A 42,646-nucleotide genomic window follows, 5' to 3' on the forward strand; every position below is an offset into this window, starting at 1 on the left:
GGGCACACACTTCAAAAATCAATTTCTCCGACTTCGTAAACATCCAGAAAAAAATGCAAACCCTCAAAAAATCAGATAATCCTATCCTCTCCGCATTGTTTCATGCTAGAAATTAGCCAAACTTGAGGAATCCCCGAAGTAAATAACTACTTCGGGGATTTGTAAAGTGGCTAATATAACCTGGGGGATAATTGTCTAGGAAAGTTGGCTTTTATTTAAATACCATTCTGTGAAATTTACTGTACGCAATTTGGATCAGTTCAGATCCAGATAGCCCTAGAGCATTATTTAGTATCCCAGATTTTGAACAAGTTCCTTGTTCCGGTCAATTTCACTTTGGGGAATTGGATAAAAGTAGTTTTTATCTTCCCAAGGTGCCCTGGTGAAAACCACGGTTCTTTTGTGGAATCCCGGTGCGGATAATTCATCCCCACTATCTATGTCCATACCATGGAATGCACCACCTTGGTGATATTCAGGCAGGTGAGCAACCTTCCATCTCCTTACGTCCCAATACCTGTGCCCTTCAAACATGAGTTCAATTTGCCTTTCTCTGTGAATAGTCTTTCTCATTTCTTCTTGGCTTATATCCCCTTCATAATCTGGCAGTCCTGAACGGTTTCTTAACTCATTGAGATAGAATAGAATATCTGCATGTCCGGGAGAATATTCATTTAATGCTTCGATGTAGTTTAAATATATCTCACCCAACCTGATGTTCATGGCTGGCCTGGCAAAACTTCTATTATCCCTATAGTCATTATTGGGGTGAATGTTTTTTCTAGCTGTGTATCCGGTAGAAGGGTAATCCCGTGTCGCTCCTTGCTTTCCTGAGTTGCCCGTATAGAAAAACTCTACAATGTTGCTCCAGCCAGGGTTGGGGACAACTGGACAGTAAGATCCATTGAATGTAATATTGACGTAAAATCTAGGCTCACGGCCAACGTACATGGCATAGGTACCAGGTGCATAGTACGAATTTCCTTCCTCTGTAAATCCTTCTTCAATATATCCGCTGTGAGGATCCTCAATATTCAGTCCATTGGCCATTCTAAATGCATCTATCATTTCCTGTGGTACAGCGATGCCATTCCATGCATTGCCGTTTGAATTCCTGGGAGAACTGTGTCTTTCCCAGTTGTAATACATATCAGAATTGGATCTTAGCCATATTCCCTCGGTTCTCCATCCTTCAAACATAAGATTACGGTAGGATAAAAAACCTGCTCTGAACGGATCGTCATTTTGCTCTCGGTATAGCTGATATTTTCCCAGATCAATTACTTCTTTTGCGGCATCAGCTGCTCTTTTCCACTTGTTCTCATCATAGGATTGGTTTATTAGATTAGTTCCATCAAGATTTACCAAGCCTGCTAACTCTGTATTCCCATTCACTAAGGGACTGGCATGAAATAGGAGCACTTGCGACTTGACAGCCTTGATTATTGGCTTGGTGATTCTTCCTGTTTGGGCTAAGTCTAATTCTTGGGGATTATTTGGGTTAAGATGTTCTTCTGGCACATCAACCAAAGCCAAGTCCATTTCGGAAATAATATATTCTACACTTTGATCCCAACTACTTCGAGGAATTTGAAAATTGGCATCAGGTGGCAAGGATGATTCTCCCATAATTACGATGGGTCCATATTGTCTTAATAGAAGCCAGTAGTAGTAAGCTCTTAAAAATCTAGCTTCTCCTTTGTACTGCTGGACTAACCTTTCGCCGTTGGGTTCTGCAGGGATTTCCTTGTTCTGGTCGATGTTTTCCAAAAATATGGCTGCATAACGAATTGCCTGGTAATAACTAGACCACACATTGTGGTTTGTGTTGTCAGGTGTCATTGCTCCTGAGTTCATCAATGGAAATACCCAGGCATAGTCAGCTTCATCACTTTGGCCCAGCCATTGCTGGTTATAGGGCTGATTCCACATATCAGGCAAAGGATTATAGACTCTGGCCAACCATTGCTCGGTCATGCTTTTGTTGGTGAATACGTCCTCCAGGGTTGTGATATTATCAGGTACAGTGTCTAAAAAATCACCAGAACATGATAGAATAAGCCCGGAAAATAGTATGGTCAGATATTTTCGAATTTTAGAAATATTGTTATTCATAGTCGTGGAAGTTATTTATTGAAAACTAGCTCTTAACCCAACATTAAAAGTGGTAGTGTTAGGGTAACTTGTCCCTCTTCCATCACCTAATTCGGGATCCCAAATTTTCCAAGGACTTAGTGTCACCAGATTGGTCCCGTTTAGGTAAAGTCGGAGGTTTTTCATCCCAAACTTTTGAAGTTTTCCCATATCAAAATTATAGGCGATTTCCGCATTTTTCAGACGTAGATAATCTGAGCGAAATAGCCACCAAGTGCTCCCATAGTAATTTGTGGTGATATCTTCCCTTGTGGACAATCGTGGATAGAATACATCTTGGGAGGGATTTTCAGGAGTCCATCTGTCCAGTGCCATATCGTATAAATTCCCTCGGGTAGGGCCATCATAGAATGGGTTGGTTCCCTGGCCCCCCGCATACATAAAATCCACTAATCCGGCACCTTGGAAGAAAAGTACAACTTCAAATCTCTTGATTCCAGCTCCAATATTCAGTCCATACATGATCTGAGGAACCGGACCATACCCGATTGCTCTTTGGTCATAGGTGTTGATAATCCCATCGCCATTCAGGTCTTTGTATTTAATGTCTCCAGGACGAACATCCCCGGCTTGCTCAGCTGAATTTGCTATATCCTCTTCATCTATAAATAGCCCTTCGGCTATATAACCGAATCGTTGATCTATCCTATGGCCTACACGATTGAGCCATGGATATTGCCATTCAGGTAACCCATCATAGACATTTTTATTCTTGTTGTATGTCATTGTACCCCTGAAGGTTAGGAAGTTGACCAGCGAATTGCTTCCAAAATGTTTGTTGTAGTTCAGTGTGAGATCAACCCCTTTGTTTTCTGTAATGCCAATATTCCCATAGGGAGTATTGCTGCCATAACCTGAAGCAGCGGGTACATCATTTAGCTTCATCAATATTCCATCCCTTCTTTCTTGAAAGAATTCTATTATGAAGGAAAGATCATCATTGAAGAAATTTACTTCTAGACCTAGATTATGCCTTCTTCCTGTTTCCCATGTTACATCTGAGCCGACTTGCCCTTCTTGCATACCACCATATCCTCTGGTATTTCCAGGAACACCAAACGTGTATCCATCGCCATTGTCTATCCTGGTCTGAAACAAGAATCTGTCACTCGTGTTACTATTGCCCGTCAGGCCAAAAGTGTACCTCAGTTTTAGATGAGAAATCAAATCTTTTACAGGCTGGAAAAATGATTCGTTTGAGATCACCCAACCTGTACCAAAGGATGGGAAAAACCCAAACCTACTGTCAGGAGAGAAGTTTTCAGATCCAGAGTACCCAAAATTTGCCTCGAAAAAATACTTGGACTTAAAACCATATGTGGAACGCCCTGAAACACCTCTAAGTCTGAATGGAATCGAAGAAACCAAATCTCCGGCATCTGCATTTATATAGTCAGATTGGTAATATAGCAGCATGGCAGAAACATCATGGTCAGAACTGAAGGTTCTATTGTAGTTTAAGGATGATTCTGTATAAAATTTCCTGTTTCCACCTCTCGATTGTTCAAAACCCAAAACATCTGAACCTTGATCAACAAGCTCCGTCAGGAGGTTTCCATCTTCATCTCTACCATTTGCATAGTAGGTTTGTACACTTTTTGTCCTGTTTAAATTATTCCAGTTATAGGCATCGAAGGAAAACATGGTAGTAAATCTCAATCCTTCCATGATGAAACCCAGATCTTGCTTCAAGCGTAAATTTGACCTAATGGTATTTCGGTACTCGGTGGCATAGCCTGACTGGGTAAGTGCCTTATAAGGGTTTTCGAAACCTCCCGGTACCCTGGGCCACTGCCCATTGGAATATTGCGGAGGAGCTATATGCGGAGGATTCTGGCTGGCTAGGTCAAAAAGATATCCTGTTCCAACGCCTGGATAATTCGAATTAATAATGAATCCGTTGATTCCTAGCTCTATATTGGTGGTTTTGGTCAGGTTTACGTCCACATTTGTGAGAAACGTATATCTGTCAAGGGTAAGTCTGTTGTTGTATGTTTCAACATTTCCGGCTTTGAACATACCGGTTTCTGAGTAATATCCTGCAGATACGTAGTATTTGGCATATTCAGAACCACCTCTGATATTTATGTCAACACTTCTGTTTTGAGCATGTGTGTTGAATATTTCATCATACCAGTCCACGTTTGGATATAGATCTGGATCTTCGCCCGTTTCCACCATCCGGATTTGCTCCGCAGAGTATTGTGGGTTTCGACCTCTCATTTCGAGTCCTTCATTGTAGAGCCTCATGAAATCTGGCCCATCCACGAAACTTGGGAGCTGCGTAAAGGAAGTTACAGCCTGTCGGACTTCAAAATTGATAATTGGCTTGCCTACTTGACCAGATTTGGTATTGATGATGATTACGCCGTTGGCACCTCTGGCTCCATATACGGCTGTTGCAGAGGCATCCTTTAATATAGTGAAGCTTTCTATATCCTCCGGATTGATGTTGTCTATAGGTCTGTCAGGTACGCCGTCAACAATCAATAATGGCCCGCGGGGAGAGGATCCAAAAGTCGCGATCCCGCGAATAAAAATCTCCGATCCATCATAACCTGGTTCACCACTTCGCTGCACTGAAACTAATCCGGCTAAGCGACCGCCTAGTGAATTCGTTAAATCTCTTACTGGTAGCTTTAGCTCAGCCGGTTTAATAGTCGATTGGGAACCAACCAGGCTTATTTTTTTCTGCTCTCCAAAACCTACGACGACTACTTCTTCTAAGGCAGATTCATCTTCTTGAAGGATTATTTCATAATCCGAATTTGATCCTATCTCAACAATCTGGCTTTCATAACCTATGAAGGAAACTTCGATTTTTGGATTTGCAGTGATCAGGTTAAAGAAAAACTCACCATCGTTATTCGTGACGACTCCATTGGTAGTGCCGACTTCTTTTATATTGGCACCTGGGAGCGTAAGTCCATCTGGGGTTTTGACTACCCCTTTGATTTCTCTGTTTTCGGTATTATTCTCCGTTTTAAACACAGAAACTTTTTTTGGTACCTGCCTTACATGGATGACGTGATTGATTTCTTTGAATACCAGTTCGTGATCTTTGGCTAATTGATCCAGAATGCTCTTTAGCGACTGTTTTCCTTGCTTTAATTTTACATGTTCTACTCCTTTCAGTTTGTCTTTGTCATAAGCAAAATTGAAATCTGATTGGCGTTCTATTTCGGAAAATATTTCAAATATTGATCCTTCCGGTTTTTCTAGGTTAATGAAGACATCAGCTTGCGACACGTGATCTAAAGTTGTTGCCATTAAAGGTTTAGAAAGTGCAACGCTGAAAAAAAGGATCAAAAACATGTAACTATACCGTCGGAGACATATTTTTATTGGTACTTGTCTTTCCATAATTGTTTTGGGTTATTGTATGTTGAGGTTTATTGTTATGGTTTTTGTTGTATTGATTTTTTAAGGTCATTCTAAAACATGTACCTGGCCGGATATAATTTTAAATTGCAAGTCAGAGGCGTAGCTTAGTCCCTGAAGCACATCTTCCAGTTTTTGATCACGATAGGTGGCACTGTAGAGTCCCTCTAATTCCAGGTTCTTATCATAGATAAATTCTATCCCATACCAGTTCGATATTCGCTCAAAGACTATAGGGTAAGGCTCATCTTTGAATTTGAGAATGTTTTCCCGCCAGCCGAGAATTTGATCCTTGTCGAAATTGCCTTTAGAAATTCTGTTAGTGGTAAAATCAAAAAACGCGGCATCATCCGGAGCCAACCCAATCTCTTCTCCCTTTTCCATTTTCACGTTCACCTTACCCGTAACCAGTGCTACATGACCGTTTCCCCTAGTTGGGTCAGTGTTCATGTCGAATGAGGTACCTATTACTTTGACTTCAAACATTTCCGAAAGCACTTCGAAAGGTTGACCGTTTTGTTTCGTTACCTCAAAAAATGCCCTACCGCTTAAATTGACCTTGCGCCCTCCCGTAAAATCTTTTAAATACGCTATAGAGGTATATGAATCTAGCATAACTGAAGACCCGTCCGGGAGCATTATATTTCTCCTTTCTCCTCTTTCCGTCGAGATCCTAACCATGGGTCCGGAAGCTGATTTTTTATCGGCAGTATATAGAATAGTCCCTATTGCTAAGATTAAAGTGATAGATGCGGCCGCTGCCCATTTAAAAGTCTTCCGCCTGGAAAGCGCGGCTTTCTTCTGAGGAATAGGTCTGGTTTTTAATTGATCATCAAATTCCTCAAGCAATTTTTTACGTATGCTTGCCAGTTTAGAATCATCAATCTTCTCATCACCTGAGTATTGAAATGAATTAACTATGGATCTGGCTTTATGAAAATATTCTGTTTTGTCAGAGTTCTTCTGAAGCCAGGCATGCCACATTTCTGTGTCTTTTTCCCTTTGGTGATTTACCCACTGAACGAACTGTTGATTTTTAAGGAAATCAAATTCGTCTTTTGGATTGAAATTCATAAATGTGTTTTAAGATATCAGAGTGTCTCTATTGGCTTTTCTGCATAGAGCGTAAAAACTTTAAAATGACATCAAAAAAATCAGCTTATTTTAAAAACTACATAAACTATTTTAATAGTTAAATTAAAAGAACAGCCTAAAGCCCAAGCCGGATTTTTTTGTCCTGTTTGTGATATCATTGACATATTATGACAGAATATTCAATGGATTCTGAGGGGGATGAAGCGATTTAGAGTTGCTCCTGTCTTATTTTTCAAGATTTTTTTTGGTGTAGCCGAATAATTCCATTGAAATTTAGTTTCTTGAATTTTGAAATACCCTAAAATCATCAGCTCGATAATTAAATCATGTTGGTGGGTAATAGTTATTTGAGTAAGTTGAAAGTGAATGATTAGCCAATATGAATGCTAGAGAATTAAAACCTTTCGGCCTTTTTGATAGGAGCCAAATAGATAGTTCTAGTGAAGCGGATAGTATTGGAGATAATGGTCTGTGGCTTGGAATCGTTTCAGGTGATCCGAAAAGTATGGAAGTACTTTATAACCGGTATTCATCCAGGCTGTGCAAATATGGATTTCAAATCACCCGAGAAGAGACCTTCGTATATGATGCACTTCAGGACACATTCCTATATATTCTTCAAAAGGCCCAGAATCTTAGCTCTAATGTCAATGTAAAGGCATATCTCTTTGCTAGCTACAGGCGTAAGCTTCTGGCTCTGTTGAACGAAAATAGATCAGCAAAAGCTGTGTATGAAGCTGCATTGATCGGCGAAGATAAAGTTGATAATGGTGAGTCTATAATACGTTCAGTCAATGAAGACTACCGTTCGGAAATCAACAAAATAATAGCTACAGCTTCAAATCAGTTGTCCGCTAAACAACAGGAGGTTATTTTCCTTCATTTCCATGAGGGTCTTTCTTATAAAGATATAGCTGAAACCATGCAATTTCAGAACGTCCGGTCAGCAAGGAACCTTCTTTATAAAGCAATTGATGTTTTGTCTGTAAGTCTAAGGAAGTACAAGGGGGATATATGGCCTTTAATATTCTTTTCCCTGCAATTGGTTTAACCCCCAAGAACGCTCCCGTGAACCAGCTAAGTAAAAAGATGTACTAATCCCTTAAAATGATAGCTTTTGATCTATTACTGGCGTTTTTCAGCATGCCCTAAATAGTTGGATAAATACTGCAAACTACGCCAGGTCTTTTGTGTACCCATGTTTGTCAACGACTTTTTGATATTCCTCATGCCCGGAAGCGGAAAGGTAGGGAGTCAAAATCGTCCAGATACTCTTTACCATCTCTCCTTTCTCTGTATAGTTATAGGTGACCAAAACCTCGCGCTGCGAAAGCCAAAAGGAGATGACCATGCGGATGATGTGCTGTAAGCGTTCAGATGCGTAGGAATATTCAGCAGTTAGAAAGTTTTCCGATTTGATTTTTTCAAAGAGCTCTTCTGTTTGCTTTTTTCGCACTTCAAATGTTTTCTGGATCAGTTTGCTTACTTCTGGGAAAGAACGGGTAATGTCCAATACATCCAGGTTGAAAAATCTGTAGCGGTATTGAAACTCCTCAAACTGGATCAACAGCAGATGAAAGTTCTCCAAGGAAGAGTATTTTTCATTTTGGCGAGCATAAATCTCGCTCATTTCTTGCCTCATTTTCCGGTGGATGGCCAGCAGAAGATCCTCCTTGGTCTTGTAGTGATAGTCCAGATTTCCATGGCTGATCCCCATTTCTCCGGCTATATGTCTGCTGGTAATGCTGTTTACCCCCGTTTCATTATAAAGCTCTATGGCTTTGAGTATAATTTTGTCTTTTGTCTTTAGTTTTGTGGAGGAAGAGGCCATCTTTTTGGTCAATAGGTTATTGTCTTGTTGCATAAATCTACCTAAAAGATTGGGTTTTTGTTTTGCTCATTTGTGAAATATAGTTAAAATAGTACAAGTGTCCCTGAATATCGTTGGGATATTCCAGCCCAGCCTATCAAAAATCTTTTCATGTTGAATAGCTAAAATAGAGGATTAGGCCAGATGCACCAATGACATTAGGAAAAGTTTTTCGCCTGAGGTATATTCATAGTCTAAAGTCTATTCTTTAATGTGATATAGCTATAAAAAAAGCGAAGTCATGCGATAGTCTATAGAAGATATATGTTAGTTTGGGTGATCCAAACGTAAATCTACTTTACCTCAAAAACTTACCTATGAAAATCACGAAGCTTTTACTTTTGAGTGGCGTAGCTTTTATACTACTGGATTCATGCGGCAAGGTGGAGCAAACCGAAGCTCAAAATCCTCCCAATATCGTCTTTATCATGTCTGATGACCATGCTTATCAGGCGATTTCGGCTTATGACAATACGTTGATTGAAACGCCGAATATCGACAGAATCGCAAAAATGGGGATGCTGTTTACAAATGCTTCTGTAACGAACTCTATCTGTGCGCCATCGAGAGCCACTATTTTGACCGGCAAGCATTCGCACATCAACGGTAAGGTGGACAATCATTTTCCTTTTGATACCACTAATGTCACGTTTCCACAACTATTCCAAGAGGCAGGCTACCAGACTGCCATGTTTGGCAAGTTGCATTTTGGGAATAATCCCAAAGGTTTTGACCAATTTAAGATTTTGCCAGGGCAGGGATCCTATTACAACCCAGACTTTATCACAAAAAATGAGGGTAATATTAAGGTAGAAGGCTATGTGACGGATATCATCACAGATATGACTCTTGAGTGGCTACAATATGAGCGGAAAGCGGATCAGCCTTTTATGCTGATGTACCTGCACAAAGCACCGCACAGGGAATGGCTGCCTGCGGAAAGACATGTGGATGAGTTTACCAGCCGTACCTTTAAAGAGCCAACTACACTTTTCGATGATTATGCAGGTAGAGGAAGAGCTGCACGGGAGGCAGAAATGAATCTGCTGACAGACATGCACTGGTCAGGGGATTCGAAGATTTACCCGGAAGTCATGGATGAACTGGGACTCGAGGAAACTTCCGATTGGGATAAGGGGGCTTTTGAGCGTGAAGTGGGGAGATTGAATGAATCCCAACGCACAAATTGGGATAAAGCCTACATGAAAGTTAATGAGGACTTCAAAAAGGCTTACCCTGCCATGAGCGAAGAGGATAAGATGAGATGGAGATATCAGCGCTACATGCAGGATTATCTGGGTACTATCAAAGCTGTGGATGAAAATGTAGGCCGTGTGTTGGACTACCTGGAAGAAAATGGACTGATGGAGAATACCATTATCGTATATACCTCTGACCAAGGCTTTTATTTGGGAGAGCACGGATGGTTTGACAAGCGTTTTGTTTATAATGAATCCTTTAAAACCCCGTTGTTGATATCTTGGCCAAATAGGGTGAAAGCCGGAAGTAAGACAGATGAAATGGTCCAAAACCTGGATTTTGCCCAGACTTTCCTAGCAGCTGCGGGAATCGAGGCTCCTTCTGATATGCAGGGCGAGAGTATGATGCCCTTGCTTGTCGGGCAGAACGACGAATGGACCCGGGATGCGGTGTATTACCACTATTACGAGTATCCATCGGTACACATGGTGAAGCGCCATTATGCGATTGTCAATCAGGATTATAAGTTGACCCATTATTACTTCGATGTGGATGAATGGGAACTGATAGACCGTAAAAATGACCCTATGGAACTGACCAATGTCTATGACGATCCTGCGTACGCAGAGATTAGGGCAGATTTACATAAGCAGTTGGATGAGTTGAGAGAAAAATATGGGGATAACTCCCAGATCAGCCAGCAGTATATTGATCTGTATTTGGATGATTTGTCGGATCGGAAGGGGTTTTTTGGAGGAAAAAACACCGAATTGATCGATAAGATTTTCAAGGATAGAAAATCAGCTTCAGCTGATGAATAATAGACTACTATTGCCGTTTTACTTCCCGGCCAAAGTAAAAGGCAGCATGAATAAGTTCCGAATAAAGGAAAATGAAAGATCTATGGCAAATCCCAACAATTTAAAAGGTAAGAGTATGAGCCAAATGATGGGATAGAGAATCAGAGCAATTATTGCCAAGGGCCAGCAAAGCACAAAAAAGATGCACCAAATAAGAAAGCTAATCATAGTTAAATATATTTGGCTTTGAAAACTCAATTCCTACGCCAATTTCTAAAAGCAGCCTTTAGACACCTTTTTGCGGGTTTGTAATACCCTACTGTAATGATTTCGGACAGTCAAAACGCTTATTCCGCACAGGTTTGAAGTTGTGTTTTGCCAGTAGAATTTTTTTCGGGCGCAGCAGGACAGCTGCTGACAATAATTCTGCTATTTTATCGATTTAAGTCCTACTGGTACAACATATCCATGAAGCAAACTTATCAGTACAATCAAACTTACATCTGGCTGATCACACTCACGGCCGCTTTAGGAGGGTTTTTATTCGGGTATGACTGGGTGGTGATCGGTGGAGCCAAACCATTTTATGAGCCTTTTTTCAATGTAACTTCACCTTCTGATCAAGGCTGGGGCACCAGCTCAGCCCTCGTGGGCTGTATGATAGGAGCGGGGATATGCATCCTGATATCTGATAGATTGGGAAGGAAAAGGCTGCTCATAGTTTCCGGTTTGCTCTTTTCACTATCTGCTGTAGGTACAGCCTTGTCCGGCACTTTTTGGGAATTTAACTTCTACCGGATTATCGGAGGAGTGGCTATGGGAGTGGCCTTGAATCTCTCGCCCCTCTACATAGCAGAGCTCTCTCCACCAGAGAAACGCGGCAAAATGGTGACCATAAATCAGCTGCTGATTATGATGGGAGTGCTTCTGGCCCAGGTGGTCAACTGGCGGATATCGGTTAGGGATACACTGCTGGTGGAGAATGCGGGTTTTGAGATGATCGCAGGGAGTTGGAGTGGGCAGATCGGATGGAGATGGATGTTTGCCACGGAAGCTGTACCTGCGCTTCTGTTTTTTGTATTGATGTTTTTCGTGCCCGAATCGGCCCCTTGGTTGGTCAAAAACAAAGAAGAAGCCCGTGCCCGCAAGATCCTACAGCGAATCGGCGGCGACAGCTATGCGGAGGATTCCATAGCAGAAGTGAAAACTACGCTGAAAGAAGGAGATTTTGGACAGGTGAATTTGAAAGAATTGTTTCATAAGAAAGTGGTCAAGCTTCTCTGTATCGGGATTTTCCTGGCTTTTCTGCAGCAATGGAGCGGGATCAATGTGGTGATCTATTATGCAGCGGATATCTTTCTGGCGGCAGGATACAACCTGAAGCAAATGATGCTCAATATTGTGGTGATCGGGGGAGTGATGGTGCTTTCGGTGTTCATTACCATTTTCACAGTGGATAGATTTGGCAGAAAGAAGCTACTGCTGATCGGGACTGCTGCCATGGCTGTTTTGTATGGATTGATCGGCTATTTTTTCCTGGTTGATCAAGGAGGGACAGGCGTAGTCGTTGCAGTTCTGGCCAATGTGATGTTTTATTCCTTCACCTTAGCACCTTTACTGTGGGTGGTTCTTTCTGAGATTTTTCCTACGAGGATCCGGGGAGCTGCTATCTCTGTCGGAGCATTGGCGCACTGGGCGGGAAATTTTACGCTGACCTATTTCTTTCCCGCAATCCGGGAAAATCTGGGCTGGGCTTATAATTTCTGGCTGTATGGCGGAATCTGTGCGTTTGGATTTTTGATGATCTATTTAGTACTTCCTGAGACGAAAGGGAAGTCATTGGAAGAAATAGAAAAAGAGTTGATGGGGTAAATTATATGTTTAGAGGGAAATGGTTTCCTTACAGGCATGAACGGGGAATCCATCCCAAAGCTTTTTGAACAACTGAATTTATCCAGATTTATAATTTCAGTACTTTAGCAAACGAATATTTTCTATTTTGGTGTAAGCAGAAAGTGACTACCTATGGTAAAGCAGACTGAAACACTTCATAACCTCTATGCCTCGATCATTTGCTTCGCCTACGTCTAAACTAGGCGTCAAACTACCAAACCGCTCAGTTATGAAACCAGAAAACACTAAATCAAATTTCTTCTTCCTCAAATATCTGTTGATTACAGGTGGGGTAACTGCTATCGGGATAATCCTACTGACCGCAATTGTGCTGATGTTCATTATGGGAGAAAGCGGAAGCGGGTTTGCGCTAGGCTTAGCTATTAGTCCAGTAGAAAAATCAATGGTTGTTCTGCAGATCTTAGGCTCAATTGCGATAGCTTATTTCATCGGGCCAATGGCGGTTAATGCCATTGGCAAAGGGAAAAACGGGATTTATGTCGGTATCAAAAGCCTGTTAATCTGCTGGACTGCCCCGTGGATACTATTGACTTTAATAGCATTTCTACCTGATTTGTCTTGGAACGTGTTGCTAATCAATGGATTGTTTGGATTGGTTCCAGCTCTGATGCTGGGGCCGATAGTAGGATGGGCCATGAAGAGGAGAATAGTGATTTAGGTCAGCATTTTTACACAGATCATAGTGCTTTTAAATCGACTCCCCATGCTGGGACATATCCAAGCCAATTTCCTCGTACTCCTCCCTTACCCTCAGCGTCACGAATTTGTTTAGAACAAAGAAAATAGCGTAAGACAACACAAAGGAGAATAGGCACACGCCCACCAGAACTAGCATGTGCGAACCAAAGACCGACCAGCCGCCATGAAGCAGACTGGAACCTTCGGGATATGCGAATATCGCCGTCAGGATCATCCCCATGATACCGCCAATTCCATGACAGGCAAATACGTCCAAGGTATCGTCAATTTTATTGAGAAACTTGGCATGCACGGCCAGATTGGATACTACTGCGCCTATTCCTCCGAAAAAGAAACTTTCGGGAATAGTAATGTAGCCCGCCGCAGGAGTGATGACTACCAGACCGACCACTGCCCCAATACAAGCCTGCATAGCAGAGATCTTTCTTCCCTGAATCCTGTCAAACAACACCCAAGTCATCATTGCGGTAGCCGAGCTGACAGTAGTGGTAGCAAAAGCCAGTGCGGCGGCTCCATTGGCACCGAACGAAGAGCCGGCATTGAATCCAAACCAGCCAAACCAAAGCATGCCTGTGCCTAAGAGAACATAGGTGATATTGCAGGGTTCATGATGTGGTTTTTTCCGTTTGCCCAGAAATAAGGCTCCTGCCAGCGCGGCCATACCGGCACTGATGTGGACTACCGTGCCCCCGGCAAAATCCAGTACGCCGAAGTATGCGCCTATTAGCCCGTCAGGATGCCAAACCATGTGGCAAAGTGGGGCATATACCAATACACTGAAAATCCCAATGAAGAACAGATAGCCAATGAAGCGTACTCTTTCTGCAAAGGACCCGGTGATAATGGCCGGGGTAATCACCGCAAATTTCATCTGAAACAGGGCAAATAACACAAAGGGAAGGGTTGGGCCTAGAGCTTTATGCGGTAGAATGTTTACCTGGTCAAAAAACAGGTACTGGAAAGGGTTTCCTATAATCCCGTATTTCACCCCATCTATGGTAATCCCAATCGGGTCGCCAAAGGCAAGGCTAAATCCCACAACTACCCAGAGCATGGTCACCACACCCAAGGATATAAAACTCTGGAGCATGGTGGAAATGAGGTTTTTCTTGATAACCATTCCTCCGTAAAACAAAGAAAGGCCAGGGGTCATCAATAGCACCAAGCAGGAAGCCGTGAGTAGCCAGGCTATATCCGCATATACCAAATCCGATTCGGATCCAAAATTTTCCAGGATTGGCTCTGCTTGTTTCCAGAACAAACCCAACGCAGGTGCAGCGATTGTAATCAGGAAGGCAACCTTCCATTTGATTTTCATTCCACTTTTTTCCATGACGCAAAAATAGTGGTTTTAACTTTTTATTTGGTATTTATATAAGAATTCAGAATAAAAAATCATTTTTCTTGTTTTTACAAAGCAAATAAAAAGCTTGGAGTGATCTTGTAATTACTTTTAAAACAGGTTTTTAGAAGTGTTTTCGTGTCTATTTACCTATCTATTCCATCTCCAATGTGTTTTTATGTTCAGACCACGAAGTGGAAAATTTGCCGGAACATCGTAGTTACTGGTTTCTGTTTTTTAACTTACCAGTAGGTAAATAACACAAAGATGAAGATTTTTGGATTGACATTCTCTCAGACAACACTGGTTGCGGTGTCCATACTGACCGTTGAAGTTTCATGTACTTCTAAGGAATATTCATCTGGTTTTATAGCTGCTGAATGGATAGACCTGACCTACACTTTTGATTCTACCACCTTGTATTGGCCTAACAATCTGGATGGGTTTCAGCATAGAGTCGATGCTGAGGGCCTGACGGATTTGGGGTACTATTATTCCTCTTACACGATTCTCACGCCGGAGCATGGCGGCACGCACTTGGATGCACCGATTCACTTTTATGAGAAAGGAGAAACTGTGGATCAACTTCCTCTAGGCAAATTGACTGGAGAGGCTGTAGTCATAGATGTCAGCACTCAGGCTCTGGAAGACAGGGATTATCTCATCGATTCCGCCGCGGTTTTGATTTGGGAAGCGGAACATGGAAAAATTCCTGATCAGGCGATGATATTATTCCGCACCGGATATGGCAAGTTTTATCCAGATCGGGAAGCTTATTTTGGCACTGCCAAAACTGGGGCGGAGGCTATTCCGGAACTTCATTTTCCAGGTATTCAGCCTGAAACAGCGACTTGGCTGGCCAAGAATCGAAATGTGAAAGCCGTCGGATTGGATACACCAAGTTTGGATTATGGGCAATCCAAAAACTTTGCAGCTCATCAGGCTTTGATGGAAAATCAGATTCCCGGGTTTGAAAATGTGGCTAACCTAGACCTCTTACCCGCCAAAGGGATCTATGTGGTGGCACTTCCCATGAAAATCAAAGGAGGAAGTGGAGGCCCCTTAAGGATTATCGCAGCAGTAATTGATTAGAGAACAATGTGGAGATCCTGTAAATAGTAGGCTTATAGTTTCACCTATTTTCCTGTCAATCGAGTCACCATAATCCCAGATTGGGATTTATTGGCTGCCAGGTATTCACTGAGGGGTTTTTCGGATATTTCCACTTTCATGCTTTTAGATGATGCGTGAAGCAGGTGAATTCTACCGTTTTTCTCTAGAGCTAAACCGGTATGGACAATGTCCAGATTTGGCATGGAGGTAGTGACGGCGATGATATCCCCAGACTTAATGTTCTTCTCCAGCCTGCTGATTTCAGTTTTAGGGATAAAGAAATAGTCCCGTTTTTGGAGTTGGTTTTCCGTGATTTTGATAGCTTTCAGATTTTCTGGTGCGCTGAGTTGGGTATAGAATTTGGGGTTTTCGGACATAAAAGTCGGGGCATTGGGATAGGGTGAGCCTCCTATTTGCTGGGTGATGTCGGTGATTATGCCCTTTTCTTGATTTTCATAGATCCAATCCGAAAAGTAGTGCAGCCTAGAAGGGTAGCCTTCATTTTTTCCGTCTCGATAGCGCAGGTGCTCCAGTTCCCTTTCAAAGCCGTCAAATGTAAAATCCAAAAGTGAGGAAAGTCTGGTGAGGGTGATCACCGTTTCCACAAAAGTGGTACAGTCTAATCCCTGAAGATTGATGACTAATTTTTCTGAGCCTGGAAGCTCCAGGGTCTTTTCCACATAGGGTGTCTCCAGAAACCACTGGCCGATTTCTGACACCTGTTCTGAATAGGTCTCTGAAGTCAATTCTGATTCGGCAAGCCTGCTGAGAAAACTTTCCAATCGTTCCCTGCTTTCTGCTGTGCATACAGTTTGGGCTTGAGAGATTAAGCAGTGAACCAATAAAATACCCAGGATGAATAGTTTGTTCATAAAGAATAGAATCAACAAGTATTCCGCCTCATCTGATGAATCACTTCCAGTTTATCGTGACCAAACGGATCATGATGAGAGAGTGAATAAAACCTATATCGTCAAAGTACATTTATTTCGGACAATAACCTTAATTTTAGGAATACAAAGTTCAATATGGGAAAGCAACTGGATTCCATTACCGTGGAATTGAAAGAATTTATAGAAAACCAAAAGATTTTCTTTGTAGGTACAGCAGCCGCAGAGGGACGTGTAAATGTTTCCCCCAAGGGTACGGATTCCTTCCGGGTAATTGATTCCAATAAAATAATCTGGCTAAACCTGACAGGCAGTGGAAATGAAACTGCCGCACATTTGCTCCTGAATAATAGGATGACGGTCATGTTTTGTGCCTTTGAAGGCAAACCTATGATCTTACGATTATATGGTCATGCGAGGATCTTCCATAAGCGGGATCCTGAGTTTCATACATATACTGGCTTATTTCCTCCCAATACAGGCTCTCGTCAAATCATTGAGATGGATGTGGATTTAGTCCAAACGTCTTGTGGTTTTGCCGTGCCCTTTATGGATTATAGGGAAGAACGTGAGACATTGAATTCCTGGTCTTCCAAACAAGGAATAGACGGAATAGAAACTTACTGGAAAAACAAAAACACCCAAAGTATTGATGGATTTGAGACGAAAATTTTGGATACCCAGTGATTGTTAGCTTTCAGCTAGGCAGGATATAACCAACTTTGGATGGTTTGGCCTAGAATGGGATGGTGACTTTGTTCACTATTTGCTGTTAAACTACTTTCGCCAAGCGTTCCGCTGGAACGCCCTTCTAGAATCATCGCTTGTTTCTACCGACCAGATGTCCCTACGGGACAAGTATATAAATTATCTGAAGTCTAAATCACTTTCCTAAAAAAGGCAATAATGGAATCAATCCATACCTAGAGAAAAAGGATGTCTTAAAAAAAACAGTGAGATTATCCTGGCTTTCTGGTAGAGAGGAAGTCATTGCTCGTATTGAATTCCTCTTTGTTTTCCAATAAGCTCTACTTCAGTGACTTTCTGCATAAAATCCAATGGCAAATGACTAAGGAAAGGTTGGGATTTTGTCCTTAAAAATCATGAATTTTCCTTAGAACTCATTTTTCGTCCGGATGAAATTCACTTTCATTTATTTCAGAGGGAAGGTGCCCAAACTGCTCCTTGAATAATTTTCTGAAGTATTTGACGCTGGTAAACCCGACTTCATAGGCAGCCTGTGCCACCCCCAGTTTTTCTTCTTTGATCAATTTTGCGGCTCTGGCTATTTTGACCGCGCGTATATATTGGTTGATATTTTGGCCAGTGAGGGCTTTTAATTTTCGAAACAGAGAGGTTCTGCTCATTCCCATGGCTTGAGAGATGCTGTCCACATCAGTGTTTTGTTGTGTCATCCCGTCCAGAATATGTGTTTCCAGATCTCTTAGGAAGGTTTTTTCCTTGCCTATTGCGGTCTTTTCAGTGGAGGTGAGATCTTCGTTTTTGGCGTTCTTTCCTAAATAATACGAGCGAAGTCGGATCTTAGCATCCAGCAGATTCCTGATCCGGGATTTGAGAATCTGTGACTCAAAAGGTTTGGTGATGTAATCGTCCGCCCCATTTCCATATCCGGAAGTGATACTCTCAGTACTGTCTTTTGCCGAGAGCAAAATCACCGGAATGTGGGTAGTGCCGGGATTTTCTTTAAGAATCCCGCATAGGTCAATGCCGTTTTTCTCTGGCATCATGATATCGGAAATGACCAGATCAGGAATATACTGTACCGCTTTTTCCAGCCCCTGTTTTCCATTCTCAGCAAAGATCAAATCGTAGTGATCCGCCAGCATTGTATTCATGTAATCCAGAATCTGAGGATTGTCATCAATGACCAGAAGCACCTCTCTTTCTCCGTTGATATCAAAGGTGGCATGAGGATGTAATTCATGCGTATCGGGTACCGGCAGCCATTCGCCAGTTTCTTCAAAATCCTTTAGTGCAGTATGATATTCTTTTGCTGCGTTCTTTGGGATTTTGATTCTGAAACTACTTCCTTTTCCCGGCTGACTGATGAGCAGAATGGAGCCTTGATGGTCTTCGACTAGTCTTTTGGTCAAGGCCAAACCGATTCCTGCCCCATTTTCTGCAGCGCTTTCCCCTCCTTGATAGTACCAGTTGAATATATGGTCTTGCTCTTCATAGGGGATTCCAGGCCCATTGTCACTTACACAAAGTTCAAATTCTGAAACTGATTCTTTTAAGGATACGGTGATCTGATCATCGGGCAGACAGTACTTTAAAGCATTTGAGAGCAGGTTGTTGAATATGATGTGGAGTTTTTGAATGTCCACCGCTGCCGTTAAGTCCGTTTTTGGCAATTCACCTCTGATTTTGATCCCTTTATGCCTTGCAAGTGGCTGATATTGCTCTATCCATTGTTTTAGAGGTTTGACCAGGGACTGTGCCTTTAAATCCAGCTGGGTCACATTGAGTTCCGCATTTCTGAACTCCAACAGTTTGGTGATCATCTCATGCAGGTATTTGGCATTCTTCTGGATCAGTAGTAGGATTTTTTGATGTTTTGGGTTTTTGGTCTCCACCAGCAAATCATCCACGGGAGCGAGGATAAGAGTTAGGGGGGTCTTCAACTCATGGGAAAAGCCGGTAAAAAACCTGACTCGCTCCTCATTGAGCTCATGCTCCAAGTGTCGTTGTTTTTTCTCAAATAGCAGTGAGTTTTTCAATTTTAACCTATCCGCATAGTAGCGCATCCCGGCGATAGCCAGTGAAACCACTACGATAAGATAAAGTAGATAGGCAGGCCAGGTTTTCCAAAAAGGCGGGCTTATGTGAATTTTAAGTTCATTTTCAGCAATGGTTATAGAACCAGATGCCGCTTTGGCTTTTAGGGTATAGTTTCCGGGAGGGATATTGCTCAGATTGGCAGTTCCGGTATGGTTGGTTTCTATCCATTGGCTATGAAAAGGCTCAAGTTTATAAGAATAGTTAATGTCTTTGACTACAGGAAGTTTCAATGCTGCAAAGTCAAGGGAAATTAGGGTATGGTGATGGGATAAGTTGAGCTGGGACAGGTAGGGGAGACTCTCTGAAAGCTGGTATCCTTCTACTTCATTTCTGACCGAAGTTTTTTTGTTCATCAGACGCAGTTCTGTGAAAATCAGCGGATATCTATTGGTCTGTTTGTCCAGTGTTTCCGGATTGAATACATTTATGCCCTTATTTCCGCCCATATACACGTGTCCTGTTGAAGTGACCAGTGCGGCGCCTATGTTGAATTCCCCCAGTTGTATGTTGTTGATTGAATTAAGATTGCCTATCCTATTGGTCTCAGGATCGAAATAGCTGATCCCTCTATAGGTGCCCAGCCAGATTTTACCATCTTTTCCCTGGACCATGCTGTTGATGGAATTATTACTAAGTCCATCTTCGTCAGTGAATAGGGAGTATTTTTTAGTTTCGGGATTTAATCGGATCAGTCCTTCGTGTCTGCTACCGGCCAGGATATCCCCGTCCTCCAGGACTTCAATGGCGAAGACTACTTCTACCGGGAATCCTGTAATCGTATTTTCATTATAGCGTTCCTGCTCGCCGGTCAGATAATTATATCGGATGATACCATCGCCGAATGTAGCCAACCAAAGATTTCCCAGCCCGTCTTCAGCTATATCACGGATATCTATTTTTCCCAGTTGCTTTACATAATCAAAATTGTCTATTGGAGGGTGGTAGCGATACAAACCACCCCTATTGGTCCCCACCCAGAGTTGTCCGTTCTTTCCCTCATAGATCACCCTTACGTCATTTCCTTTTTCCTGACTTTCATGGAGATAGTGCCTGCTGTCCCCGGTGGAGGGGTCAAATAAATTCAATCCTCCCTGGTAAGTGCCTACCCAAAGCCTGTCTTTACTGTCCTCAAGTAGGGATATAATGTAATTGTTTGACAGACTGTTGGGGTTGTCCGCTTCGTGTTCATAATGTAGGATGGTTTCTCTTTGAGGGTGAAAGTAGTCCAGTCCTCCCCCGTCAGTCCCTATCCAGATACTGCCATTTTTGCCCTCTGCGAGAGATCCTATTCTATCGTGGGAGATCGTCTGGGCTTTTGATAGGTTTCGCTGGATGAGCTTCACAGGGTCACCTTTTAGGTTGACGAAATTTATGCCCGTACTGGTCCCTATCCATAAGTAACCATCCTTACTTAGCTTAAGAGCGGAAACTGTCCGGTTGAAGACGCTGGTTCCATCTTGTTTGGGTAGGTACCATTTTATTTTCACATGCTGGTCTTTTAGAAAGCTGTTCGCATCCAGAATATTTAACCCGCCATTTCTGGTTCCGATCCAAAGATTTCCCGATTCATCTTTTTCAAAGCACAAGACATTTCCATCGCTCAACCCCAGGGTAGGGCTATCCGCCTCCATGATTTTCAAAGTGTCTGCATTTGGGGTGATCACACGAATTCCTTCGTTGGTACCTAGCCAGAGATTGTCTGATTCATCAGTATAGAGTGTATTGATGTTAAGCGGAATGGAAGTATTTGAATCCGCCAACGGATGAACTGTGTTTTGCCTCAAATCAATCTTGTCCAACCCTTTGTCAAAATGCCCTACCCAGAGAATGGAATCACCCTGTAATGCCAACGCTGAAATACGTGTAGAAGAAAGGGGATAGGAATTGGAAGGGTCATGTGAAAAATTAACACGTACACTGTCCCCAGCCAAAATCTGTACACTTCCCTCGTAATGGGCTATGATTTTTTGGCCTTTGAGACCGTCAATAATATAGCTGATGGAGTTTTGGCTCAGACCCTTGATATAATCGGCCTTGCTGAACAATCCTGACTTTGGGTCATAATCACCCAGACCTTTGCTGGTAGCCAGAAGAAGGTGTTGATTATGATCTATTTTCAACTGCTCTATATAATTGGAGGCTGGGCCTGAGGAAGGATTAAGGTTGCTTTTTCTATAAATCTGAAATGTACTTCCGTCATATCGGTTGAGTCCATCTATCGTGGCGATCCAGATGAAACCCAAGGAATCCTGCTCGATGTGATTGATATAGTTATTGGACAGTCCGTTTTCTACATCCAGCAAGTAAAAGGTGAGCTGGTTCTGTTGGGATAAAATAGATGTGGTATCGGAAGTCCGCGCATGACCGATCAATGAAAAACCAAGCAACAGGAAGGTTATAATATAGGATTTCATCTGTTTATATTTTGATTTTTACTGGTCAGATAGCCTGTCCCGATTTTTCTTCGGGAGAATCTCGCCAGGCGAATAATCATCCCTCTGTGTGTCGCTTGCGTCATGCTCGATTTCATGTGTCTATAATTGTTTTTCAATGGTCACATGCCCGCCTGTCGGCAGGCAGGGAATCTCGCAGCGTTTACAATCATGCCAGTGTGTGTCGATATCGACATGCCTGCCTGTCCGGTAGGCAGGCTCGATTTCATCTGTGCACAATCACGAAAAACGTCCTCAAAAAAACGAACAATATTCACAGGAATGGGCATTTGGTCACTTTCTGCCCCATTAATTGCTGATTTATACCCCCTGTATCTTTCGGATTTTTAAGAACATTGCTCCGTAGATTAAGTGGTTTTTTACTTGGTCTTCGGCTTTTTGTAATTAACAAAATAAACCTAAAAAACATGCTAACACAACTACCAGCCAGGGCATGGCTGTATTGTATGTCATTTATGCTAGTAATGATGTGCAGTGTGCCCAATGTATTCGGCCAGGAAAAAATTTCAGGTCGGGTATTGGATGAAACCGGGGCAGGATTGCCTGGTGCTTCCGTTTTATTGAAAGGCACTACTACGGGTGCCGTTACAGATTTGGATGGCAATTTCACATTATCAATTGGATCTGCCGCCAATGCTACCTTAAGTATTTCATTTATCGGATATCTCACCCGAGAATATCAAATTCAAAGCGGTGAAAGCAACATCACAATCCAAATGGTACCTGATGAGCAGTCTCTAAATGAAGTAGTCGTGGTGGGATATGGAGAACAAAAGAAGGCTACGCTCACAGGTTCTGTTTCACAGGTTGAAGGCAGGGATTTACAGAATAGTCCGCAACCCAATATTTCTAATTCCCTATCCGGAAGGTTTTCAGGGATTATAGCGAATAACCGTGGAGGTGAACCTGGATATGATGGCTCCAGTATCAGCATACGTGGTTTGGCCACTACAGGAAACAATGATGTACTGGTTGTAGTGGATGGGGTTCCTGGGCAAATTGGTGGGTTGGAGCGACTCAATCCTAATGACATCGAAAGTATCTCGGTACTAAAGGATGCCTCGGCGGCGATCTATGGCTCCAGGGCGGCCAACGGCGTGATCCTGGTGACCACTAAGCGTGGTAAATCCGGGAAACCGGTGATTTCCTACAGCTTCAACCAAGGATTCTCTTCCCCCACACGATTGCCTGCTATGGCAGATGCGGGGACTTATGCACAGATCAGAAATGAAATAGCCTATTATAATAATCCTCAGGGCGGTTTGAACCAGGTGTATTCCGAGGACGAGTTGGGGATGTTTAGAAATGGAACTGATCCGCTCAATTATCCAAACACCGATTGGGCAGCAGCTGCGCTGAATAATACTGCTTTGCAAAGCCAGCATGATCTGAGCATCAGGGGTGGTTCGGAAAATGTCACCTATTTCCTGTCCTTGGGCAAAACCGGACAGGACGGCCTGTACAAAGACGGGGCTACACGCTACGATCAATACAGCTTCAGATCCAATGTGGATGCGGATATCACGGATAAACTGACAGTGGGATTATCCTTGTCAGGGAGAAAAGAAGATAGGCAATACCCAACATCAGGTGCAGGGGAGATTTTCAGGTCTATCTACAGAGCTTATCCTACAGTGGCGGCAGTCTATCCTAATGGACTTCCTTCTTCAGGTATAGAAAATTCCAATCCTGTGGTCATGGCCACAGAGCAGGGAGGCTTAAACCACAACCCCCGCTACGTATTTAATGGAATACTAAGAGGGAAGTATGAGTTTGGCTTCCTTGAAGGTCTTTCCGCAGAAGGTTTTTTCTCAGTAGATGAAAGCTCTGACAGATCCAGGAATTTCAGCAAACCTTATACGCTGTACAATTATGACCGTACTTCGGACGCTTACAATCCTGTGGTAGTAGGTGGAGGACCTGATCAGCAGCCTACCCTCTCAGAGTCGCATTATACCCAGTCCATGGTGGTATCCAATATCAGACTGAACTTCAAGCATTATTTTGGAGACCATTTCTTTGATGCGTTTGTGGGATATGAACAAAGTGAAAACAGATCCCATACGCTTGGAGCCTCACGGTTGCATTTCCCGACTGCTGAGACTCCTGAACTTTCCCAGGGTGGCGCCGCGGCATCTGATTATGACAACTGGGGAAGCAGCTACAATTACACCAGGAAAAGCTCTCTCAGCAGAATCGCCTATAACTACAATGAAAAATATCTGGCTGAGTTGCAGATGAGAGTGGATGGGTCTTCCAATTTCCCTGAGGACAGTAGGTATGGTTTTTTCCCTTCCCTATCCGTGGGTTACAGGATTTCTGAAGAAAGCTGGTTTAGGGAGAAAGTAGGCTTCTTTGATGACCTGAAATTCAGGGCATCTTATGGTAAGCTTGGAAATGACAACGTAGGGCAGTTCCAGTATTTTGACAACTACTCCTTCAACAACCGCTATGTACTCGGGGATGTGGTACATACAGGCATCGATCTCACCCGCCTTGCCAATCCAAATATTACCTGGGAAGTGGCTACCAAAACTGACATCGGCTTTAATGCAATTTGGTTGAAGAAATTCACCACCGAGTTCATCTATTTCCAGCAGGACAGAAGCAAGATCCTGACGATCAGAAATGCCTCGATTCCCGGTACTTCAGGTATTGTAAATCCATACGATGGGGAGTCACTGGTGCCTGCGGAAAATATCGGTGAGGTAAAAAGCCACGGATTTGAGTCCACTGTGGGCTACCAGCATGAAGGCAATTTCAGCTTTGGGGTAGCAGGGAACTTCACCTATGCGAAAAATGAAGTTGTATATATAGATGAAGCTTCCGGAGTACTGGATTATCAGCGTCAGACAGGGAATCCCATGAATACATATCTACTATACAATGCCATAGGTATTTTTAGAAGCCAGGAAGAACTGGATAGTACGCCTCATGTGCCGGGAGCCATGGTGGGAGATCTTATTTATGAGGATTTCAATGGTGATGGAGTGATTGATGCAGACGATATGACCCGAAGCAAGTATGGCAATATCCCTCAGATTACGTTTGGTATGACGCTGAACGCCGCTTGGAAAAACTGGGATTTCTCGGCAGTGATTTCAGGACAGTCGCAGGTAAGCCAGTATGTATTGCCAGAATCAGGGACTGTAGGCAATTTCTATAGTAGCTGGGCAGATAACCGATATTCTCCCACAAATCCGGAGGGCACTTTTCCTAGGGTCAGTGAAAGATCCTCCTCAGCTGTCAGTGGGGGATTATACAGGAATAATTTCTGGTTGAACGACGCCAGTTTTGCCCGATTGAAAAATGTACAGATCGGTTACAATGTGCCTCAGCCTGTTTTGGAAAAACTATCCATCAGCAGTCTGAAGATCTATGCAAATGCCTTCAACTTATTCACTCTGACCAAGGTGAAAGACTATGACCCAGAAGGATCCAGTGAAAGCGGACAATTCTATCCGCAGCAGAAGATCATTAACCTAGGTGTCAACATTCAATTCTAAACCCGAACAAAATGACTACTAAAAATATATTAAAACCTTTCTTGGGGATTGCGCTGAGCGGCATATTGCTGGGCGGATGTCAGGAGGATTTTCTGGATGTAGTGCCCACTGACAGAGTCTCTGATGCATCAATTTTATCTGACTCTACACTATTTGAGGCCTATGTGATCAATAGATACCTCGGAGTAAGATTGACTGATAAAGAAGGTGACGCCTACCAGCCTGGGTTTGGGCGAGGCTTCGAATATGCCATGTGGAGCTCGCTCACGGATGAGTCCATTTACAACAATGATGATAATACATGGTTTATCCAGCAAGGGCAACTTTCTCCACAGAATACCGGAATAGCGGGGACTTTCTGGGGCAGATCCTACAGAAGCATCCGGGAAGTGAATTATGCACTTGCCAATATTGGGGAGCTGGAAATGAGTCAGTCTGGAAAAGACAGGCTGATCGCTGAGCTTAAATTTATCCGCGCATTCCGCTATTTTGATCTGATCAAAAATTACGGGGACGTGGTGCTGATGGGGGACAATGTAGCCCAACTTGGAGATGATTTCACAGACCCTTCTTACTATGAACGTGCTCCCAAGGAAGAGGCAATAGCCTATGCCATCCAGGAATTGGATGCCGCGGCAGCAAGATTGCCTCAAACTAACAGTGCATCATGGCTGGAAGGACGGGCTACCAAAGGAGCGGCATTGGCATTGAAGTCGAGGTTCTTGCTTTATGCGGCCAGTCCACTGTACAATGATGGCGGCAGTGACGCCCAAAAATGGCAACAGGCAGCGGATGCCGCAAAGGCTGTAATGGATATGGGACAGTATAGCCTGTATCAAAACGGATATGGAGAGCTTTTTTTGACTCCCCAGAGTAATTCTGAGATCATTTTTGCCAGATATTACAATATCAATGCTAGACATACCGCACTAGAGATCGCCAATGGACCCAATGGATATGATGGTTGGGGAGGGAATGTACCCCTTCAAAATCTGATTGATGACTATGAAATGATGGATGGAACTCCGTTCAGCTGGGATAATGAAGAGCAGGCCAGTGCCCCTTATGAAAATAGAGATCCTAGATTCTATGCAAGTATCCTCTACAATGGGGCTCCATACAGAGACAGGGAAGTTGAAACATTCTTACCTAATGGACGGGATAGCCAGGGAGGCCCATCAAACTGGAATACAAGTAAGACAGGGTATTACCTGAGAAAATTCATTGATGAAGACCTTCCAATTCGCAATCCTTGGGAGGTAGCGGGTACCCAAAACTGGATATATTTCCGGTATGCTGAAATCCTGCTCAACTATGCGGAAGCCCAAAATGAAGCTGTAGGGCCTGATGCAAGCGTATATGATGCGATTAATTCAATCAGAAGCAGAGCAGGGGTGGAGATGCCTCCTTTGCCAGCCGGACTGGGCAAGGATGAGATGAGAGAAAGAATCCATCATGAGCGTAGGATAGAACTTGCTTTCGAAGAGCACCGCTACTATGACGTCAGAAGATGGATGACGGCCGATGAAGTGGAAAATACACCGGCTTACGGTATTGAAATCATTAAAGCAGCTGATGGTACATTGTCTTACAGCAGGAAGATATCTTTGAACGGGAAGAAATTTGAACCACAGAATTACTGGTTACCTATTCCACGTTCAGAAATTTTAGCTTCTGACAACCAGCTGAGGCAGAACGAGGGTTATTGAGAAGTGAAAGGGGAAGCTTTTTAGTTTCCCTTTTTTTACAATTTTAGGAAATGAACAGAAGATTTGACCACATGATAAAATCGTTAATAAAGCATTTACTTATTGCTATCTGGGGATTACTTGTTTCCTGTCAGAGTTCAGGACAGGAACAACAAAATAGTCCTACTGAAGATGAAGCTGTAAAAGTAAACGCACTCAATATGGAATCTCATCAGATCATAGAACATTTTGGTGCGTCAGATGCCTGGTCCACCCAGTTTGTGGGCTTATGGCCTGATGAGAAGAAACGTGCCATCGCCCAGTTGCTTTTTAGTATGGAAGACGATGCGGAGGGTAGCCCGAAGGGAATAGGGCTATCACTGTGGAGATTTAATGTGGGAGCAGGCAGTGCAGGACAGGGAGAGGAAAGCGGGATTCGCGATGAATGGAGAAGAGCTGAGTCTTTTCTGGAAGCTGATGGAACGTACAATTGGGAGAAGCAGGCCGGTCAAGTCTGGTTTGCCCAGGCAGCAGAGGAATTTGGAGTGGATAAATTGCTGGTTTTTCCCAATAGCCCTCCTATATCCATGACCAAAACAGGAAAGGCTTATGCCGAAGACGGAAAGTCAAACCTGGCTGAAGATAAGTATGAAGCGTACGGCGAATATCTGGCGCAAGTGATAAAAGGGTTGGAAAAAAAAGGGGTGAACGTTGATTATGTCAGTCCTGTGAATGAACCGCAATGGGACTGGTCGGATGGGGGCCAAGAAGGCACCCCCTTTTGGAACAGTGAAATTGCGGGGATAGTAAAAGCGCTGGACAAAGCCTTGTCAGAAAATAAGCTCCAGACCAAAATCGATGTAGCTGAGGCAGGAAAAATCGACTACCTCTACGAACAGGCCGATAAGGAGGGGAGAGGAAATCAGGTCGCCGACTTTTTCCATCCGGAATCCCCAAATTACATAGGTGACTTTACCCATGTCAGCTCTACTATATCCGCACACAGTTACTTCACTACCTCTCCTTTTGAATCTGCGGTGAATAAACGATCGAGACTTTCTTCTGAAATCAACTCGGTTCAGGGTTTGAGCTATTGGATGAGTGAATATTGCATTCTTGGGGACAATGGGGGCGAAATCAATGGGAGCGGAAGAGATTTGGGGATTGATCCCGCACTCTATGTGGCCAGGGTGATCCACAACGACCTGACAGTTTCAAACGCCAGTGCCTGGCACTGGTGGCTGGCAGTTTCTCCTTATGATTATAAGGATGGGCTTGTTTATATTGATAAGCAGAAAGAAGATGGCAATTTCTACGAAAGTAAAATGCTATGGGCTCTGGGTAATTATAGCAGGTTTATCCGTCCGGGATATCAACGGATCAGTGTGGAGATGAATAAGGAAAAGCAGCAGAATGCGGACTTACTGGTATCTGCCTACCAATCATCTTCCAAAGAGGAAACAGTTTTCGTCTTGGTTAATTCCGGGATAAAAGAAGTGACGGTGGATTTAACTGTAGATGGGAAGTTTATTTCCATCCATGGGCTCTACGTCACATCCAAAGATAAGAATTTGGCCTCGTTGAAAAGTTATACTTCCGGCGAGAAAGTCACTATCCCTGCCAGATCCATAGTCACGGTTTTGGCGGCAAATGGAATCTAAAAACATCTTAGAAGGTATCCTTTTCAGTCTTTGGCGTTATACAGAAAATCAGCAACAATACCCTTGAATAAAAATAGATAGATTAGGTAATAAAAAAATCCAAGATCATGTGGTTTTGGATTTTTTTTGGTCTTCATAAAGGGAGGCTGAAAAACCGTTCGTAGGAAAACGGGTTAGCCATTCAAAATGTTGGCTTTTGATCCAATATCGGCATTTTTCAGCCTACCCTACTTAAGGGGTCAGGATATTCCTCCCCTGTATTTTTCAACAGCTCCTGTTCTGCGGTTTGGATTCGGGTATTCTGATCGCATCATACACAGGGGCTGGCTGATAATTAGAAAGATAGATGGGGGATTTGACGCAGGATGGAAATTTCCATTCTTGTTGACTCTACTGTATGATGGGAGCAATATCTTATAGCAATAGATGCACAATCTGGGGAAATTACTAACCTTTCTCTTTCTATACGGCTGAAAACCACGTGTCATGCGGAATTTGAAGATGGTATCATTGTTGGATAACATTTGTAATGAACAAGTTCATAAAATATATCACCTTAGCTTCGAGTTGCCTTTTTAGTTTTCTTCTCATGCCGCTGTTAGGATATGCTCAAAAACAGCCTGGTATCCCTAGGCCAACTGGTCCCATCGATTTTTCCCAGACGAGTAACCAGATTATTTTTGTGCTTATCCCAGCGATTATCATTATCGCATACTTAATTTTTAGAGGAAGAATCAAGAAAGTGAAGCAAGAAAAAAAGGATAGGTTAAAGAAAAAAGATGAATAAGCTTTACCTTAGTTTATAGCTGTTGGAAAACCTAAAATTGGAGGTGGTATAGCCTATTATATTCACCATTTGTCCTAGAACGTAACAACAAGATGAGCGCCGAAGAATATCCCAAAATATACTTGTATAGACGTATTGTTCGGGCGAAACTCTATATTGATCAATTGTTTGCTGAGAAAATAGACCTTACCAACATTTCAGACGAAGCATATTTTTCCAAATTTCATTTCATTCGCTTATTTAAAGCCGCTTACGGCAAGACCCCTCACCAATATTTAAAGTATGTGAGAATAGAAAAAGCGAAGGAACTTCTGAGAAACAATGCTTCAGTGACAGAAGCATGTTATGCTGTCGGTTTTGATAGCGTATCCTCGTTTAGTGGCCTTTTTTCAAAAACAGTAGGCATTTCACCTTCAGAATATTTAGATAGGCAAAAGACGGTCAAGGAAAAGATCACAAAAAGACCACTCGATTTTGTGCCCAGTTGCTATGCATATCAACACGGATGGACTGACAATAGCAATTTTGAAGAAGTGAAAGTTTAAGTCATTGCCGATCTTTGGTTTGGTTTTAAAAACTAAATAAAGCAAGCAATGATTACAAAAATGACCATTACAAACATACATGTCATAGATCAGGACAGTGCGTATGATTTCTATGTCAACAAGTTGGGATTCAAACTTGTAGATGATATACCTATGGGGCCAGATACCCGTTGGTTGACCGTTTCGCCCCCGGAACAACCCGATTTGCAATTGGTTTTGTTTCCTGTTAAAGTAAGTAAAATGTTCCCTAAAGAAGTTGCGGAAAGCCTGATTGGGTTGATAAAAAAGGGAATATTTGGTTGCGGCGTATTGACCTGTCACGACATCTTTGCGACTTACGAAGAGCTAAAGGCCAAAGGGGTAGAATTCATAAAGGCACCCACCAAGGAATTTTACGGCACGGAAGCCTTGTTTAAAGATGATTCCGGTAACTATTTTTCCTTGCAACCTATCAATAATTTTGATAATGAAAACGATATTTGATCCGGCAGCAAGAGAGGAGCTTACCCGGAGAATAGGCTCAGTAAAAGAAGACAGTCATCCTCAATGGGGTAAAATGAATGTTTATCAGATGCTCAAGCATAATACTTATTGGAACGGGTGGATCCTTGGGACAGAAGACCACGCTTACAAACAAGCTTTTATAGGTAAGATTTTTGGGAAAATAGCATTGAAAAGGATGATAAAAGACGACAGCCCTTTTGATAAAAATATCCCCACCTCAGACCAGTTTAAAGTAAAGGAGGAAAATGGTGACCTGGAATCTGAGCGGATTCAATGGATTTCTTTGATCAATAACTATGGGGATTTTAGTAACCCAAAATTCGTTCACGATTTCTTCGGCAAGATGACTAAAGATCAAATAGGGGTTTTAGTTTACAAGCATACGGATCATCATTTGAGACAATTTGGAGCCTGAATCATAGCGTATGACAAGACTGGAAACCATCATTGCCGTAAAAGACGTTGACAAGAGTTCTAAATGGTATCAGGATTTCATGGGTTTGAAAAGCAAACACGGTGGCGGAAATTTTGAAATGCTGGCTGACACCAAGGGGACGGTTATTCTATGCCTCCATCGCTGGGGCGAACATGAACATCCTACCATGACAGACTCTGGTCGTATTGCAGGAAATGGGTTGATTTTATTTTTTAGGGTTAAAGACTTACAGGGAATATGGAGCAACGCACTTCGTCTGAATCTCGAAATTGAACAAGAACCACACATCAATGAAAATTCAGGGCGACAACAATTTATCCTCAGAGATCTGGATGGGTATTATCTTATAGTTTCGGAGTAGCTAGGGTCTGCTGAAAAACGCCGATAACAGAATAAAAGCTACCGTTTTGACTGATTAGCTCAATTTCATGCGAGCGGTTTTTCAGTCAGCCCTAACTAGACGCAAGCATAGTAAACAGAGTAAGATTTCCTCCAAATATGCATTAAGATATGCTCTATATTGTTTAATGAAGTCTGATTAACAGGTTGTTCGTGAGGGAATTGTCCCGTATCCATTCGGAGTAGGGCCGCCTCATTTTAGCACATATATAAGAGATTGACATTGAGATAATCGCCAATTGGATTGCGGGAATATTCGTTGGATCAGCAGAGAAATGAAGGAAATTTCTGTTTCTTCTGTAGCGTTTTTGCTTTCCATACGTTCTGTATCAAATAGAAAACCAAACCAACAGTTAACTTTGCAGTTGAAACCTCTTCCTCCGGCTTGGCACAACCAGGCTGGACGGAGGGTTTTTATTGTTCTTGCAAACCTTTCTTTTGACCGCCATCAGCCCCAGCTATCCCTCACCCCATACGCCCCCGAAGAAAAGTGTGTCCATAGTGATTCCCAATTACAATGGAGTAGCATTACTCGGGCAATACCTTCCATATACATTTGCCGCGGCGGAAAGTGCGGGTGTGGCTTACGAAGTGATCGTCGTGGACGACTGTTCTACAGATAGCTCGGTGGAATGGATAAGATCAACATGCCCCGGAGTTGTCCTACTCGTTAATTCGGCCAATCTGGGGTTTTCCATTACCTGCAACCGTGGAATTAAAGCTGCTAAAAACGAGTTGGTCTTATTGTTAAATACTGACGTGGCTTTAGAGAGGGATTATTTCGAAAGACTTTGGCGATATTTTGAGCAGGAGGACACGTTCGGGGTCATGGGTAAGATCATGAATCCCGAGGGTAAAATTGAAGATGCGGCCCGGCTGCTCTCCTTTAGTGGCATGAAGTTTAAGGCTACACGGTTTTTCTATTGTGAAGACAAAAATAAAATGACACCCACTGCCTATCTCTCTGGGGCAAACGCACTGGTAAGGCGTGAAATGCTCTTGAAGCTGGGTGGGTTTGATGAGATTTATTCACCATTCTACTGCGAGGATGTGGATCTGAGTTTCAGAGCTTGGCGCATGGGATGGAAATGCTATTACGAGCATGAAGCTGTCTGTAAACATGAAGTTTCGAAAACCATACGATCCAGTTCATCCAAAAATAGACTGATGGCCATCGTTTATCGTAATAAATTTATTCTGCATGCCATACACCTTGATGGCATTCGATTGGTGTTTTGGTACTGTCAAATGTTCCTAATCGAGGTGCTGTTACGTATAGTAGTGGGTAAATTATGGATACTTACCGCTTTGAGAGGCTTTTTTGAAAAGAAAGAGTCTATCATAGAATCCAGGAAGAACCTAAAATTGACAATGGGAGAACAAGGCCAAACCCAAAGTCTCCGAGCAATAAAAAAGAAATATTTCGATCCTATGTATGCTAGGAGAATTAAGAGGATCTGAGATTATTCTGATTATAAAAATAAATTAAATCTGTGCCACAATCCTCAATCAAAACCTATTTCAGGTTACTGTCATTTGCCAAGCCGATTGAAAAATTCGCAATTCCCTACCTGTTGTTTACAGTCTTGGGAGTGATTTTCAATACGTTGAACCTGGCTATGCTGGCACCGTTGCTGAGCACCCTCTTCAATACCGATGGAGGGGAAGCGACCGCCGCAACCAAACCTGAAAACTGGACGGATGTATTTGGTTATTTGAATTACTACGCTGAACAGGCCAATATGCATTATGGGCCACTCGGGGCTCTGCAAGTGGTTTGCGGAGTAATTATCTTGTCGGTGCTTTTGGGTAATCTTTTTCGCTACCTCTCTGAGCGGGTAATGGAAAACATGCGTATCCATACCTTGCTGAATCTGAGAAAGCGGGTTTTTGACAATGTGATGAACCTGCATGTGGGGTATTTCAGCAATCAGCGTAAGGGGGATATCATTTCCAAGATTTCCTCAGATGTGCAGGTGGTGCAGTTTTCAGTGACAGCCACCCTCCAGGTGATTTTCAAGGAACCTTTGCAGCTATTGGCTTATATATTTATGTTGTTTGCCATTTCCTATAAGTTGACAGTGTTTTCCCTGTTGGTGATACCTATTTCCGCGTTTTTTATTGCCAAAATCGTGAAGCGCCTGAGAAGTCAGGCCTCCGAAGCCCAGCATCGGTATGGTGTGATGATCAGTTACCTAGATGAAGCACTGTCAGGGATTAAGATCATCAAAGCCTTCAATGCTACTGACTTGATCAAGGATAAATTCCATCAGGAAAACCTGGAATATTCCAAGCTAGGTAAAAAGATGGCCAAAAGGCAGCAGCTCAGTTCTCCCGTTTCCGAATTTCTCGGTGTCACCATGGTGACAGGAATAGTCCTATATGGTGGGTCTTTGATCATCAACAATCAGTCGGAACTTTCTCCCTCTGATTTCATCGCTTATATAGCCCTCTTCAGCCAGGTGATGCGACCGGCAAAAGCGCTGACAAACTCCTTCAGCACCATCCACTCCGGTCTTGCCGCAGGTGATCGGGTGCTGGATCTTATCGATGTAGAGCCGGATATCAAAGATGCACCTGAAGCTGTGACATTGAAAAATTTTGAGAAGAGTATAGAAATCAACAGTCTATCCTTTTCTTACCCAGGCAGACCTGTACTGAAAGATATCAATCTCCATATTCCCAAGGGGAAAACAGTGGCATTGGTAGGGCCTTCCGGAGGCGGTAAATCTACTTTGATGGACTTACTGCCTAGATTTATAGAACCTGAGCAAGGCTCAATACGCATTGATGGGCACGATATCCAAAATGTGACCATGGATTCGCTTCGCGATATGATGGGATTGGTAAATCAGGAATCCATACTTTTCAATGATACCATCTATAATAATATTGCCTTTGGGAATCCAGTTGCCAGTCCCGAAGAGGTGGAGGCTGCGGCAAGGATAGCGAATGCGCATGAATTTATCATGGATACCCAGAATGGCTACCAGACCAATATGGGCGACCGGGGGCTAAAGTTTTCCGGCGGTCAAAAACAGCGAATTTGCATTGCTAGGGCGGTGTTGAAAAACCCACCTATCATGCTGTTGGACGAGGCCACATCAGCCTTGGATACAGAGTCAGAGAAACTTGTTCAGGATGCGCTGAACAAGTTGATGAAGAACAGGACTTCGCTGGTGATTGCCCATAGACTCAGTACCATACAGAATGCGGATATGATCGTGGTATTGGAAGAAGGTAGGATCATAGAGCAAGGCAGCCACCAGGAGTTGATCGGCCGGAATGGGCTTTATAGTAAGCTGGTGAATATGCAGCAGTTTACGGAGATAGATTAAATTTTAGCCTTTACCAAAATCCAGATTATTTCTCAAGGGATGATTTTACCTATAAAAAAAATATACTTTTTGATTGATCGGAGGTACGCTCGAAGTGTAAAACACGGCAAAACATTTCGGCCTATGTTGCAACTATTAACCATTGGGTTATACATTCTCGGGCTAATCGGCAAACTCTTGGTTCCTTCAAATCCGACTAGCCACTGCCTTCCATTGAAGAGTAAAATAATGCGCTTTTTAGGTCACCGCTTTTATCCGAAGAAACACGGTTTCCCTTTACTTTCCGCCGAGAAAATTAGCGAAAAAAGGTTTCAGTTTGCTGTACCAAAAAATCCTCAGGTAACCTTACTGGTATTATGCAGCGATAGCTTAAGTGATTTGGTGAATTTTCTGGAATCTTTAGAGAGAAGCTGCAAAGGAGTGGAGAAAGAATTGATACTGATTATGGAGGAAGGGAATGAGGAGGTGGTACAGTATATGATGAAAAACATTGAAGGTGTCTCTGTGAGGTATTCTTCATATCAAAATGGTATTCGGGAAAGCATAAACCTTGCTGTTTCAGAGGCGAAGGGTGAATATTTCACAATACTCAAGCCTGCGGTTCTTCTGCAGGGGGATTGGTTACAGGTGTTGTTAACGGAATTTGACAAAGACCAAAACATAGGAATGGTCAGTGCCAAAGTCCTTTCTTCGGATGGACTGTTATATGAAGCAGGGTCTTTTATTGATTTCGATTTTCAGGTTAAAAGCTATGGTAATTCAGATTTTCCAGAACGTCCGAAATACAACTTTATAAGAGAATTAGAATGCGCTTCGGGCTGGCATTCTTTGATAAGAAAATCAGATTTTGAGCAGGTTGGTGGAATAGAAATGGATGAGTCTTTATCTAAATCTTTTAGTAAGTTTTCCCTAGCTTTTCGCCAAAAACTAGGGAAAAAGATTGTTTATACACCCCAGGCCGAGATGATTAAACTAGACTCCCCGAGACAGATGGTTGAGTTATCAGAATCATGGGAAGTGCAAAAGGAGGGATTATCGGCTAGGTCATCCAGTAGTGATGCAAATGCCCGAAAGCTGCTCAGTCCCAAAAGCATGCTTTTTATAGATATCGGGCTTCCGGAATATGACAGGGATTCAGGCTCATTGCGGGCATTTTATTTACTGAAACTATTAAAGGAGCTAGGGAACCATGTTATCATTGTTCCACGAAAAGGCATTGCCGCATCACCTTACCATGAAGAATTGATTAACCTAGGGATAGAGGTCTTATATGGTTTCCCTGATCGAAAAGGAATGTTCAAGGAACTTAAATCATTGTTGCCTTCTATAGATTTTGCCTGGATTTGTAGGCCTCAACTGAATTCAGAATTTGAGTGGATATTCAAGGTTAATCCACGCATAAAATGGATTTTTGACACCATAGATTTACACTACGTAAGGTTGGAGAGAGAGGCCGAATTGTTCGGGAATAAAAGATTAATGAGAAAATCGTCCCGTTTTAAAAGGCTCGAATTAGCTATAGCTTCCAAAGCAGATTTGACACTCACAGTGACGGAAGATGAGAAAGGCTTGCTCAATGACAAGGGCATTAAGAATGTGGCAGTAATTCCGAATGTTCACGAACCACATCAGATCAGGGATTATCCATCATTTGCCGAACGGAAGGGACTATTGTTCATAGGATCATATCATCATCCTCCTAATATTGATGCTGTCAAGTGGTGGATTGAGGAGATTATGCCTATAGTTTGGGCCAAATTCAAAGTTCCTGTCACACTTCTTGGAGATGCTCCAAGTAAAGAAGTAAAGGCTTTAGAAAATGAACTGGTAAAAGTGCCAGGCTATGTGAGGGACATTGATCCTTATTTTACGAGTCACCGTGTTTTTGTGGCTCCTCTACGATATGGAGCAGGGATGAAAGGGAAAATTGGGCAGAGTCTGGCCTATAAGCTTCCAATTGTTACTACGGGGATCGGGGCGGAGGGCGTCGGCTTGACCCATGGATTGGACGTATTAATAGCAGATGATAAAGAAACTTTTGCACAACAGATAATTAATGTTTATCAGGATGAGCAGCTCTGGGAGACCTTGGCAAGTAATTCACAGCAGGTGCTCGCTAGTTATAGTCCGAGTCATATCAAAGGGAAATTACAAGTTCTATTGGAACGGATGGTATAATGTGTTTTGAGTTGAGAATTTCTGAAAAATAGAATAATGAAGATTTACAAGTGGATAGATAAGTATAATAAGAGGTACTGCTATAAAATCAACAATAAATATTATAGAGGTAGAGATGCTGGAAATACAGTGTTTTTTAGGCTGCATCCCAACATCATTTTGTATTACTTGATTAGGCTTATAATAGTTCTGGCAGGAACAATTACGCTTAAAAAATCTATTCTTGATGAGCTTAAAAGACCTCTATTTTCCAAAAGATCAGTATTCTTTTCTCCTGATGCATATTCCGCATTTTCCATTAGAATGCAGGAGTTTTTGCTTACACTTTTTGGGTATAGGTTTTTTGTTTCCCCATCGGCACTTCCTCAGCTGAGCCAAAAGGAAATTATGCGACAAAAAATAAGTTTTCCGAAAGTTGATAATCCTGAAATCTCCGTGATCATCCCGGTATTCAACCAGTTGGTTTATACATTTAATTGTTTGAAATCGTTAGAGAACAATATTCCGGATACCGTCAAGGTAGAATTAATACTTGTTGATGATTGCTCTACAGATGATACTCCCATCTTTCTAACTCAAAATGTTTCTGGCATCACCTATATTCGAAATGAGGAGAACAAAGGTTTTTTGATGAACTGCAATATAGCCGCGCGCCTAGCAAATGGGAAGTATATATATTTCTTGAATAACGATACTCAAGTGACGGCCGACTGGCTAAATCCCATGTTGAAACTGATGGAAGATGAGCAAGTCGGCTGTGTAGGAAGTAAGTTGATCTATGCACATGGCTTGCTTCAGGAAGCAGGAGGGATAATCTATCAGGATGCTTCTGGGGCTAATTACGGCAGAAATGACCTTCCTGACAGACCTAGGTACAACTACATCAGGGAAGTTGATTATTGCTCCGGTGCCAGCCTTTTGTTGAGGAAAAGTGATTTTGAAAAACTCGAACTATTCGATCAGCGCTATATTCCTGCCTACTATGAAGATACAGATCTATGCTTTGCTGTAAGGAATGTATTGAAAAAGAAAGTTATGTTCCATCCACTTTCTGAAGTAATCCATTTTGAAGGTGTGACTTCGGGGAAGACCATTAAGAAAAATACGGTGAAAGCCTATCAGGAAGTAAATCGGGAAAAATTCCAGATGAAATGGCAACAGGTGTTACTTGAAATGCATGGTCATAGAAACGATGTATCAGAGGATAGCCGCAAGTTTTTACCGGCGAAGAGGCTTTTGTTTATTGATGACATTATCCCTGCTCATGACAGAAATTCTGGTTCTTATAGAGCATTTCAGCTGATAAGAATGTTGAAGGAATCAGGTTACCACATCACCTTTGTTCCTGATGATGCCAATAAGACAGAGCCCTATTTTTCTGACTTGGTGAAAATGGAGGTGGAAGTTCTGTATCGCTATCCGAATAGACCTGCAATGATCCGAGAACTGAATGCCACGCTGGAAAAGTGTGATGTAATCTGGATCAGCAGGCCCCAAATGAATATGGAGTTTAGATGGCTTTTCAAACAATTTCCAAATGCCAAATGGATTTATGACACCATCGATTTGCATCACATCCGCCTACAAAGACAAGCACTACAATCGGGTGATGAAGCTTTATTTACCGAAGCGGCACGGGTAAAAATAGATGAATTGAAGATCGCGGAAGCCGCTGACCTAACTTTGACGGTGACTGAAGATGAAAAAGTTTTGTTAGAAAAAGAAGGGATTAAAACAGTGGCAGTAATTCCCAATATCCACGACCCTATATTTTCTACAAAAAATATTCCATTTGATCAACGGGAGGGACTGCTGTTTATAGGCGCATACAATCATCCTCCCAATGTTGATGCGGCACAGTGGTTGGTTAATGAAATCATGCCGAAAGTGTGGGAAGAATTACCTGAGATTAAACTGACCCTACTAGGAAGCAAGCCCTCCTCTCAAATTTATGATTTGGCAAGTGAACGTGTGATTGTTCCGGGTTATGTGACGGACGTTTCTGATTATTTCAAAACCCATAAATTATTTGTAGCTCCACTGAGATTTGGAGCTGGCATGAAAGGGAAAATCGGCCAAAGTCTGGCATACCAACTTCCAGTGATAACCAGTACCATTGGCTCAGAAGGAATGAATTTACGAGATGGAAAAAACGTTTTAACTGCAGCAAATACTGAAGAGTTTGCTAAGAAAATAATCTTACTATATAATGATGAGATATTGTGGAATACACTTTTCAACAATTCCCATATAGCAATAGAGCAATTTAGTTATCCCGCTGTAAAAAGGGATGTTTCAGCTCTTTTAGATGATTTACTTTTTTAAAAACCCTAGAAAACATAGTCATGCATAATACCTCCATAAAAATTTCAATTATCATTCCTACGTACAATTATGGTCGATACATTAAGGGGTTAATAGAAAATTTGCAGCAACAAACTTTTCAAAATTGGGAAGCCATTATTGTTGATGACGGATCTACTGACAATACACCGGAGCAAGTTGAACTACACAGCAAAGGGGAAGATAGGGTTACTTATTTAAGGATAACTAATAGTGGTTGTGGTGGTGCTCGAAACGCAGGTTTGGTTCATGCTACGGGAGACTATTTATGCTTTCTGGATGCAGATGATTTGATGAGTAAAGATAAACTTCAGATACAGCTAGATCTTGCATTAAGTCTTCCAAATGAGGTAATCACTTATACTGATCTAGCATATTTTGAAGATAAATCCCCGGAGAAACATTATCCTGATTTCAATATGAAAGGAATTGAATGGATGCCTAAGTTCAATGGAAGAAGTTTTGATATACTGGAGTCGTTGGTGCGTAATAATTTTACTGCTGTTAGTAGTCCGCTTGTGCATAGAAAATTCATGGTTGACAATAATATATCCTTCGATGGAGAACTTGACAGTAAAGAGGATTGGCTTTTTTGGATTGAATGCGCACTGGCTAATGCCTCATTTCATTACTTTGGGGATGATAGAGCTAAAACTTTGATCCGCCGTCATGGCGATAGTCTTACTGTACAGATAGTTACTTTGCAATTTGGTGAAGTGCTTTTTCGCAAGAAGCTTGGCGCAGTAATTGAAAGATCAAAATTGAATACTGAATGGAAGACAAGATTGAGGCAGCTAAATAATCAACTTAGTAAATGGCTTATTATGAAAATTATAGAAAGGGTCGAATTTAGCAACCCAAAAGAAGTTATAGGCTGTATAAGAGGTTTGGGGCTTAAAACCACCATAATTTACTTTATCAAGCATCTGAATTACAAAAGGAAATTAAGGAGGAGCTGAATTTTACCCTTCAGGAATTTGGGTGAGGAGTGAAATGGGTAATAGATACATTTGAGATGTACTTAGGGCATGCTGAAAAATGCCAGTAATGGATCAAATGCTATCATTTTAAAGGCTTAACCAAATTTTTCATGGAGCCAGGTTTCAGCGAGTTTAAGCTTTTCACCGCAATAGGTCTTTTGTCTATGCATCATACATCAGAAAATTCCAAAATCGGGATTTTCAAGCTAGTCTCAGCCATGCCCGTTTCTACGTTAGCCTTCTCGGCGTATAAGCATATTTCTTCACTCGGCGGCCTTAAAGCTGTTTTACCTAACACTTTTTCAGCAATCACTACCATACAATGTAAACCCAATTTTACGTTTTCTATCCATGAAACAAATGATCTCCTAAGTCGCATCTCTTGTTCCCTGATTATTAACTTTCAAATTCATCTTGACCGTTTTCATTTGGATAGAGGAACGTCGTCTCATATTCGAAGCCAATAATATTACTGATATTATGCCCTCTAATAGCTGTTTATTTGCAGAGGATATGACAATTGATAGCTCGAGGATTTAAGTGTCAAGGCACCAACACCGGTCTTCTTACCACAGAGGGTTCCAAGACTTCTTCATAGATCTGCATCAGTTGTCTGGAGATAATACTTTGATCGAATCTTCTGATATTTTGAAATCCTCTCTCGATCATAGTCTGACGGCAGGTTTCATCAGAAAGCAGCTCTATATTTTCTATCAATGCTTCCGTATCATCGGGGTTTCCATAAAGTGCCCCGTGTCCACCTGCTTCCTGAAACGCTGAGCCTTCTGTGGTGATCACCGGGATTCCCATTTGCTGGGCTTCTATAATAGGGATGCCGAAACCCTCGAAATAAGAAGGGTAAATAAAGACATGGGCCATTTTATAGATAGTGGGTAGATCTTCAAAAGCAACATTATGAAGGAAAATGACCTTGTTTTGAAGGCGATGCTCTTCTATGTAAGCATGAAGTTCTTTCAGATAAGCTGTGGGCCTGCCTATGACTACTAAGGGCATATCCCAATTTTGACGTTCTTTTAGGGCTTTGAGGATCAACTGGACGTTTTTTCTTTTTTCTATCGTACTTACAAAAAGCAGGAAACGCTCCGAGATGCCGTATTTTTGTTTGATCTGCTGTACCTGATCTATACTTACTTCCTGTTTGAAGATTTCGTTCACGCCTTGATATACTACTTTGATCTTTGCCGGATCTATCTGGAAGTAGTCAATAAGATCTCTTTTTGTCTGCTCGCTGACCGCAATTACCTGATCGGCTTCCCTACAGGATCTGGCCATTTTAAGCTTGTAGATCTGTACATCTATGGGATTGAACAATTCTGGGAATCTGCAAAAAAGCAGATCATGTACCGATACAATATATTTGGTGGATTTGTTTTTGATGATGGGTATCTCATTGCTGAGCCCGTGAAAAATGTCCAGATGGCTGTCAGAATGTTTTATTCCTTGATAAACACTCCTCCATATAGAGGACATCACGGGAAGTTTCCATACATCCTCGGGTGTAATGGTTTCCTGGTTTACATTATTGCAGGCCTGTGTTATTTCCACTGCTTTTTTACTGTTTTCAGGAGTGTAGAGCAAGTAATCGTTTTTAGGGAAGTTTTGACTGAGCGACTTCAGTATGAACCTGCTATAATTTCCCAAGCCCGTAAAATTTTTGTACGCACGCTTAGCGTCGAATCCGATCTTCATAGGGGGTAGTTAGTTGGTTGGCACTTTAATATAACGCTAAGACGCAGGATATGATAATTTCGCTACAGAAAACTTGCCGCGAAAGAAAAAAAATGGTTTTTCTCATCCTTTTTACTGGGAAAAACTAAGTGTCATGGGTTCTATACTGTATTTTGACAGGATTAAATTTGATTTAACTTACTTTTTTAGAGCTGGTTAAGGGGCAGGCTTTTTATTTTGCGACTAGTGTTGGTGGGTAATATACGTTGCGGAGTTGTTTGAGGTCGAGAATCGAATACGGGAAACATTGGCATCCAGTGGTTAAACTCATCGGAACCATTAGTAGCTTACCTTTCCTTGACCTGCTTCATTTTGATTCAAAAGAAGTTTTTATGAGTTTAGCTGAACTAAAAGACTGTCCTATTCTTCGTCATAAATACATTTCTATACCTTATTGAACACATAAAACACCCCCAATATGGGGTCTTATTGTGATCTTTAAACCTTAATTTATGTCATATCACGTCTGTGATGGTCAAAGTCTTTGACAATCTGTTCTTTTTTGGGACAACGGGGATTTTTAAGCAGAACCTGAAGTTCAGAACTGGTTTTTCCAAATTGATTACAGCATAAAGGCGGGCCTCGGTCATTTATGAATTTAGATCATCGCTATCGTTTATGTCGGGATAGAGCGGTTGACTACTGTTTTGGTTTATTAGAAGTTGCGCATATAGATCTTATAGATCCCATACGGATCAGTCCTAAAAGTTGGGGGAATTGACTGAATCGATTTTCTTTGTTGAAAAAAAGAATTGGAAGAAAAGGATTACCTCAGCTTGCTTTTGCCGCATGGCCTGCTTGAATTTTTCAAGGTTACTT

At 42.2% G+C, this 42,646-nt stretch carries 27 protein-coding genes; 19 read left to right on the plus strand and 8 right to left on the minus strand.

What is annotated here, in order from left to right; genetic code table 11:
* Nucleotides 1-288: 288 nt before the first annotated feature.
* The 3 genes from LZF95_RS22910 to LZF95_RS22920 all read right to left on the minus strand — a co-directional run bounded on the left by LZF95_RS22910 (nucleotide 289) and on the right by LZF95_RS22920 (nucleotide 6,609).
* Nucleotides 289-2,115 carry a RagB/SusD family nutrient uptake outer membrane protein gene (locus LZF95_RS22910; RefSeq protein WP_233757677.1) on the minus strand — a complete coding sequence of 609 codons (1,827 nt, stop codon included), beginning with the start codon at nucleotides 2,113-2,115 and terminating at the stop codon, nucleotides 289-291.
* 15 nt (nucleotides 2,116-2,130) lie between these two features.
* Complete coding sequence (locus LZF95_RS22915) at nucleotides 2,131-5,424, minus strand: TonB-dependent receptor (protein WP_233757678.1); 3,294 nt, start codon at nucleotides 5,422-5,424, stop codon at nucleotides 2,131-2,133.
* Nucleotides 5,425-5,583: 159 nt separating this feature from the next.
* On the minus strand, nucleotides 5,584-6,609 hold the full coding sequence (locus LZF95_RS22920) for a FecR family protein (RefSeq protein ID WP_233757679.1): 1,026 nt from the start codon (nucleotides 6,607-6,609) through the stop codon (nucleotides 5,584-5,586).
* Nucleotides 6,610-7,135: 526 nt separating this feature from the next.
* Between LZF95_RS22920 and LZF95_RS22925 the strand changes: the two genes are divergently transcribed.
* Complete coding sequence (locus LZF95_RS22925; protein WP_233757680.1) at nucleotides 7,136-7,681, plus strand: RNA polymerase sigma factor; 546 nt, start codon at nucleotides 7,136-7,138, stop codon at nucleotides 7,679-7,681.
* Nucleotides 7,682-7,804: 123 nt separating this feature from the next.
* Here the strand turns inward: LZF95_RS22925 and LZF95_RS22930 are convergent, their stop codons facing one another.
* A complete protein-coding gene (locus LZF95_RS22930) occupies nucleotides 7,805-8,494 on the minus strand; it encodes a TetR/AcrR family transcriptional regulator (protein WP_233757681.1) in 690 nt (229 codons plus the stop codon).
* A 323-nt stretch (nucleotides 8,495-8,817) separates the two neighbouring features.
* On the opposite strand from LZF95_RS22930, the gene LZF95_RS22935 reads away from it, so the two are divergent.
* From LZF95_RS22935 to LZF95_RS22950, 4 genes are all read left to right on the plus strand, one after another.
* Nucleotides 8,818-10,521 (plus strand): sulfatase, encoded by a 1,704-nt coding sequence (locus LZF95_RS22935; protein WP_233757682.1) that lies wholly within the window; start codon nucleotides 8,818-8,820, stop codon nucleotides 10,519-10,521.
* Complete coding sequence (locus LZF95_RS22940) at nucleotides 10,514-10,657, plus strand: hypothetical protein (protein ID WP_233757683.1); 144 nt, start codon at nucleotides 10,514-10,516, stop codon at nucleotides 10,655-10,657. Before LZF95_RS22935 ends, LZF95_RS22940 begins: the two co-directional genes overlap by 8 nt.
* Nucleotides 10,658-10,968: 311 nt before the next feature.
* Nucleotides 10,969-12,372 (plus strand): sugar porter family MFS transporter, encoded by a 1,404-nt coding sequence (locus tag LZF95_RS22945; protein ID WP_233757685.1) that lies wholly within the window; start codon nucleotides 10,969-10,971, stop codon nucleotides 12,370-12,372.
* A gap of 250 nt (nucleotides 12,373-12,622) precedes the next feature.
* Entirely contained in the window at nucleotides 12,623-13,072 is a 450-nt protein-coding gene (locus tag LZF95_RS22950; RefSeq protein ID WP_233757687.1) for a hypothetical protein, read from the plus strand.
* Nucleotides 13,073-13,102: 30 nt separating this feature from the next.
* Here LZF95_RS22950 and LZF95_RS22955 read toward each other — a convergent pair whose 3' ends face one another.
* Complete coding sequence (locus LZF95_RS22955) at nucleotides 13,103-14,446, minus strand: ammonium transporter (RefSeq protein ID WP_233757689.1); 1,344 nt, start codon at nucleotides 14,444-14,446, stop codon at nucleotides 13,103-13,105.
* Nucleotides 14,447-14,722: 276 nt separating this feature from the next.
* Between LZF95_RS22955 and LZF95_RS22960 the strand changes: the two genes are divergently transcribed.
* Nucleotides 14,723-15,547 (plus strand): cyclase family protein, encoded by an 825-nt coding sequence (locus tag LZF95_RS22960; protein ID WP_233757691.1) that lies wholly within the window; start codon nucleotides 14,723-14,725, stop codon nucleotides 15,545-15,547.
* 44 nt (nucleotides 15,548-15,591) lie between these two features.
* Here LZF95_RS22960 and LZF95_RS22965 read toward each other — a convergent pair whose 3' ends face one another.
* Nucleotides 15,592-16,440, minus strand: coding sequence for an N-acetylmuramoyl-L-alanine amidase-like domain-containing protein (locus LZF95_RS22965; protein WP_233757693.1), 849 nt, complete (start codon nucleotides 16,438-16,440; stop codon nucleotides 15,592-15,594).
* A gap of 156 nt (nucleotides 16,441-16,596) precedes the next feature.
* Here LZF95_RS22965 and LZF95_RS22970 point away from each other — a divergent pair, with 156 nt between their 5' ends.
* Nucleotides 16,597-17,145, plus strand: a complete 549-nt coding sequence (locus tag LZF95_RS22970) for a pyridoxamine 5'-phosphate oxidase family protein (RefSeq protein ID WP_233757694.1) — start codon at nucleotides 16,597-16,599, stop codon at nucleotides 17,143-17,145.
* A 434-nt stretch (nucleotides 17,146-17,579) separates the two neighbouring features.
* Here LZF95_RS22970 and LZF95_RS22975 read toward each other — a convergent pair whose 3' ends face one another.
* Nucleotides 17,580-21,674, minus strand: a complete 4,095-nt coding sequence (locus tag LZF95_RS22975) for a two-component regulator propeller domain-containing protein (protein ID WP_233757695.1) — start codon at nucleotides 21,672-21,674, stop codon at nucleotides 17,580-17,582.
* Between the two features lie 446 nt (nucleotides 21,675-22,120).
* Here LZF95_RS22975 and LZF95_RS22980 point away from each other — a divergent pair, with 446 nt between their 5' ends.
* The 12 genes from LZF95_RS22980 to LZF95_RS23035 all read left to right on the plus strand — a co-directional run bounded on the left by LZF95_RS22980 (nucleotide 22,121) and on the right by LZF95_RS23035 (nucleotide 40,057).
* Nucleotides 22,121-25,219 (plus strand): TonB-dependent receptor, encoded by a 3,099-nt coding sequence (locus tag LZF95_RS22980; RefSeq protein WP_233757696.1) that lies wholly within the window; start codon nucleotides 22,121-22,123, stop codon nucleotides 25,217-25,219.
* A gap of 11 nt (nucleotides 25,220-25,230) precedes the next feature.
* Nucleotides 25,231-26,928 (plus strand): RagB/SusD family nutrient uptake outer membrane protein, encoded by a 1,698-nt coding sequence (locus LZF95_RS22985; protein WP_233757697.1) that lies wholly within the window; start codon nucleotides 25,231-25,233, stop codon nucleotides 26,926-26,928.
* Between the two features lie 71 nt (nucleotides 26,929-26,999).
* Nucleotides 27,000-28,568: a glycoside hydrolase gene (locus tag LZF95_RS22990; protein ID WP_233757698.1), complete on the plus strand. Its 1,569-nt coding sequence runs from the start codon at nucleotides 27,000-27,002 to the stop codon at nucleotides 28,566-28,568.
* An 879-nt stretch (nucleotides 28,569-29,447) separates the two neighbouring features.
* Nucleotides 29,448-29,900 (plus strand): AraC family transcriptional regulator, encoded by a 453-nt coding sequence (locus LZF95_RS22995; RefSeq protein ID WP_233757699.1) that lies wholly within the window; start codon nucleotides 29,448-29,450, stop codon nucleotides 29,898-29,900.
* Between the two features lie 48 nt (nucleotides 29,901-29,948).
* Nucleotides 29,949-30,383 (plus strand): VOC family protein, encoded by a 435-nt coding sequence (locus tag LZF95_RS23000; protein ID WP_233757700.1) that lies wholly within the window; start codon nucleotides 29,949-29,951, stop codon nucleotides 30,381-30,383.
* Entirely contained in the window at nucleotides 30,367-30,819 is a 453-nt protein-coding gene (locus LZF95_RS23005; protein ID WP_233757702.1) for a DUF1569 domain-containing protein, read from the plus strand. The genes LZF95_RS23000 and LZF95_RS23005 overlap by 17 nt, the downstream gene beginning before the upstream one ends.
* A gap of 10 nt (nucleotides 30,820-30,829) precedes the next feature.
* On the plus strand, nucleotides 30,830-31,201 hold the full coding sequence (locus LZF95_RS23010; protein WP_233757703.1) for a VOC family protein: 372 nt from the start codon (nucleotides 30,830-30,832) through the stop codon (nucleotides 31,199-31,201).
* 476 nt (nucleotides 31,202-31,677) lie between these two features.
* Nucleotides 31,678-32,700 (plus strand): glycosyltransferase family 2 protein, encoded by a 1,023-nt coding sequence (locus tag LZF95_RS23015; protein WP_233757704.1) that lies wholly within the window; start codon nucleotides 31,678-31,680, stop codon nucleotides 32,698-32,700.
* Nucleotides 32,701-32,747: 47 nt separating this feature from the next.
* Complete coding sequence (locus LZF95_RS23020; protein ID WP_233757709.1) at nucleotides 32,748-34,577, plus strand: ABC transporter ATP-binding protein; 1,830 nt, start codon at nucleotides 32,748-32,750, stop codon at nucleotides 34,575-34,577.
* Between the two features lie 123 nt (nucleotides 34,578-34,700).
* Nucleotides 34,701-36,755 carry a glycosyltransferase gene (locus tag LZF95_RS23025; protein ID WP_233757705.1) on the plus strand — a complete coding sequence of 685 codons (2,055 nt, stop codon included), beginning with the start codon at nucleotides 34,701-34,703 and terminating at the stop codon, nucleotides 36,753-36,755.
* 36 nt (nucleotides 36,756-36,791) lie between these two features.
* Nucleotides 36,792-39,080 carry a glycosyltransferase gene (locus LZF95_RS23030; RefSeq protein ID WP_233757706.1) on the plus strand — a complete coding sequence of 763 codons (2,289 nt, stop codon included), beginning with the start codon at nucleotides 36,792-36,794 and terminating at the stop codon, nucleotides 39,078-39,080.
* A 20-nt stretch (nucleotides 39,081-39,100) separates the two neighbouring features.
* Nucleotides 39,101-40,057, plus strand: coding sequence for a glycosyltransferase family 2 protein (locus LZF95_RS23035; protein WP_233757707.1), 957 nt, complete (start codon nucleotides 39,101-39,103; stop codon nucleotides 40,055-40,057).
* 564 nt (nucleotides 40,058-40,621) lie between these two features.
* On the opposite strand, the gene LZF95_RS23040 is transcribed toward LZF95_RS23035, so the two are convergent.
* On the minus strand, nucleotides 40,622-41,788 hold the full coding sequence (locus tag LZF95_RS23040; RefSeq protein ID WP_233757708.1) for a glycosyltransferase family 1 protein: 1,167 nt from the start codon (nucleotides 41,786-41,788) through the stop codon (nucleotides 40,622-40,624).
* Between the last annotated feature and the right edge of the window lie 858 nt (nucleotides 41,789-42,646).

This window comes from Algoriphagus sp. AGSA1, assembly GCF_021390545.1.
Taxonomy (GTDB): Bacteria; Bacteroidota; Bacteroidia; order Cytophagales; family Cyclobacteriaceae; genus Algoriphagus.

Coding starts and splice junctions, on each gene's coding strand:
- LZF95_RS22910 (WP_233757677.1), bottom strand. CDS start 2,115: ATGAATAACAATATTTCTAAAATTCGAAAATATCTGACCATACTATTT.
- LZF95_RS22915 (WP_233757678.1), bottom strand. CDS start 5,424: ATGGCAACAACTTTAGATCACGTGTCGCAAGCTGATGTCTTCATTAAC.
- LZF95_RS22920 (WP_233757679.1), bottom strand. CDS start 6,609: ATGAATTTCAATCCAAAAGACGAATTTGATTTCCTTAAAAATCAACAG.
- LZF95_RS22925 (WP_233757680.1), top strand. CDS start 7,136: ATGGAAGTACTTTATAACCGGTATTCATCCAGGCTGTGCAAATATGGA.
- LZF95_RS22930 (WP_233757681.1), bottom strand. CDS start 8,494: ATGCAACAAGACAATAACCTATTGACCAAAAAGATGGCCTCTTCCTCC.
- LZF95_RS22935 (WP_233757682.1), top strand. CDS start 8,818: ATGAAAATCACGAAGCTTTTACTTTTGAGTGGCGTAGCTTTTATACTA.
- LZF95_RS22940 (WP_233757683.1), top strand. CDS start 10,514: ATGAATAATAGACTACTATTGCCGTTTTACTTCCCGGCCAAAGTAAAA.
- LZF95_RS22945 (WP_233757685.1), top strand. CDS start 10,969: ATGAAGCAAACTTATCAGTACAATCAAACTTACATCTGGCTGATCACA.
- LZF95_RS22950 (WP_233757687.1), top strand. CDS start 12,623: ATGAAACCAGAAAACACTAAATCAAATTTCTTCTTCCTCAAATATCTG.
- LZF95_RS22955 (WP_233757689.1), bottom strand. CDS start 14,446: ATGGAAAAAAGTGGAATGAAAATCAAATGGAAGGTTGCCTTCCTGATT.
- LZF95_RS22960 (WP_233757691.1), top strand. CDS start 14,723: ATGAAGATTTTTGGATTGACATTCTCTCAGACAACACTGGTTGCGGTG.
- LZF95_RS22965 (WP_233757693.1), bottom strand. CDS start 16,440: ATGAACAAACTATTCATCCTGGGTATTTTATTGGTTCACTGCTTAATC.
- LZF95_RS22970 (WP_233757694.1), top strand. CDS start 16,597: ATGGGAAAGCAACTGGATTCCATTACCGTGGAATTGAAAGAATTTATA.
- LZF95_RS22975 (WP_233757695.1), bottom strand. CDS start 21,674: ATGAAATCCTATATTATAACCTTCCTGTTGCTTGGTTTTTCATTGATC.
- LZF95_RS22980 (WP_233757696.1), top strand. CDS start 22,121: ATGCTAACACAACTACCAGCCAGGGCATGGCTGTATTGTATGTCATTT.
- LZF95_RS22985 (WP_233757697.1), top strand. CDS start 25,231: ATGACTACTAAAAATATATTAAAACCTTTCTTGGGGATTGCGCTGAGC.
- LZF95_RS22990 (WP_233757698.1), top strand. CDS start 27,000: ATGATAAAATCGTTAATAAAGCATTTACTTATTGCTATCTGGGGATTA.
- LZF95_RS22995 (WP_233757699.1), top strand. CDS start 29,448: ATGAGCGCCGAAGAATATCCCAAAATATACTTGTATAGACGTATTGTT.
- LZF95_RS23000 (WP_233757700.1), top strand. CDS start 29,949: ATGATTACAAAAATGACCATTACAAACATACATGTCATAGATCAGGAC.
- LZF95_RS23005 (WP_233757702.1), top strand. CDS start 30,367: ATGAAAACGATATTTGATCCGGCAGCAAGAGAGGAGCTTACCCGGAGA.
- LZF95_RS23010 (WP_233757703.1), top strand. CDS start 30,830: ATGACAAGACTGGAAACCATCATTGCCGTAAAAGACGTTGACAAGAGT.
- LZF95_RS23025 (WP_233757705.1), top strand. CDS start 34,701: ATGTTGCAACTATTAACCATTGGGTTATACATTCTCGGGCTAATCGGC.
- LZF95_RS23030 (WP_233757706.1), top strand. CDS start 36,792: ATGAAGATTTACAAGTGGATAGATAAGTATAATAAGAGGTACTGCTAT.
- LZF95_RS23035 (WP_233757707.1), top strand. CDS start 39,101: ATGCATAATACCTCCATAAAAATTTCAATTATCATTCCTACGTACAAT.
- LZF95_RS23040 (WP_233757708.1), bottom strand. CDS start 41,788: ATGAAGATCGGATTCGACGCTAAGCGTGCGTACAAAAATTTTACGGGC.